A 57,671-nucleotide genomic window follows, 5' to 3' on the forward strand; every position below is an offset into this window, starting at 1 on the left:
CGGCTTTAACCGTTACGCCAGGACCATAGTCGGGGCTTTGAACGCCAGCGGCAGTTCAGCTTCGTCTTCGAAGGTCACATATTCCCAGGCTTCCTGTTTTGCCAGGACGGCCTGCAACAGTTTGTTGTTCAGTGCATGACCGGATTTAAACGCGGTAAAGGCACCAATGATGTTGTGACCACACATGAAGAGGTCGCCGATCGCGTCCAGCATTTTGTGACGAACAAATTCATCTTCAAAACGCAGGCCGTCTTCGTTCAGTACGCGATAATCGTCAACAACGATGGCACAATCGAAGCTGCCGCCCAGGCACAGGCCGCGGGATTGCAGATATTCGATATCACGCATAAAGCCGAAGGTACGTGCTCGGCTGATCTGACGCATGAACGCATCCGCAGAGAAGTTCATCGCATAGCGCTGGGTGCTGGAGTCAATCGCCGGATGGTTAAAATCGATGGTGAAGTCCAACGAGAAACCATTGTACGGTTTGAATTCAGCCCATTTGTCGCCATCTTCGACGCGAACGGTCTCTTTAATGCGAACAAATTTCTTCGCGCAGTTCAGTTCTTCGATGCCGGCATCCAGCAACAAATAAACGAACGGAGCAGCACTCCCGTCCATGATCGGGATTTCTGGCGCATCGACTTCAACCATAATGTTGTCGATACCCAGACCGGCCAGGGCGGCGTTCAGGTGCTCTACGGTAGAAATCCGCACGTCATGCTCGTTCACCAGACAAGTACAGAGCATAGTATCACGCACAGATTTGGCATCGGCCGGAAAATCTACCGGTGGATTCAAGTCGGTGCGACGATAGATGACCCCGGTATTGGCCGGCGCAGGGCGTAACGTCAGTGTGACTTTCTTGCCGGTATGTAAACCGACACCCGTCGCCTGAACGATACGTTTAAGTGTCCTTTGTTTGATCATCGTATAATCTCGCCAAATTAACTATCCAACCGAGAGTGTATATCACTAACGGTGGGCCAGTTTAGCACAAAGAGCGCAAATCCCCAAATTCCAGCCAATTCTTAGTCAGCTTGCTTACGCAGGAACGCCGGGATATCCAGATAATCTGGCTCTTTTGCCGTTTGTGGAGTCGAGTCGTTCACCACTTTCGCAGCGGGTTTTTGCTCCTGAGTCAGAGGCGCCATACCGTGCTGCTGGTAACGATCCATCACCGGCTGCTGAGTCTGTTTGTTGGTTACCAGGGTGATCTCAGGACGCTTGTCCATACCGATACCGGTGGCCACAACGGTCACACGCAGTTCGTCGTTCATTTCCGGGTCAAGGGACGTACCGATAACGACGGTCGCGTTGTCAGAGGCGAATGCACGGATGGTGTTACCCACGGTTTCGAACTCATCCAGACGCAGATCAAAGCCAGCGGTAATGTTGACCAGCACGCCGCGCGCGCCAGACAGATCGATATCTTCCAGCAGCGGAGAAGAGATCGCCATTTCAGCGGCTTCTTCCGCGCGGTCTTCACCGCTCGCCACGCCAGAGCCCATCATCGCGTAGCCCATCTCGGACATCACGGTGCGAACGTCTGCAAAGTCAACGTTCATCAGGCCAGGACGGGTAATCAGTTCAGCGATACCCTGAACCGCGCCTTTCAGCACGTCGTTTGCCGCGCCAAAAGCGTCCAGCAGAGAGATACCGCGACCCAGCACTTTCAGCAGCTTGTCGTTCGGGATGGTAATCAGAGAGTCCACGTGCTTGGACAGCTCGGTGATACCCTGCTCCGCGAAAGCCATACGCTTCTTACCTTCAAAGTTGAAGGGTTTAGTCACGACAGCAACGGTCAGAATACCTAAATCTTTAGCGACTTCCGCCACAACGGGTGCTGCACCGGTACCTGTACCGCCGCCCATACCCGCTGCGATGAAGACCATGTCTGCACCGTCCAGTGCAGCGCGCAGCGCTTCACGATCTTCTTCAGCCGCGTTGCGGCCCACTTCCGGGTTAGCCCCTGCTCCCAGACCTTTGGTGATGCCACCACCGATCTGAATCGTCTGGCCAACAGCCGTTTTACGCAGCGCCTGCGCATCGGTGTTCACCGCGAAGAATTCAACACCTTCGATGCGCTCGCGCACCATGTGCTCTACGGCGTTGCCGCCGCCGCCACCGACGCCGATGACTTTAATCACCGCGTCGTTGGTTAATTCCATAGGTTCAAACATAATCTCTCTCTCCGTTGTGCCTGTCGCCCGAGACCGCTAATTCTCTCCGGTCTCTTAAAAAAATTAAAATTCTTTTCGCAGCCAGGTGTTAAGTCGTTTGACCCACGACCCCACCGAGACGCGTTTTTCCACCTCTGCCTCACCACTTAAATGGGACTCTTTCCCGTAGTGCAGCAGGCCCACCGCCGTTGAATAGTACGGCTCCTGAGCATAATCCGTTAAACCGGTGATATTCAGCGGCGCACCAATACGCACCTGCGTATGGAACACGCGCTGAGCGCAGGCCGCAAGACCTTCAATTTGCGCTGCCCCGCCGGTTAATACAATCCCCGCCGCGAGATGATGTTTCACACCCTGCTGGCGAAGCTGTTCCTGTAACTGCAAAATCTCTTCGTTGACCAGGTTGAGCAGCTCGGTATAACGCGGCTCAATCACCTCTGCCAGCGTCTGGCGTTGCAGGCTGCGCGGCGGTCGCCCGCCTACGCTCGGCACTTCAACGCTCTCGTCTTTGCCGACGATAGAGCCCAGCGCGCAACCATGGCGCACTTTAATCGCCTCTGCATCGCTCGGTGGCGTACCAAAGGCGTAAGCGATATCGCTGGTTACCACATTCCCGGCGTACGGGATTACTTTGGTGTGGCGTAACGCACCGCCGGTATAGACAGCCATGTCCATTGTACCACCACCAATATCGACCACACAGACGCCCAGTTCACGTTCGTCTTCGGTCAGCACGGAATAGCTCGCGGCAAGACCGGCGAAAATAAGTTGGTCAACTTTCAGGCCACAACGTTCAACGGCTTTTACAATGTTCTTCGCCATATCGTTGTGACATGTGATCAGGTGCACTTTTGCCTGCATACGCACGCCCGACAGACCGACCGGATTCTTGATGCCTTCCTGGTAATCGATCGCGTATTCCTGCGGGATCACATGCAGCACACGGTGCTCGTCGCGAACACGCACGGATTTCGCCGTGTGGACAACGTTCTCAACGTCTTCCTGCGTCACTTCTTCTTCGGAAATCGGCACCATACCGATTTCATTCTGGCAGCTGATGTGCTTACCAGACAGGGCCAGATAGACAGAGGAAATCTGGCAATCTGCCATCAATTCAGCCTGGTCGATGGCGCGCTGAACGCATTTCACCACCGACTCAAGGTCGTTTACCCCACCTTTATCCATACCACGGGAGGGGCAGCTGCCCACGCCAATGATATTGACCATACCGTCGGGCAGAACTTCCCCTACCAAAGCGGCAACCTTCGCGGTGCCAATCTCCAGTCCTACTACCAATTTTCTGTCCGTCGACTTGATCATTGTTGTTCTGCCTGTACCTGTGCCTGATTTTGTTGCTGATTAGGTTCCTCGACCGGAGCCGGCTCCCAACCGACTGCTGCGCCTGAGTCATAGCGCAAATCAACGTAGCTTATCCGTTTGCCATCCGTCTGCGCCTGCTGCTGTAAAACCGGGTAAAGTTCTACAAAACGCGCCAGACGTTTCATTGTGTCGCCGCGGCCAAGATTGAGCTTAATGCCATTCGTTAAGGTCAACTGCCAGGAACGGCGCGCCGTCATCGCAGCATCTTTTAACGTAAAGCGATTCTTAGCCAGCACCTGCCCCATCTCACGAAAACCCTGCAATACTTCGTTTTCGCTGCCTTCCGGGCCATACAACATCGGTAAATTCTGCTTGTTGACACGATCGCTCGGGACGCTGAACGAATTTCCGTCTACGTCAACCATATGCTGATCATTCCAACGCGCAATCGGCACATATTCAACCAGATGAATCTTCAATTCATCAGGCCATTGCTTTCTGACACTCGCCTGTTTTATCCACGGCAGACGTTCAATCTGACTCTGAATAATGTTGACGTCCTGCGTCATAAAGGTGCCAGGCGACCCAAGCGCCAGAATCGACTGGCGAATGTCATCGTTACGCGTGTAGTGTCGCTCCCCGGTCACCACCAGCTTCGACAGCGGCAACCGCTGCGCGTCTTCCATCCAGCCCAGCACCATCCAGCCGCTGATAAACACGGTGCACAGCACCCCGAGCAGGAAGATGATCCCTGCAAGACGCGTTCCATTACTCCGGCGCGAAGAGGAATATTCTTCTTCGTCATCGCGGTTGCGCGTGTTCAATGCAGCCTGAGACATATCAGCCCGCCTGGTCCAGAATACGTACGACTAATTGCGAGAAGCTCATTCCCGCCTGACGCGCCGCCATCGGCACAAGACTATGGCTGGTCATACCCGGAGACGTGTTTGCTTCCAGCAGATAAAATTGCCCGTCACCGTCAAGCATCACGTCAATGCGTCCCCAGCCACGACATCCCAGAACATTCCAGGCTTTAAGCACCAGAGACTGTAATTCGGCTTCACGCTCTGCTTCAAGACCCGCTGGGCAGAAATATTGCGTCTCATCAGAGAGATACTTCGCCTCATAATCATAGAAGACTCCGGCGGGTTGGATGCGAATTGACGGTAAAATTTCTTCGCCAAGCATCGCGACGGTAAATTCCGGCCCGCTAAGCCATTTTTCAATCAGAACTTCTTCATCATGTTGAAATGCCAGTGCTAAAGCGTCAGCCAAATCTACAGCATTATCGACTTTGGACATTCCCACGCTCGACCCTTCACGGCTCGGCTTAACAATAACCGGTAAGCCCAGTGCCGCAATGCGTGTATTAACGCTGTCCGACAGGCCCAATTCATATTCACGACGCGTCAGTGCAACCCATGGCGCAACGGGCAGACCCGCCCCCTGCCACAGCAGTTTGCTGCGCAGTTTATCCATGGAGATGGCGGATGCCATCACGCCGCTGCCGGTGTATGGCATGCCGATCAGCTCCAGCAGCCCCTGCAACGTGCCGTCTTCACCGCCGCGACCGTGCAACGCGATAAAGGCTTTATCGAAGCCCATCGCTTTCAGCTGCGTGACGTCCACCTCTTTCGGATCAACCGGATGCGCGTCCACGCCGCCTTCACGCAGGCCTGCCAGCACGGCAGCGCCCGAATTCAGAGAAACCTCGCGTTCGGCGGAAGTGCCGCCAAACAGGACAGCAATCTTATCAGCCATGACGCTCGTCCTCCTGAGTTTGCGGCTTCAGTTTGATTTCAGCTAAGGTACGGGCGATTTTGCCGATATTTCCCGCGCCCTGAATCAGGATCAGATCGTTACCCGTCAGGACCGGGGCAAGCATCTCAGCTACCTGCGCCGGGTCGGGAACCAGAATAGGATCCACTTTACCGCGTCCACGGATGGTACGACATAAAGAACGACTGTCCGCACCCGGAATCGGCGTTTCACCCGCAGCATACACATCCAGCATCAGCAGGGTATCGACCTGCGAAAGGACGTTGGCAAAATCGTCATACAGATCGCGGGTACGCGTGTAACGGTGCGGCTGGAAAATCATGACCAGATTCTTTTCCGGCCAACCCGCGCGTGCCGCTTTAATGGTTGCGTCCACTTCCGTCGGATGGTGACCGTAGTCGTCCACCAGCATCGCTGACCCTGGCTTACCGTTTACCGGCTCCAGTGGGAATTCACCGAGGAAGTCGAAGCGACGACCCGTCCCCTGGAAGCTCTCCAGTGCGCGCAGGATCGCCTCATCGTCAATGCCTTCTTCTGTCGCTACAGCCACCGCCGCCGCCGCATTCAGGGCGTTGTGACGTCCCGGCGCGTTCAGGGTGACATGCAGCAGGTCTTTATCCTGACGCGCCAGGGTGAAATGCCCCTGCGCACCAATCTGCTTGTAATCTTCTACGCGTACATCCGCGTCTTCGCTGAAGCCGTAGGTCGTAATTTGACGCCCGACGCGCGGCAGCAGTTCGCGAATAACCGGATCGTCCACGCACATCACCGCACGGCCATAGAACGGCAGGTTGTGCAGGAAGTTAATAAAGGTCTGCTTTAAGTTCTCGAAGTCGCCCTGGTAAGTGTCCATATGGTCAGCTTCGATGTTGGTGACGATCGCCACCATCGGCTGTAGATGCAGGAACGACGCATCGCTCTCATCCGCTTCCGCAATCAGATAACGGCTGTGGCCCAGACGCGCATGCACGCCAGCGGCTTTCACCAGACCACCGTTAACGAACGTCGGGTCGAGACCCGCTTCCGCATAAATGCTGGAGACCATCGCTGTTGTGGTGGTTTTACCGTGCGTACCGGCCACCGCAATGCCGTGACGGAAACGCATCAGTTCCGCCAGCATTTCCGCGCGACGGATCACCGGAATGCGCGCCTCATGCGCCGCAACGATTTCCGGGTTATCTGCGGAGATAGCGCTGGACACCACAACCACGCTCGCATCGCTCACGTTTTCCGGGCGATGATTGAAATAGATAGTCGCCCCCAGCGACGCCAGCTGCTGCGTAACAGGGTTTGGCGCCAGGTCAGACCCGCTGATCTGATAGCCTTCGTTAGCTAACACTTCGGCAATACCGCCCATGCCAGCACCACCGATGCCGACAAAGTGAATGTGCCGGACGCGACGCATCTCGGGCACGATAGAACGCAGTTTTGCCAGTTGTTGTGTATTCATTCTCTAAACGCCATCGACTACTTCAAAAAAATCGTGCAGCGCAACACGCGCTGCGAGAATTATGCCTGGGCTGCCAGGCTCACTTCTTTTGCCACCCGTTCCGTTGCATCCGGGATAGCGGTCGCGCGTGCGCGTTGCGCCATCTCCAGTAATACATCCCGGTTCCAGCCCGCCAGGGTAGTGGCGACCGCATCAGCGGTAAATTGTGGCTGCTCAAAAATCTTCGCGGCCCCCGCTTTCTCAAGCGGCAGCGCATTCCAGTACTGCTGTCGGTCTTTGTGCTGGAACGGCACAAACAGCGCCGGCAAACCGGCGGCGGCGATTTCGCTCACCGTCAGCGCGCCCGAGCGACAGACCACGACATCGGCCCAGGCATAGGCTGCGGCCATATCATCAATAAATTCAGTCACTTTATGCTGCGGCTGACCTTCCTGCGCGTAGGCCTGCTCAACGGTCTGCTGAGCGCCCTTCCCGCTCTGGTGCCAGATGGTCACCGAATCACCCAGTTTTGCCGCAACCTGCGGCATCGTCTGGTTTAAAATACGTGCGCCCTGGGAACCGCCGACGACCAGCACGCGCACCGGCCCTTCGCGACCCGCCAGACGCGTACCTGGCAGCGGCAGCGCCAGCACGTCCACACGTACCGGATTCCCTACGACATCCGCTTTCGGGAATGCCCCGGGGAAGGCCTGCATAACTTTGGTGGCGATTTTTGCCAGCCATTTGTTGGTCAACCCGGCAATACCGTTCTGCTCATGCAGAACAACGGGGATGCCCAGTGACCACGCCGCCAGTCCGCCAGGACCGGAAACGTAACCGCCCATGCCCAGAACGACGTCAGGCTTAAAACGCTTCATAATGGCGCGCGCCTGACGCCAGGCATTGAAAATGCGCACCGGCGCCAGCAGCAGCGCCTTGATCCCTTTGCCACGAAGGCCAGAAATACGAATAAAGTCGATCTCGATACCGTGTTTAGGTACCAGGTCGGCTTCCATGCGGTCTGCGGTTCCCAGCCAGCGTACCTGCCAGCCCTGTTCCATTAAATGGTGCGCAACCGCCAGTCCCGGGAACACGTGTCCGCCGGTCCCGCCTGCCATCACCATTAACCGCTTCGGTTGATTCATCGTGAACCTCGTGTAAACGCCTGAGCTTTCTCCAGACGCGTTTCATAATCTATGCGTAACAAAAACATGATGGCCGTCGACATGATCAACAGACTCGAACCACCATAACTGATCAACGGCAACGTCAGACCTTTGGTCGGCAGCATACCCGCTGCCGCCCCAACGTTTACCAGCGCCTGGAAGCTAAACCAGATACCAATTGAGCAGGCCAGGAAACCGGAGAAGCGGTGATCGATCTCCAGCGCTTTCCGGCCAATCGACATGGCGCGGAAAGCGACGAAGAATACCATTAATAGCGCCAATACCACACCGATATAACCCAGTTCTTCCCCAATAATGGAGAAGATGAAGTCGGTGTGCGCCTCCGGTAAATACTCCAGTTTTTGCACCGAGTTGCCCAGGCCTTGACCCCAGACTTCGCCGCGGCCAAACGCCATCAGCGACTGCGTCAGCTGGTAACCGCTGCCGAACGGATCTTCCCATGGGTTCCAGAACGAGGTCACACGGCGGATACGGTAGGGTTCGGCGAGGATCAGCAGCACCACCGCCGAAATCCCCATCCCGATGATGGCAATGAACTGCCACAGTTTTGCGCCCGCCAGGAACAGCATCGCCAGCGTAGTGACAAACAGTACGACTACCGTACCGAGGTCGGGCTGCGCCAGCAGCAGGATCGCGAGGACCAGAATCACGCCCATCGGTTTTAAGAAGCCGCGAAGGTTGTTACGAACTTCGTCAACTTTACGCACCAGGTAGTTAGCCAGGTAGCAGAACAACGACAGTTTGGTGAACTCCGCCGGCTGAATACGCAGTGGGCCAAAGGCAATCCAGCGTGATGCCCCGTTAACGGAGCTCCCGACGACCAGCACGATCAACAGCATGATGATTGAGGCGATGAGCATGGCCGTACTGTGCCGCTGCCAGAACGACATCGGCAGGCGTAAGGTGATCATTGCCAGGCAGAACGCGAGAATGATGTACAGCCCGTCACGCTTGGCAAACAGGAACGGGTCGTTTGCCAGACGCTGTCCGACAGGCATTGACGCCGAGGTGACCATAATAAAGCCGATCGCCGCCAGCCCCAGCGTGAGCCAGAACAGCGTGCGGTCGTACATGATCAGGCTGTCGGAATCTTTATCCCGTGAAGCCATCACCCAGCCTTTCAGCGCCGTAAACAGCCATACCAGGATACCAAATCCTGGCAGGCGCGGCATTTTCAGGCGAGGGAGAGATAAACGCATCAGCCTAACTCCTTCGCCAGGCGGGTAAAGACATCACCCCGCTGTTCGAAACTCTTGAATTGATCGAGGCTGGCACAGGCTGGTGAGAGCAATACCATATCGCCGGGCTTCACGCGTGGGGCGATGAGGCGCATCGCCTGCTCCATGGTCTCGGTTTGCTCGGCGACCTCAGGACGCAACGCCGCCAGCTCGCTACCATCGCGGCCAAAGCAATACAGGCGCACGTTATCACCGTTGAGGTACTGCTTCAGCGAGGAGAAGTCAGCCGATTTACCGTCGCCGCCCAGCAGCAGGTGCAGCGTGCCATCAACGTGCAGACCGTTCAGTGCCGCCTCGGTGCTCCCCACGTTGGTCGCTTTGGAATCGTTAATCCAGCGTACGCCGTTGTGCTCCAGCGCCAGCTGGAAGCGATGCGCCAGGCCGGTAAAGGTGGTGAGCGCCTTCAGGCTTGAAGATCGCGGCAGGCCAACGGCATCCGCCAGCGCCAGCGCCGCCAGGGCATTGGTGTAGTTATGCTGGCCGGAGAGCATCATCTCTTTCACGTTCAGCACCTTCTCACCTTTCACGCGTAGCCAGGTTTCGCCCTGCTGACGGTTAAGGTGATAGTCACCCATATTAATACCGAAGCTAATGCAGCGATCGTCTGCGCCGCGCACCGGCATGGTGAGTGCATCATCGGCATTCACCACGCAAACTTTGGCATTTTCATAAACGCGCAGTTTGGCCGCACGGTACTGCTGCAAGCCGAACGGGTATCTGTCCATATGATCTTCGGTGACGTTTAGGATCGTCGCCGCCGCCGCTTGCAGGCTTGAAGTGGTTTCCAGCTGGAAGCTGGAAAGCTCAAGGACGAACAGCTCACACCCTTTATCAAGCAGCATCAAAGCGGGCAGACCAATGTTACCGCCCACGCCGACATTTTTGCCCGCCGCCTTCGCCATTTCCCCCACCAGCGTGGTGACGGTGCTTTTACCGTTTGAACCGGTAATGGCGACGATCGGGGCCTGCGCCTCCCGGCAGAACAGTTCGATATCGCCGACAATCTCAACGCCTGCATCCGCGGCGGCGCTCAGGGAAGGATGCGCCAGTGCCATACCGGGGCTGGCAACAATCAGATCGGCGGCCAGCAGCCACTCATCATTCAGACCACCCAGGTGGCGTTCAACCTGCTCCGGCAGCTTGTCCAGACCCGGTGGAGAGACGCGCGTATCCATCACGCGCGGCGTCACGCCACGCGCAAGGAAAAAGTCCACGCAGGAGAGGCCGGTGAGGCCCAACCCGATGATAACGACTTTTTTGCCCTGGTAATCTGCCATGATTAACGTACCTTCAGCGTTGCCAGGCCAATCAGCACCAGCATCAGCGAAATAATCCAGAAGCGCACAATGACGCGCGGCTCCGGCCAGCCTTTCAGTTCATAGTGGTGGTGAATCGGTGCCATACGGAAGATGCGCTGACCACGCAGCTTGAAGGAACCGACCTGCAAAATCACCGACAGCGTCTCAACCACAAACACACCGCCCATGATCACCAGCAGGAACTCCTGACGCAGCAGCACGGCGATAATGCCCAGCGCGCCGCCCAGCGCCAGTGAACCGACGTCGCCCATAAAGACCTGCGCCGGATAGGTGTTGAACCACAGGAAGCCCAGCCCCGCCCCGACAATCGCCGTACAGACGATCACCAGTTCACCCGCGTGTCGCAGGTACGGGATGTGCAGGTAGTTTGCAAAGTTCATGTTACCGGTTGCCCACGCCACCAGCGCGAAACCGCCCGCGACAAACACGGTTGGCATAATCGCCAGACCATCCAGACCATCGGTCAGGTTGACGGCGTTGCCGGTGCCGACGATCACAAAGTAAGCCAGCAAAATGTAGAACAGCCCCAGTTGCGGCATCACGTCTTTGAAGAAGGGCACCACCAGCTCGGTGGCCGGGGTGTCTTTTCCTGCCAGGTAAAGGGCGAAGGCCACGCCCAGCGCAATCACCGACATCCAGAAATACTTCCAGCGGGCGATCAAACCTTTAGTGTCTTTGCGCACGACTTTGCGATAGTCATCAACAAAACCGATGATCCCGTAGCCCACCAGAACGGTCAGCACGCACCAGACGTAGGGGTTAGACGGATAGGCCCACAGCAGAACGGACACCACAATCGCGGTCAGGATCATGATCCCGCCCATGGTCGGCGTACCGCGCTTGCTGAAGTGCGATTCCGGACCATCGTTGCGTACAACCTGGCCGAAAGAGAGTTTTTGCAGACGGGCAATCATGCGCGGGCCCATCCACAGCGAGATGAACAGCGCAGTCAGCAGGCTGACGATGGCGCGAAACGTCAGATAGGAAAAGACGTTAAAGCCTGAGTAATATTTGACCAAATGTTCGGCCAGCCAAACTAACATGTCCCGTTCTCCTGTAATGCGTGCACAACCTCTTCCATGGCGGCACTACGTGAACCTTTAACTAAAACAGTCACAATCTGTTTTTCTGTAATCAATGCCTTCAGGCGTTCGATCAGAGCAGATTTATCGGCAAAATGTTCGCCAACTTCACTGGCATCGGAAATGGCCTTGCTCAGCGTGCCTGCGCTCAATACGCGGTCAAGCCCGGCGGCTTTCGCCGCTTCACCCACCTGAACATGGCAGGCTTCGCTTTCATCACCCAGCTCAGCCATATCGCCCACAACCATCACGCGATAGCCCGGCATCTCAGACAAGACCTGCACCGCCGCCGTCATGGAGCCGACGTTAGCGTTGTAGGAGTCATCCAGCAGAAGTTTGTTTTCAGCCAGCTGGATCGGGAAAAGACGCCCCGGCACGGCTTTTAAATTTGCCAGACCTGCTTTGATCGCCGCGTGTGAGGCACCTACCGCCATTGAGAGCGCTGCCGCAGCAAGCGCATTGGCGATGTTATGACGACCGGGCAGGGGCAGCAGCACCTCGATGTCGCCCGTTGGGGTCGTGAGGGTGAACTCGGTGCCGTATGACGTCACATGAATGTTGGTCGCCGAAAAATCACTGTTTGCCGCATTCGGTGAGAAGCGCCAGGTTTTGCGTGAACCAATGATGCTCTGCCAGTTCAGCCAGTCGTTGTTATCGGCGTTCATAATGGCGATGCCGTCATCCGGCAGGCCGGTATAAATTTCACCTTTCGCTTTCGCCACACCGGCCAGCGAACCAAAACCTTCAAGATGTGCCGCCGCCAGGTTATTCACCAGCGCCGCTTCCGGACGCGTCAGGCTCACGGTCCAGGCGATTTCGCCCTGATGGTTAGCCCCTAACTCAATCACCGCATATTCATGCTCGTGGGTCAGGCGCAGCAGCGTCATCGGTACACCGATGTCATTATTAAGGTTGCCCGCCGTATAAAGCGTGTTACCGCACTGGCTAAGGATCGCCGCCGTCATCTCTTTAACGGAGGTTTTGCCCGACGAGCCCGTCAGCGCCACGACGCGTGTTGGCACCTGCTGGCGAACCCATGCCGCCAGCTCGCCAAACGCCAGGCGCGTATCTTTCACCACAATCTGCGGCAAATCGATATCGAGCTTACGACTGACCAGCAGCGCACACGCGCCGTTATCTTTAGCCTGTTGCGCAAAATCGTGGGCGTCAAAACGTTCGCCCTTCAGCGCCACAAACAGGCAGCCCGCCGTCACCTTACGGGTGTCGGTGGTTACAGCCTCGATGGTCAGATCCTGACCATGCAGCATCCCCTGCAATACCGCAGCGGCCTGGCTTAACGTAATGCTAATCATGCCACCACTCCCAGCAAACGCGCTGCCGTCACGCGGTCGGAGTAATCCAGACGACGATTGCCGACGATCTGATAATCTTCATGACCTTTACCGGCCAGCAGAACCACATCGTTCTCCTGAGCCTGCATAATGGCGTTAGTCACGGCCTCCGCACGGCCTTCAACCACGCGCGCACGACCCGCATCCAGCATGCCTGCCAGAATGTCATTGATAATGGCCCGCGGCTCTTCGGTACGCGGGTTGTCATCGGTTACCACGGGAATATCCGCGAACTGCTCAGCGATGGCGCCCATCAGCGGACGTTTGCCCTTGTCGCGATCGCCACCGCAGCCAAACACGCACCAGAGCTTGCCTGCGCAGTGCAGACGCGCCGCTTCCAGCGCTTTTTCCAGCGCATCCGGCGTGTGGGCATAATCCACAACCACCGTCGGCTTGCCCGGCGCGCTGAACACTTCCATGCGGCCACAGACCGGTTGCAAACGCTCAGACGTTTTCAGCAGATCCGCCATCGGGTAGCCCAGCGCCAGCAGCGTCGCCAGCGCCAGCAGCAGGTTACTGACGTTAAAGGCCCCCATCAGGCGGCTTTCAATTTCACCTTCGCCCCAGGTGGAAGCAAAGCGGATCGTCGCCCCACTATCGTGGTAGTTCACCTCGACCGCCTTCAGCCAGCGGCCGCGGCAGTTCGGGTTGATATGATCTTCCATCGACACCGCCACCGCATCTGGCAGTTTTTCCAGCCAGCGACGACCGACTTCATCGTCGGCGTTAATGATCGCCTGCCCATGGTGGTGAGTGGAATAAAGCAGCCATTTCGCCGCTTCGTAGTGCTCCATATCACCATGATAATCAAGGTGATCGCGGCTCAGGTTAGTAAAGACAGAGGCAGCAAATTTCAGGGCCGCCACGCGATGTTGTACCAGACCATGGGAAGAGACTTCCATCGCAGCGAAGGTCGCACCCTGCTCAGCGAGGCCTGCCAGCACACGCTGCACGTCAACCGCAGAGCCTGTGGTGTTTTCCGTCGGGCTTACTTTGCCCAGAAGACCGTTCCCCACCGTGCCCATGACGGCACCGGTTTCGCCCAGCAACTGCGCCCACTGCGCCATCAGCTGAGTGGTGGTGGTTTTTCCGTTGGTTCCTGTCACGCCAACCAGCTTTAACTGGTCGGAAGGTTCGTTGTAAAAACGTCCTGCCAGCGCGGAGAGACGCTCATTTAGCTGGCTGAGATAGATGACCGGCACGCCGTGCATTTCACGGATCTCACCGTCTGTTGCCTCATCTTTAGCCTCAGCAATAATGGCAGCAACACCTTGCGCAATCGCCTGCGGGATATAACGACGCCCGTCCGCCTGATGACCTACCACTGCCACAAAAAGATCGCCAGCAGCCGCTACGCGGCTGTCCAGTACCATCTCTCGCAGTGCTCGCGCAGGTAGCATAGGCACCCACGGAGCAAGAAGGTCGCGCAAATTACGATCTGCCACCTGTTCCCTCGCCTTGATTAATTACAAATTCACTTTTTTCGCCCGTCGCCAGCGCATCCGGTTCAATGTTCATGGTGCGCAACACGCCGCCCATAATAGCCCCGAACACAGGCGCGGAGACGGCGCCGCCGTAGTATTTACCCGCCTGCGGATCGTTGATGACGACCACCAGCGCAAAACGCGGATTGCTTGCAGGCGCTACGCCTGCGGTATAGGCAATGTATTTGTTGATATAGCGGCCGTCCGGCCCCACTTTTTTCGCTGTACCGGTTTTAATGGCGATACGATAGCCCTTAATTGCGGCCTTCACGCCGCCACCGCCAGGTAACGCGACGCTTTCCATCATATGCACGACGGTACGAACGATAGATTCCGGGAAAACACGTTCCCCCGGAACCGGTGGATCAACTTTGGTGATCGACAGCGGACGATAAATGCCATAGCTGCCAATCGTTGCGTAGACTCGCGCTAACTGTAAGGGAGTTACCATTAGCCCGTAGCCGAAAGAGAAGGTGGCCCTCTCTATGTCAGACCACCGTTGTTTTTGAGGATATAAGCCACTGCGTTCTCCGACCAACCCCAAATTGGTCGCCTTTCCCAGCCCAAAACGTGAGTAAGTATCTACTAACGCTGAGGACGGCATCGCTAACGCCAGTTTTGACACACCGACGTTACTCGACTTCTGTAAGACCCCGGTCAGGGTCAGTTCGCTGTAACGTGCCACGTCTTTGATTTCGTGACCGTTAATTCGATAAGGGATCGTATTCAGAACGGTATTTTCGTTGACGATGCCTCGCTGTAGAGCCGTCATCACCACCATAGGTTTTACGGTCGAACCGGGTTCAAACACATCGGTGATGGAGCGGTTACGCATTGCATCTTTTGCTGTACCGGCAAAATTATTCGGGTTGTATGAGGGGCTACTGGCCATCGCCAGCACTTCACCTGTTGCCACATCCACCAGCACGGCACTGCCCGATTCCGCCTTGTTAAACGCGACGGCGTTGTTCAGTTCACGATAGACCAGCGCCTGCAAGCGTTCATCAATACTCAGGGCCAGATTGTGCGCGGCCTGGCTGTCTGTCGAGGAAATGTCTTCAATAACGCGACCATAGCGGTCTTTACGCACGATTCGCTCGCCAGGCTGGCCGGTAAGCCACTTGTCGAAGCTTTTTTCAACGCCCTCAATCCCCTGGCTATCCACGTTGGTAAAACCAATCAGGTGCGCGGTGACTTCGCCCGAAGGATAGTAACGGCGGGATTCTTCCCGCAGATGAATGCCCGGCAGCTTCAGTTTCTTTATGTAGTCAGCCATGTCAGGATTCACCTGACGGGCAAGGTAGATGAAGCGCCCTTTCGGGTTGGCGTTAACGCGTGACGCCAGCTGATCCAGCGGCATTTTCAACGCGTCTGACAGCGCCTTCCAGCGGTTATCAAGCGTGATCCCGCCTGCGTCGTGCAGTTCTTTCGGATCGGCCCAGATCGCCTTCACCGGCACGCTCACCGCCAGCGGACGGCCGGAGCGATCGGTGATCATCCCACGAGAGGTGGAAACTTCCTGCACGCGCAGAGAACGCATATCCCCCTGACGCACCAGCATGTCAGGCGCGATGATTTGCAGCCACGCCACGCGTCCCAGCAGGAAACCCAGCGCCAGTAAAATGCAGCCGCAAAGCAACGCAAAACGCCAACTGACAAAGTTGGCCTGTTCTTCCTGGCGTTTTGGTTTTAGCGTTTTTGCCGCTGCTTTCATGCGTCGCGTTTTCCCTTATTTTTGTACTACGATATTTTCCTGCGAAGGATCAACATGCTGTAATTGCAGTTTTTCCGTTGCGATCCGTTCAACCCGGCTGTGATCGCCGAGCGCGTTTTCTTCAAGGATCAGATTTCGCCATTCAATATCCAGCGCATCGCGTTCCAGTACCATCTGTTCGCGCTGCGCAGTTAATAAACGGGTATGGTGAGCGGTGGTGACCACCATGACTGCCGTCACAATGATGCAAATGAACAAGCAGAGTGGCAGCTTCCCAAACCGCAAAAGATCGTCGCCGATCACGCCAGGCAAGGCATGGCGCTCGTTGCTTCCTAACGATCCCTTAACTTTGCTTAGGGTCTCTGTCACTCTGCTGATCATGCGTTCGTCCTCTCTGCAATACGCAGCACTGAACTACGGGCACGTGGATTCTCTGCCACCTCTTCTTCGCCCGGCATCAACTTGCCTAATGCTCGCAACTGACGGCCTCCCAGCTTTCTGAGTTGTTCTTCCGTCATCGGCAACCCAGCTGGAACCTGCGGACCGCGGCTCTGTTCACGCATAAAGCGTTTTACGATGCGATCTTCCAGCGAATGGAAGCTGATGATGGATAACCGCCCACCCGGGGCCAGCACGTCGAGCGAGCTTTTTAGCGCCAGCTCTATTTCCTCCAGTTCACTGTTTACCCAAATACGAACCGCCTGGAAGGTACGGGTCGCAGGATGTTTGTGCTTGTCCTTCACCGGCGTTGCCGCCGCGATGACTTCTGCCAGCTCTTTGGTACGGGTCATTGGCTCAACGCGGTTGCGCTCCACGATGGCGCGCGCAATACGTTTGCCAAAGCGTTCTTCGCCGAAGGTTTTGATTACCCAGGCGATATCCGCTTCGTCAGCAGTTTGTAACCATTCAGCGGCAGACTGGCCGCGAGTGGGGTCCATACGCATATCCAGCGGTCCATCTCGCATAAAGGAGAAGCCGCGTTCTGCATCATCAAGCTGTGGTGAAGAGACGCCAAGATCAAGGAGAATCCCGTCGATCTTGCCGGTCAGGCCGCGCTCAGCGACATAATCCGCAAGCGCAGAGAAAGGTCCATGCACGATGGAAAAGCGAGGATCATCGATGGTTTGCGCAACGGCAATCGCCTGCGGATCGCGGTCAATTGCCAGCAGGCGTCCTTCCGCTCCAAGCTGGGAGAGGATCAAACGCGAGTGACCACCGCGACCAAAAGTGCCATCAATATAGATGCCGTCTGGACGAATATTCAGGCCGTTAACGGCCTCATCCAGCAGCACCGTTGTATGTTTATAATTTTCCATCATATTTATAGAGACAAGTCCCGCAGCCGTTCCGATAATGTTGCGGAATCAGACTGCTCAGCGTCGATATCTTCCTTGACCTGTTGATACCAGGTCGTTTCGTCCCACAGTTCAAACTTGTTGAACTGCCCGACCAGCATCACTTCTTTAGTCAGACCGGCATGTTGTCGCAACACAGGCGCAATCAATAATCGCCCGGCGCTATCCATCTGACATTCACTGGCATGTCCCAATAACAACCGCTGCACGCGGCGTTCTTGCGGATTCATGCTCGACAGTCGCGACAGCTTTTGCTCAATGATTTCCCATTCAGGCAAAGGGTAAAGCAGCAGGCAGGGGGAGTTGATGTCAATGGTGCAAACCAGTTGACCCGAAGCGTTCTCAATCAGCTGGTCGCGGTATCGGGTTGGTACCGATAAACGCCCTTTGCTGTCGAGATTGACTAACGTTGCTCCACGGAACATGCCAGCCTCACCCCTCCTCACCACTTTAACCCACAAATTCCCACCTGAAGGAGTTTACGGAGCGAGGGAAAAGCTTGTCAAGCCAGGACTCTCTCTATACCGACGCGAAAGCACCGTATTTACAGAGCAAGAGTGACCTGGCTAATAACTACACAACTGGCGAGGCAAAATTAACGTTATGAATATTTGTAAGAAAAAAACCGAATATGCACACGAGCGTTAAGACTCACTCAATATTATCGCAGGGAAATATAAAGTGTCAGTTTGCGACGCGGGCAGCATTTTAAGGCATATCGCCGGGGGATAACAGCACCAGATTAAGCGCAAGGCAATATGGATTCGTTCGTGTGCATTGAGGTCTGAAGGGGGGAGTAAAAAATGGCTGAATATTCATCGGCAGGCGGCTGTTTGTAACAAAACAATACAAAGAAATGCCCGTTAAAAATTATAATTGCGCTTTTTAACGCCAAAACGGATTCAGAAAAATAGCCAGCTACGAATCTTAGAGATAAATCCTAATTTTTATCCGGGAATTATTTCCCGCAATAAATGCGCCGCAAAAGGGGCAGTTTTACCGCCCCTGTGGAAATATTAATGGCGGCTCAAAATCCCGCGCCGATAGAGATTACGTTTGATACGCGTAAGCCCGGGTTTCGGTTTGCGGGGTTCATCCAGGCTTGCCAGAACAATCTCAAGCACGCGCTCGGCGACGTCGCGGTGACGCTGAGCCACGGCCAGCACCGGACATTGCAGGAAGTCGAGCAGTTCGTTATCGCCGAAGGTCGCAATCGCCAGATCGGATGGCAGTTTGCCATCGCGACGTAACGTCACATCCATCACCCCCTGCAACAGGGCAAACGAGGTGGTAAACAACGCCTGCGGCATCGGGTGCGTTTCCAGCCATTTCTCGAACAGCTGAGCAGCCGCTTCGCGCTCATAGCTGTTGGCATACAGATAATGAACGTCACGCGGATCGTCTTTCCACGCCGTACGGAACCCCTGTTCACGCAGGAAGCTTACGGACAGTTCAGGCAAAGCGCCAAGATAGAGCACCGTTTCCGCCGGGAAGGTACGCAACTCGGCAGCCAGCATTTCTGCATCGTCCTGATCGGCACCGACGACACTGGTGAAATGTTCACGATCCAGCGCACGATCCAGCGCCACAATCGGGAACGGATCGTTCGCCCAGCGCTGATAGAAAGGATGCTCGGGTGGTAAAGAGGTCGACACGATGATGGCGTCAACCTGACGTTGCAGCAGATGCTCAATGCAGCGCATCTCGTTGTCGGGCTGATCCTCGGAGCAGGCAATCAACAGCTGATAGCCCCGCTGACGCGCCTGACGTTCCAGATAGTTGGCGATGCGGGTATAGCTGGTGTTTTCCAGATCCGGGATCACCAGGCCAATCGAGCGGGTGCGCCCGGCACGTAAACCAGCGGCGACAGCATTCGGATGGTAATTATGCTCACGAACGACTGCCATCACTTTCTCAACGGTCTTATCGCTGACACGATACTGCTTTGCTTTACCGTTAATCACATAGCTGGCCGTGGTTCTCGACACGCCGGCGAGCCGGGCGATTTCATCCAGTTTCACAATTGCCCCTCAAAAAAAGAAAAAAGTCCATGGCCCTGTCAAGGTTTTGGTTAAATATTTTAACATCTAAACGCAGAATAGCTTTCACGGCAACCGCTTTTGTCCGCGTTGTCGGTGGATTACGCAAAAAAAAGCCCGGCTTTGGCTACCGGGCTGAAAGAGGCGAACCTTTTGCGCAACTAACGCATGATTTTATCGCCGCGCGAGAGGCCAACAACGCCAGAGCGCGCAACTTCAACAATTTTTGCCACATCCCTGACGGAGGCCAGGAACGCATCCAGCTTATCGCTCGTTCCGGCAAGCTGCACAGTATATATAGAAGGCGTGACGTCAATGATCTGCCCACGGAAGATATCCGTGTTGCGCTTGACCTCTTCACGGCCGTAACCGCTGGCCTGAATTTTCACCAGCATCACTTCACGTTCGACGTAAGCCCCCTGCCCCAGCTCGCTGACGCGCAACACGTCCACCAGCTTGTGCAACTGTTTTTCGATCTGCTCAAGCACTTTCGCATCGCCGACAGTCTGGATCGTCATGCGGGAGAGCGTTGGATCATCGGTCGGCGCAACGGTCAGGCTTTCAATGTTGTATCCGCGCTGCGCAAAAAGCCCAATGACGCGTGACAGTGCGCCCGACTCATTTTCCAGTAATACAGATAATATCCGGCGCATATCAGGTTCTCTCCGTTTTGCTTAACCACATTTCATCCATACCGCCGCCACGGATATGCATCGGATAAACGTGCTCTGTGCCGTCGACGATGACATCCATGAAGACGAGGCGATTGTTTTTAACGTGCTCAAGCGCTTCGCCGAGCTTCGCTTCCAGCTCTGACGGATCGGTTACCCGCATGCCAATATGACCATAGGCTTCAGCCAGACGGACAAAGTCCGGAAGTGACTTCATATAAGACTGAGAGTGACGGCCGGAATAAATCATATCCTGCCACTGCTTCACCATACCGAGGTAACCGTTATTCAGGTTCAGCACCAGCACTGGCAACTCATATTGCAGCGCAGTAGAAAGCTCCTGAATATTCATCTGTATACTGCCATCACCCGTTACGCAGATAACCGTTTCGTTCGGCAACGCCAGCTTCACCCCCAGCGCGGCGGGCAGACCAAAGCCCATCGTGCCAAGCCCGCCTGAGTTGATCCAGCGACGCGGTTTATCAAACGGGTAATACAACGCAGCGAACATCTGATGCTGGCCCACGTCAGAAGTGACATACGCCTCGCCATTGGTCAGACGCCAGATCGTCTCGATCACCGCCTGCGGCTTGATGTTCTCACTCTGCGTGTCGTATTTAAGGCACTGTCGGCCACGCCATTGTTCGATTTGCTGCCACCAGTCGCGGATCTCGTCCAGCGGTTGAGACGCGGTCTCCTGCGCCAGCAGATCCAACATTTGATCCAGCACCTGTCGTGCGTCCCCCACGATCGGCACATCCGCCGGCACCGTTTTAGAGATTGAAGTCGGATCGATATCAATGTGCAGCACCGTCGCATTCGGACAGTATTTCGCCAGGTTATTGGTGGTGCGATCGTCAAAACGCACGCCGACGGCAAAAATCACATCAGAATGGTGCATCGTCATATTGGCTTCATAGGTGCCATGCATGCCCAGCATGCCCAGCGCCTGACGGTGGGTAGCCGGAAATGCCCCCAGCCCCATCAGCGATGACGCGACAGGAAGATTCAGCTTCTCAATCAGTTCACGCAGTTGCGTTTCACAGGCTGCATTGACGGCGCCGCCCCCTACGTAGACTACGGGCTTTTTCGCAGCCAGCAGCGTTTGCAGCGCACGCTTAATCTGGCCTTTGTGCCCTTGCGTCGTCGGATTATATGAACGCATGCTCACCGACTCAGGCCACAGGTAAGGCAGTTTATTCGCCGGATTGAGAATATCTTTTGGCAGATCGACAACCACTGGCCCAGGACGACCGCTGGCGGCCAGCCAGAAGGCTTTTTTCAGTACGCCCGGGATGTCTTCCGTTTGCTTAACCAGAAAGCTGTGCTTCACCACGGGGCGTGAGATCCCCACCATGTCGCATTCCTGAAACGCATCATAGCCAATCAGTGACGTCGCCACCTGTCCGGAGAGAATGACCAGTGGAATGGAGTCCATATACGCAGTCGCTATGCCGGTGATGGCATTGGTCGCTCCCGGTCCGGAAGTGACCAGCACAACACCCACCTCGCCCGTGGCGCGGGCCAGGCCGTCAGCCATATGCACAGCAGCCTGTTCATGACGAACAAGAACATGATCAATACCGCCTACCGTGTGCAGCGCGTCATAAATATCGAGAACCGCGCCTCCGGGGTAGCCGAACACTTGTTTCACGCCCTGATCGATAAGCGATCGGACGACCATTTCCGCGCCAGACAACATCTCCATGCTTTGCCTCCAGGCTTTTGTTATAGACGGTCAACAGAATTCATTTCCGCGCCGTCTTCTGACAGGGTGAACCCATCTTATAATTTGCAGAGTGATGAATACCTTAACCGCTCGTTATGAGGCAGGCAATTAGCAAACGGAATGCGGGAATGGGCAATAAAAGCAGAAAAAACAGCTGTCAGGCACGAATATGGTGAATTCGTCTGGCATGAGGGGAGATGCTAATAATTCATCTCTTAAAAAGAGGATGGATCAGGAAATCATCTATTTTTAAGCCGCCCTGAGCGTCTGAAAAAATGCGTACAGAACAAAATATTGCCCGCATAAAAAATCACAGAATAAACCGCATGGCACCATGCGGTTTATTCACCCTGACTTATCGACGACAAATATTGATCAGCAGCTCTTCCATCCACTGATGCCCTTTATCCCGCCCCGCCGCTTCATGCCAGGAAAGATAACAGGTACGGCTATTCAGCTTGAGCGGCAGAGGTAAAATTTGCAGGTTCAGCGAATCGGAGAACTCTTCAGCAAGCCAGCGCGGTGCAATAGCGACTAGCTGCGTCTGAGAAACGACATTTAAAACGCTGACCATCGCCATCCCCTGATAGGCCACGCTGGCTTGTTTATCGGCTGTGTCATACCACGGCAGACTGAATGAGGCATATCTGTCAAGAGCAACAACGGCATGCTGCTCGCTGTAAACATCACTTTCACGCAGCGGTGAATTCATGCGTGGATGTTTTTTGCTGGCGACTAACACCATTTCATCTTTAAACAACGGAACACAGGCAAACTCTGGACGGCGAAACTCTTCGTAGCCCAGAACGAACTCTGTTTCCTGATAACGAAGCTGGTGCTCAGTGTTTTGATTTAAGGATGATTTAAAAACGAGATGAATATTAGGAGCAATCTGTTCAACTTTATTATATATAACAGACGTCAAATAATTGTCTAACGGACTGCAAACACAGAGATGGAAAACCCGTTCACTGCTTAAAGGTTCAAAACCCGAGCCGGGAAGCTCATTTTGTACCAGCTGTAGCGCCTGACGAATCGAACCGAATAGCTGGAATGCACGCGCCGTGGGCTGGATACCTCTTCCATACCGGACGAATAACTCATCGTTAAACATCACCTTAAGCCTGGCTACGGCATTACTCACGGCAGGTTGAGACATTCCCAGAGATTGCGCTGCTCGCGTAATATTCTGCTCCTGCATAACTGCATCAAATACAGTTAACAGGTTGAGATCCACTGTGCGTAACTGAGGCTTAACCCCATCATAAGGCTGTGGTTGGTTAATATTATTTTCTGGCATTTCTGACTCCACTGTCACGCTAAATTCCCTTTGTCAAAGTACAGTAATAACTTCGAAAAATATGATTTACCATGCATATACAACAAGCGAAAGGGAATTATTTAAAATTCGGAATATATAAAGAACCCTCATTCAAGAGATAGCATTACGCATCCCATAAATGAAGAGCTAAAAATCGTTCAAATGATATCTATAACTTTAATGCAGGCATGAAACCATAAACCAGGGAAATATACAATCACCGCCTTCGTTAATAATAACTTAAGTATTATTAAACTATGAAGGGCAGACACCGCGATTTCATTAACAAAATGATATCAATATTGATAACTTTCCCACCCGCAACTCATTCATGAAACTTATAACTCAATGAAATGAAACACATTCCATTTCACGGCATATCGGTAAAAATACTGTGTTCAATTGCTACCAATTATATTCAAATTATTCCAGAGATGAATCGCCAGTCCAATAATAGACAATTAAAGCGGTTAGCTACGTAAAAACCAGCACAATTAGCTAATGTGTTTATCCTGTGCTGAGTGGCCGTTTTGCCTGAGAGGGGTTGACATGCGTCGGCGTATCCAGTACCACTAAAAGCATATCGCATTCATCTGGAGCACGATTCATGATTCGCACCCTTCGTTTCACCGGTCTACTACTACTAAACGCATCCACTGTGCGCGGTAGACTGGCGGGCGAAATTCAGCGTTGAATCGTCTTCAGTAAAACTAAAAACCCGCGCCACTGCGCGGGTTTTTTTATGCTCGTAGCAAGGCGCCCTAAGACTGACAAGGACCTAACCCATGAGCCAGCAAGTCGTTATTTTCGATACTACTTTACGTGACGGTGAACAGGCATTACAGGCGAGCCTGAGTGTTAAAGAAAAACTGCAAATTGCGCTGGCCCTCGAACGCATGGGTGTAGACGTAATGGAAGTCGGCTTTCCCGTCTCCTCACCGGGTGATTTCGAGTCAGTACAGACCATCGCCCGCACCATCAAAAACAGCCGCGTGTGCGGTCTGGCTCGCTGCGTTGAGAAAGATATTGATGTGGCCGCAGAATCTCTGAAAGTTGCAGAAGCCTTCCGTATTCATACATTCATTGCCACCTCCCCCATGCACATTGCCACCAAGCTGCGCAGTACGCTGGATGAAGTGATCGAACGTGCGGTGTATATGGTCAAACGCGCGCGTAACTACACTGATGACGTCGAATTCTCCTGTGAAGATGCGGGCCGCACACCGATTGACGATTTGGCCCGTGTGGTAGAAGCCGCGATTAATGCCGGAGCCAGAACCATCAACATCCCGGACACCGTCGGCTATACCATGCCGTTTGAGTTCTCCAGCATCATCACCGGCCTGTATGAGCGCGTACCTAACATTGATAAAGCCATCATCTCCGTGCATACCCATGACGATTTGGGTCTGGCCGTGGGCAATGCCATCGCCGCGGTGCACGCTGGGGCGCGTCAGGTTGAAGGCGCGATGAACGGCATCGGCGAACGCGCGGGCAACTGTTCGCTGGAAGAAGTGATCATGGCGATCAAGGTGCGCAAAGACATTATGAACGTACATACTCGCATCAATCACAACGAAATCTGGCGCACCAGCCAGACCGTGAGCCAGATTTGCAATATGCCGATCCCGGCGAACAAGGCGATTGTTGGTACTGGCGCGTTCGCTCACTCCTCCGGTATTCACCAGGATGGCGTGCTGAAGAACCGTGAAAACTACGAAATCATGACTCCGGAATCCATCGGTCTGAACCAGGTTCAGCTGAACCTGACCTCGCGCTCTGGCCGCGCGGCGGTGAAACACCGTATGGAAGAGATGGGGTATCAGGACAGCGATTACAACATGGATCAGCTGTACGACGCATTCCTGAAACTGGCTGACAAGAAAGGCCAGGTCTTCGATTACGACCTGGAAGCGCTGGCATTCATCAACAAACAGCAGGAAGAGCCAGAACACTTCCGTCTCGACTACTTCACCGTTCAGTCAGGCTCAAGTGATATCGCTACCGCCTCCGTCAAGCTGGCCTGCGGCGATGAAATTAAAGCGGAAGCCGCCAACGGTAACGGCCCTGTTGATGCCATTTACCAGGCGATTAACCGCGTCACTGAGTACGACGTAGAGCTGGTGAAATACGACCTGACGGCAAAAGGACACGGTAAAGACGCCCTGGGCCAGGTTGATATCGTCGTCAACTACAACGGTCGCCGCTTCCACGGTGTGGGTCTGGCGACAGATATCGTCGAATCCTCCGCGAAAGCGATGGTGCATGTCCTGAACAACATCTGGCGCGCCGCCGAAGTCGAAAAAGAGTTGCAACGCAAAGCTCAGAATAAAGAGAACAACAAGGAAACCGTGTGATGTCGAAGAATTACCATATTGCTGTGTTGCCGGGTGACGGTATTGGCCCGGAAGTGATGGCACAGGCGCTGAAAGTACTGGAAGCCGTTCGTTCGCGTTTTGCGATGAAAATTACCACCAGCCACTACGACGTGGGCGGTATTGCGATTGATAACCACGGTACTCCCCTGCCGAAAGGGACTGTAGAAGGCTGCGAAAATGCCGATGCCGTGCTGTTTGGCTCCGTCGGCGGCCCAAAATGGGAACATCTGCCGCCAGCAGAGCAGCCGGAGCGCGGCGCGCTGCTGCCGCTGCGTAAACACTTCAAACTGTTCAGCAACCTGCGTCCGGCGAAGCTGTACCCGGGGCTGGAAGAGTTTTGCCCGCTGCGCGCGGATATTGCGGCCAACGGTTTCGACATCCTGTGCGTGCGTGAGCTGACCGGCGGCATCTACTTCGGTCAGCCAAAAGGTCGCGAAGGCAGCGGTCAGCATGAGAAAGCGTTTGATACTGAGGTTTATCACCGTTTTGAAATTGAACGTATCGCCCATATCGCGTTTGAGTCAGCGCGCAAACGCCGCCGTAAAGTGACCTCTATTGATAAAGCGAACGTGCTCCAGTCGTCCATTTTGTGGCGCGAAATCGTCAGTGAAGTTGCTAAGCAGTACCCGGACGTTGCGCTGTCGCATATGTATATCGACAACGCAACGATGCAGTTGATTAAAGATCCGTCCCAGTTTGACGTGCTGCTGTGCTCCAACCTGTTCGGCGATATTCTCTCGGATGAATGCGCGATGATCACCGGCTCCATGGGGATGCTGCCATCCGCCAGCCTGAACGAAGAAGGCTTTGGTCTGTACGAGCCTGCGGGCGGCTCCGCGCCGGATATCGCCGGCAAGAACATCGCCAACCCGATTGCACAGATCCTCTCCCTGGCTCTGCTGCTGCGCTACAGCCTGGATGCAGGCGATGCAGCAACCGCAATTGAAAACGCCATTAACCGGGCGTTAGAAGAAGGCGTCCGTACCGGTGATTTAGCACGCGGCACGGCAGCAGTCAGTACCGATGAAATGGGCGACATCATTGCCCGCTATGTCGCTGAAGGGGTGTAATCATGGCTAAGACGTTATATGAGAAGTTGTTTGATGCGCACGTTGTTTACGAAGCACCAAACGAAACCCCACTGTTGTACATCGACCGTCATCTGGTACATGAAGTGACCTCTCCTCAGGCATTTGACGGCCTGCGCGCGCATAAGCGCCCGGTGCGTCAGCCGGGTAAAACCTTTGCCACGATGGATCACAACGTTTCCACCCAGACCAAAGACATCAATGCATCTGGCGAGATGGCGCGTATCCAGATGCAGGAGCTGATTAAGAACTGTAACGAGTTTGGCGTGGAGCTGTACGATCTGAACCACCCGTATCAGGGCATCGTCCACGTGATGGGGCCTGAGCAGGGGATTACGCTGCCGGGCATGACCATCGTCTGCGGCGACTCCCACACCGCGACGCACGGCGCATTTGGCGCCCTGGCGTTCGGGATTGGCACCTCTGAAGTTGAACACGTTCTGGCGACGCAGACCCTGAAGCAGGGCCGCGCAAAAACCATGAAGATTGAAGTGAAGGGTAAAGCCGCGCCGGGTATCACCGCGAAAGATATCGTGCTGGCGATTATCGGCAAAACCGGCAGCGCAGGCGGCACCGGTCACGTCGTTGAGTTCTGCGGCGACGCTATCCAGGCGCTGAGCATGGAAGGTCGTATGACCCTGTGCAACATGGCCATTGAGATGGGCGCCAAAGCAGGCCTGGTGGCCCCAGACGAAACCACCTTCAACTATGTGAAGGGGCGTCTGCATGCGCCGAAAGGTCAGAATTTTGACGACGCGGTAGCGTACTGGAAAACCCTGAAAACGGACGAGGGGGCAATTTTTGATACCGTTGTGACGTTGCAGGCGGAAGAGATCGCCCCGCAGGTCACCTGGGGCACCAACCCGGGTCAGGTAATTTCGGTTAACGACAGCATTCCTGACCCGGCTTCCTTCGCCGATCCGGTCGAGCGCGCCAGTGCGGAAAAAGCGCTGGCTTACATGGGGCTGAAACCCGGCGTACCGCTGACCGACGTGAGCATTGATAAAGTGTTCATCGGCTCCTGCACCAACTCCCGTATCGAAGATTTACGCGCTGCGGCAGAAATCGCTAAAGGCCGCAAAGTGGCGCCGGGCGTGCAGGCGCTGGTTGTGCCGGGCTCCGGCCCGGTGAAAGCCCAGGCGGAAGCGGAAGGTCTGGATAAGATCTTTATCGACGCAGGCTTCGAGTGGCGCCTGCCGGGTTGCTCCATGTGCCTGGCGATGAACAACGACCGCCTGAATCCGGGTGAGCGCTGTGCTTCCACCAGCAACCGTAACTTTGAAGGCCGTCAGGGCCGCGGTGGGCGCACCCACCTGGTCAGCCCGGCAATGGCCGCCGCTGCGGCAGTCACCGGTCATTTCGCCGATATTCGCAGCCTGAAATAAGGAGACAATCATGGCAGAGAAATTTACCCAACATACGGGCCGGGTTGTCCCGCTGGACGCCGCTAACGTCGATACCGACGCGATCATTCCTAAGCAGTTTTTGCAGAAAGTGACGCGCACGGGTTTTGGTGCGCATCTGTTCAACGACTGGCGTTTCCTCGACGATAAAGGCGAAGTGCCGAACCCGGAATTCGTCCTGAACTTTCCGGAATACAAAGGCGCCTCCATTTTGCTGGCGCGGGAAAACTTTGGCTGCGGATCGTCGCGTGAACATGCGCCATGGGCATTGACCGACTACGGCTTTAAGGTGGTTATCGCCCCAAGCTTCGCGGATATCTTCTACGGCAACAGCTTCAACAACCAGCTGCTGCCGGTGACGCTGAGTGACGAACAGGTCGATGAACTGTTTGCGCTAGTGCAGGCAAATCCGGGGATTTCATTTGAGGTGGATCTGGAAGCAGAAGTGGTGAAAGCCGGTGACAAGTCCTACCGCTTCAGCATTGATGCGTTCCGTCGCCACTGCATGCTGAACGGTCTGGACAGCATTGGCCTGACGCTGCAACACGAAGAGGCTATCTCCGCCTACGAGAAAAAACAGCCTGCGTTTATGGGCTAAAGGCAATGGCCCGCAGGGCGCGGGCCATTGATAAGGGTGCGTTGAGGCTCAACCACTCTGGAGAGGCGGGGAAACTTTCCCCGCCAATACCGCTAACGTTTCGCTTCGTAAGCCAACACTGCCGCCAGCTCTGTTTTCTCCTGTCTGAAGTGCAGCTCACACAGCGAGTCGCGCACCATCCAGGTGAAGATCAACAGCGTCGTACAGATCAGAAACAAACCTAACAGCAGAGTACGTTTTGGCATTCCAGCCTCCTTATTGCTTTTCGGCAATGAAGAGACTAACCTCGCAATGTGGGTTGTGAAGTTAATCTCCCCATCAGTTTTTTTGATGTGGGACTCTCCACTGTTTGCCTCTTGCGAAAGCCTGAGGCAAACAGCCTCAAGCACCCGTCACGCACTCTATGCGCCTTCTCGGCGCCTGTCAGAAAGTCGTTTCATTTCGTGAAGCCGCCTTCCAGAATCAAACGTCTTTTACCCGGCACGTCAGTATCAGCGTGACAAGCGAAATCGCTGCGATCACCCAGTACACGGATGGATGCCCATAGCTTTGCGACAGCGCCCCCTGAATTACCCCTGCCAGAATCACGCCGGTAGAGATACTGTTGGTAAACAGCGTGGTCGCGGAGCCTGCGCGCCCCGGCATTAAATCCTGGAACCAGAGCATGCCTATCCCGGCAACGATGCCGATAAATACCGCGTTAAACAGCTGTAACGCCAGCAAAGCTTCACGCGAATGGAACAGGATCAGCCCCGCGTAGAACGCCACCCCAGCCGCCACGGCGACGACCATCATCCGACGCTTTCCGAAACGTTTTACGTAGTAACCCGCCAGAATCATCGCCGGGATCTCCAGCCCGGCAGCGGTGCCCATCAGGATCCCCGCGAGCTTGTCGGGCAGCCCCAGATCGCTGCTGATCCACAGCGGCATATCGATGATGTACATGGTGTTGCATGTCCACATCAGCGTGGAGGCGATAAACAACATGCGGACGTTTTTATCCTGCCAGCCGCTCACCTGGGTGATGGGCTTGTCCGTCACCTGCTCTACGCGCGCCACCGATGGCAGCGCAAAGGCTATCAGCGCCAGGCTGATGACAAAAATCCCCGCCGCGATGGAAAACATGGTGGTGAAGCCGTAGTTCAGCGCCAGCATAAACGCCAGCGGCGGACCGATGACCCACGCGAGAGAGAGCTGCGCACGCATCACCGAGCTGAACATCACCACTTCCCTCGCCGAGCTGTCGGCGTACTCCCGGGCCAGGGCGAACAGTTGCGGCATGGCGGTGTTCGCCAGAGAGGCCAGCAGCACGCCGCAGGTAATGAGCGTCAGGTAATGGCGGTTGAAGGCAAACAATAACGCGTTGCCCACGGCCATGGCGCAACAAAAGAGGATCAGCTTGCGGCGATCGCCCTGGCTGTCGGATCGTTTCGCCAGCCACAGGCTGACGAGGATCCCGGCAATGGCGTTGACGGTGTAGAACAGGCCCACCCAAAACGGCTGCGCCCCCACCTCGCGGCTGAGAAACAGGCTCAGCGTCGGCGCCTGTAGCGCGCCGGCTACGCCCATCATGAAGGCCACCAGCATAAAAGCGGCGTACACGCCGTTCAGGCGTCGCCCCATCGTCATCAACCAGAGCATGCGCAAGTCCTTATGAAAGCGAATCGAAATTGGGTGAAATAGTAAACGAAAAAAGCCAGCAAAAAACATTTTGCTGGCGGGTGATTAGCACCAATACTCAGTCACACATGATCGAGGCGAGTTAGCGAGAAGAGGTCGATTTCGTAACGTCCCACTGCATCAGATCTTCCAGTATTCTCAGCCGCTGCTCTGCGCACTGGCGGGCCAGCCAGGACACTCCCTTTGTCGCTGAAAAATAGTGCTGATAAAACTGACGTGCGGTAGACCTCTTCATAATTTACCTCCTCGCTTCATCGATAAGGATTATTGGCTTAATATAGGGATTAATAAATTGCTGATTTTTTGTCAGGAGTTCCCCTTTTATGCCTTCCGGTCGTCTGCAACAACAATTTATCCGCCTCTGGCAGTGCTGCGAGGGGCAATCGCAGGAGACCACGCTGAACGAGCTGGCTGAGCTCCTCAACTGCTCCCGGCGTCATATGCGCACGCTCCTTAATACCATGCAGCAGCAGGGCTGGTTAAACTGGGAGGCCGAAGCCGGACGCGGCAAGCGTTCGCGCCTGACTTTCCTTTATACCGGCCTGGCGCTACAGCAACAGCGGGCGGAGGATCTGCTGGAGCAGGACCGCATCGATCAGCTGGTCCAGCTGGTGGGCGACAAAGCCGCCGTGCGCCAGATGCTGGTCTCGCATCTGGGACGCAGCTTTCGTCAGGGACGCCACATTCTGCGGGTGCTTTACTACCGCCCAATGAAAAATCTGTTGCCCGGTACGGCGTTACGTCGCTCTGAAACCCACATGGCCCGGCAGATTTTCAGCGGCCTGACGCGGATAAATGAGGAAAACGGGGAACTGGAAGCGGATATTGCCCATCACTGGCAGCAGGTATCCCCGCTGCACTGGCGCTTCTTTTTACGCCCCGGCATTCATTTCCACCATGGACGCGAGCTGGAGATGCGCGACGTTATCGATTCTTTAGAGCGCGCCCGCACGCTGCCGCTCTATTCGCATATCGCGCGGATCCACTCCCCAACGGCCTGGACGCTGGATATTGAGCTATCGCAGCCGGACAAATGGCTTCCGTGGCTTCTGGGCTACGTCCCCTCAATGATCCTGCCTGCCGAGTGGCGATCCCTGAACAATTTTTCCAGCCAGCCGATTGGTACGGGCCCCTACTCCGTTACACGAAATAACAGTAATCAACTGAAGATCCGCGCCTTTGATGACTATTTTGGCTATCGGGCGTTGATCGACGAAGTGAACGTCTGGGTGTTACCGGATCTCAACGAAGAGCTGAGCGCAGGCCTGACCCTGGAAGGGCCAACAGCCGGTGAAAAGGCGTTCGAAAGCCGCCTGGAGGAGGGTTGCTACTACCTGCTCTTTGATAGCCGCAGCCATCGCGGCGCAAACCACGACGTCCGCAGGTGGATAAGCCATATTCTGGCGCCCGCTAACCTGATTTATCACGCAGAGGAGCAATACCAGACCTGGTGGTTCCCGGCCTATGGCCTGCTCCCACGCTGGCACCATGCGCAGCCCGTCCGCAGCGAAAAGCCTGCCGGACTGGAGACCATCACCCTCAGCTACTATCGCGACCACATTGAGCACCGTTTTCTGGCGAGGATCATGAGCACGCTGCTGGCAGCCGAAGGCGTGACGCTGGCGATACAGGAAGTCGATTATGATGAATGGCATCGCGGAGACGTCATCAGCGATATCTGGCTCAACAGCGCGAATTTTACGCTGCCGCTGGATTTCTCGCTCTTTTCTCACCTGTACGAAGTGCCCCTGATTCAGCACTGTATCAACCGGGACTGGCAACAGGACGCCGCGCGGTGGCGGGCGGGAGAAATGGATCTGGCCGCCTGGTGTCAGGAATTACTGACCGGGCAGACGATCGTACCGCTGATTCACCACTGGCTGCTGATCCAGGGGCAGCGCAGCATGCGCGGTCTGCGGATGAATACCCTCGGCTGGTTTGATTTTAAATCCGCCTGGTTTGCGCCGCCGGAGCCATAACCCTTTCGTAATATTCACCAAATCATTACAATAGCGCCGTTCTCAACGGGGTGCTGCATCACTGATGTGCGCTGAGATAATACCCGTCGAACCTGATCCGGATAACGCCGGCGAAGGGATTTGAGGCTGTCTCTCAAAATCCTTTGCCACTCAACCCTGAGGTGCAAAGTGTTAAAGAACGTTCTTCCTCTGCTGGCGCTGGTTGCGCTGCCTGTTTTTGCAAAGCCTGTTCTGACGGTCTACACCTACGACTCCTTCTCCGCCGACTGGGGCCCCGGCCCGGTGGTAAAAAAAGCCTTTGAAGCCGACTGCAACTGCGAGCTGAAATTCGTGGCGCTGGAAGATGGCGTCTCGCTGCTCAACCGTCTGCGCATGGAAGGCAAAAACAGCAAAGCCGACGTGGTGCTCGGGCTGGATAACAACCTGCTGGAAGCCGCCACCCAAACCAGACTGTTCGCCAAAAGCGGCGTGGCGGCAGATGCCGTCAACGTACCGGGCGGCTGGAAGAACGACACCTTCGTTCCCTTTGATTACGGTTACTTTGCGTTTGTCTACGATAAAAACAAGCTGAAGAATCCGCCTAAAAGCCTGAAAGATCTGGTTGAAAGTGACCAGAAGTGGCGCGTGATTTACGAAGATCCGCGCACCAGCACGCCGGGTCTGGGGCTGCTGCTGTGGATGCAGAAAGTCTACGGGGATAAAGCGCCGGAAGCGTGGCAGAAGCTGGCCGCCAAAACCGTTACCGTCACCAAAGGCTGGAGCGAAGCCTACGGCCTGTTCCTGAAAGGCGAAAGCGATCTGGTGCTGAGCTACACGACCTCTCCGGCCTACCACATTATCGCCGAGAAGAAAGACAACTACGCCGCCGCGAACTTTGCTGAAGGGCATTATTTGCAGGTGGAAGTGGCCGCCCGCACCGCTGCGAGCAAACAGCCGGAGCTTGCCGAAAAATTCCTGAAATTTATGATCTCCCCGGCTTTCCAGAACGCTATTCCGACAGGCAACTGGATGTACCCGGTCACTGACGTTGCGCTGCCGGCGGGCTTTGAGCAGCTAAACAAACCGCAAACCTCTCTGGAATTTACGCCGCAGCAGGTTGCCGCCCAGCGTGCCGCATGGATAAGTGAATGGCAACGCGCCGTCAGCCGCTGATCCCCGGCTGGTTAATTCCCGGGCTGCTCGCCGCCATACTGATGGTGGTCGTCAGCCTGGGTGCATTCCTTGCGCTGTGGTTTAACGCGCCCGAGAGCGATCTGCTTGCCCTCTGGCACGACAGCTATCTCTGGCACGTCATCCGTTTCTCCTTCTGGCAGGCGTTTCTCTCCGCGCTGCTGTCGGCGATCCCGGCCATTTTCCTCGCGCGCGCCCTCTATCGCAGACGTTTCCCCGGCAGGCTTGCCCTGCTGCGGCTGTGCGCGATGACGCTGATCCTGCCCGTACTGGTGGCGGTGTTCGGCATTCTGAGCGTCTACGGTCGGCAGGGCTGGCTGGCATCCCTCTTCAACCTGCTTGGTCTGGAATGGACCTTCTCCCCTTACGGCCTGAAAGGCATTCTGCTGGCGCATATTTTTTTCAATATGCCGATGGCGACGCGCCTCTTTTTACAGGCGCTGGAAAACATTCCCGGTGAGCAGCGCCAGATTGCCGCCCAGCTTGGCATGCGCGGCTGGTCGTTCTTCCGCTTTGTCGAATGGCCGTGGCTGCGACGCCAGATTGCCCCGGTGGCCGCGCTAATCTTTATGCTCTGCTTCGCCAGCTTCGCGACCGTGCTTTCTCTCGGCGGCGGGCCGCAGGCTACCACCATTGAGCTGGCGATCTATCAGGCCTTAAGTTACGACTATGATCCGGGCCGCGCCGCGCTGCTGGCGATGGTGCAGATGGTCTGCTGTCTGGCGCTGGTGTTACTCTGCCAGCGGCTAAGTAAAGCGATCCCCACAGGCAGCAACAACTTGACGGGCTGGCGCGATCCGCAGGACAGCCTGCACAGCCGCATCGCGGATTTTATGCTAATCGCACTGGCACTCCTGCTTCTGTTGCCCCCGCTGCTGGCCGTTATCGTTGATGGCCTGAATCGCAATGTGTTGTCGGTACTGCAACAGCCTGTCCTGTGGCAGGCGACGTGGACCTCATTGCGCATCGCGCTGGCAGCCGGGATCCTGTGCGTGATCCTGACCATGATGCTGCTCTGGAGCAGCCGCGAGCTGTACGCGCGTCATGCCCGTAAAGCCGCACACGCGCTGGAGCTGACGGGTATGCTGATCCTGGCGATGCCGGGCATTGTGCTGGCGACCGGATTCTTTTTACTGTTCAACAGCACCATCGGCCTGCCGGAAAGCGCCGACGGCATCGTCATTTTTACCAACGCACTGATGGCCATCCCTTACGCGCTCAAGGTGCTGGAAAACCCGATGCGCGACGTCAACAGCCGCTACAGTTTGCTGTGTCAGTCGCTGGGCATGCAGGGCTGGCAGCGTCTGAAGGTGGTCGAACTGCGCGCGCTAAAGCGTCCGCTGGCCCAGGCGCTGGCGTTTGCCTGCGTGCTGTCGATTGGCGATTTTGGCGTTGTGGCCCTCTTTGGCAACGAGGATTTCCGCACGCTGCCGTTCTGGCTTTATCAGCAAATTGGCTCCTATCGTAGCCAGGACGGCGCCGTCACGGCACTTTTACTGCTGGTGCTGTGCTTTGCGTTATTTACCGTTATCGAAAAACTTCCGGGGCGTGATGTTAAAACTGACTGATGTAACCTGGCTTTATGAGCACCTGCCAATGCGTTTTACCCTCTCCGTTCGTCAGGGAGAGCGAATCGCAGTGCTTGGCCCCAGCGGGGCCGGAAAAAGTACCCTGCTCAATCTGATTGCCGGTTTTTTGCAGCCTGCCAGCGGGTCGATCGTCATTGATAATGGCGAATATACCTACGCTCCGCCGGCTAAGCGCCCGGTGTCGATGCTGTTTCAGGAAAACAATCTGTTCAATCATCTTACGGTGTGGCAGAACATCGCGCTGGGTATGGATCCGGGGTTAAAACTCAGTGTTGCGCAGCGTCAGACGCTGGAGGCGATCGCCGAACAAATGGGCCTGGCTGCGTTTATCAACAGACTACCGGGTGAGCTTTCCGGCGGCCAGCGCCAGCGCGTGGCGCTGGCGCGCTGTCTGGTGCGCAAGCAGCCGCTGCTGCTGCTCGACGAACCCTTTTCGGCGCTCGACCCGGCCCTGCGTCAGGAGATGCTCTCGCTGGTTGAGGAGGTTTGCGAGCGCGAGCAACTGACGATGCTGATGGTTTCGCATAGCATCGAAGATGCCGCACGCATCGCGCCGCGATCGGTGGTGATCGCGGAGGGACGTATTTTGTGGGATGGGGAAACAGAAGAACTTCTGAGTGGTAAGGCGGGGGCGTCTTCATTGTTGGGTATTCGTGCGGTCTGATGCCCTCACCCTGGCCCTCTCCCACAGGGAGAGGGAAAACACCTTAACGGCTCACCACCTTCAACAGGATCTCACCGTACACCGGCATCAGCGGGTGGCGAATCAGCGCCACCAGCGCCACGACAGCCACCCCCAGCGTCAGCGGGGCCAGCCAGAGCAGGCGAGAGCGCGGAAGATAGCGCGTCAGGCGATCAACACTGGCTTTCGCGCTGCGCCACAGGCGCCAGCAGAGCCAGACCGCCAGCCACAGCAGCACCGCCGTGCCCAGCAGCAGCCACTTGAACTCACCGCTTTGCATACCGTCAGGAATATCGATGGCCGCGCCTGCGAGGATCCCCGGCAGGAAGTAGAACGGCGGCCAGAAGACACAGCCGATGATGTTCGGCACCACAAACTTCGCGACGGGCAGATCCAGCATCCCGGCCACCATCGGCACCAGCGGGCGTGTTGGGCCAACAAAGCGCCCCACAAGGATAGTGAACATGCTGTGCTGGTGCAGCGCGTGCTCGGTTTTATCCAGCAGTGCTTTGTTCTTTTTCATGAACGACCAGCGGTGCAGCGGCTTCTTAAAGCGCCAGCCCAGCCAGAAGGAGATCCAGTCCCCAAGCAAACAACCGATGATACCGGCCATCCACGCCTGCCAGAAATTGACCTCTCCGCTGCCGATAAGCGCCCCAAGCCCCGCCATCATCACGGTGCCGGGCAGGATCAGCCCGACCAGCGCCAGCGACTCCAGAAACGCCACCAGCGCCACGGCGATGAGCGAATACATAACGGACTGGGTAATAAAATGTTCCAGCAATGCCTGCATAACTATTCCGGTCAGAAAACGAATCAGCGATTCTGCTTAGCGCCCTGCACCGCGTCAAGGCATCAATTGTCTGAATAGTTTACAAGATGCGCCTGAAGTTCACCTGAATGTTTACCGATTATTCACATCCCGCACGGAATTCGCTCGGGCTGGCACCGGTGCACTTCTTAAACACGCGAGAGAAATAGAGCTGATCTTCAAAGCCGACGTTACGCCCGACGGTGGCGATAGGCATTCGGGTGGTGCTGAGCAGCAGTTTCGCCTGGCTGATGCGCTGATCCTCACGCCAGCTGAGTACGCTCACGCCAAGCTGCTGGCGGAACAGATGAGAGAGCCGTGACGGCGACAGGCACACATGCTGGGCGACGCTGGCAATATCAAACTGGCTGTCGGCAAGGTGGTCGCTGATGTACTGGCAGGCGTCGCGGACGCGGTTGTCCAGCGGCGGATTAAGCGACTCGTTAATGGCCTCCATGCGGCGCAGCAGCACCTGTTCAAGCAGGTTGATCGCCAGCAGTTCGGCGTAGCGCCCGCCCGCCTGCCCTGCCTCAATAATCTGTGCGAACAGCTCACGGAACTGCGCCAGATGCGCCTCATCCGGGCGATATAAACCGGTATGGGCGAAAATGGCCGGCCACGAGAGCCACTCCTGCCAGTAGGCGCGCGGACGGAAATAGACCCACTGGTGATACCACTCTTTGGCATCCGGGTGGCGCCCGTAGTGGTGGATCTCCCCCGGCGGGAACAGCAGCATATCACCGGGGCGGCAGATAAACTGCTGATCCCCGTTTTTGACGACCCCTTCTCCGCGTACGGTCAGGTTCAGGATATATCCCTTCATGCCAAGAGGGCGATCGACGTAAAAATCGAGATATCCCTCGGCCTCAATTGGCGTCAGCCCCGCCACCAGATGGGCGTTAAATGAGTAGCCCGGCAGTAAGGGATCGTTTTGCGGTTCGGCCATAGATTCAGTTCTCCCAAGGGTCCTGAAGGAAACCAATTGTCCATATCGATAAAAGCAGTATAAAAATGGCTCGTGAAAAGATCCAAAAAGCAACACGCCTCTTTTACGTCCGCCATGTTTCAGCCTTTTCCCCTGATTTCTCCGCCAGTACTGGCAGATAAGCAGTAACAAAAGTGTCTATAAGTGCGGCAGAAATGTCCACATAGAATATTTGCACGGCGTCACACTTTGCGTGGCTACAGCAATTTAGTCCATAAGATTAGCGGATCCTGCCTGACGATTTTTGTCCCCAGTCTCTAATGTTCTTCCATACCTGTTTTTTGGATGGAGCAACACCATGGCAATTGCAATTGGCCTCGATTTTGGCAGCGACTCAGTTCGCGCGCTGGCAGTGGACTGTACGACTGGCCAGGAGATAGCAACCAGCGTTGAGTGGTATCCGCGCTGGCAAGAGGGGCGCTACTGCGATGCGCCGAACAACCAGTTCCGCCACCACCCGCGTGATTACATTGAATCAATGGAAGCGGCGATCAAAACCGTGCTGGCAGAGCTGACGGACGCCCAGCGGGCCGATGTCGTGGGGATTGGCGTCGACAGCACTGGCTCAACGCCTGCCCCTGTCGATGCCGAAGGCCGCGTATTGGCGCTGCGACCGGAGTTTGCCGACAACCCGAACGCCATGTTTGTGCTGTGGAAAGACCATACCGCCGTGGAAGAGGCGGAAGCCATCACCCGCTTATGCCATCAGCCGGGCAAAACTGACTACTCACGGTATATCGGCGGGATTTACTCCAGCGAGTGGTTCTGGGCCAAGATCCTGCACGTTACCCGCGCGGATGCGTCGGTCGCACAGGCAGCGGCGTCATGGATTGAGCTGTGCGACTGGGTTCCAGCCCTGCTCTCCGGCACCACGCGTCCGCAGGATATTCGCCGGGGCCGTTGCAGCGCCGGGCATAAATCGCTGTGGCATGAAAGCTGGGGCGGTCTGCCTCCGGCAGCGTTCTTCGATGAACTCGACCCGATCATCAACAAAAACCTGACATACCCGCTGTTTACCGACACCTTCACCGCCGATATTCCGGTCGGCACGCTCTGCGAAGAGTGGGCGAAACGCCTCGGTCTGCCGCAAAACGTGACCATTTCCGGCGGCGCGTTCGACTGCCATATGGGGGCCGTGGGCGCGGGTGCGCAGCCCAACACGCTGGTAAAAGTTATCGGCACCTCCACCTGTGACATTCTGACGGCAGATAAAGCCAGCGTCGGCGACCGCGCGGTGAAAGGCATCTGCGGTCAGGTTGACGGCAGCGTGGTGCCTGATTTTATCGGCCTCGAAGCGGGCCAGTCTGCCTTCGGCGATATCTACGCCTGGTTTGGCCGCGTGCTCGGCTGGCCGCTGGATCAGCTGGCTGCCGCGCATCCTGAACTGAAAACGCAGATTACGGCGAGCAAAAAACAGCTCCTGCCGCAGCTCACCGACGCCTGGGCAAAAAATCCGTCTCTCGACCACCTGCCGGTGGTGCTGGACTGGTTCAACGGGCGTCGTACGCCGTTTGCCAACCAGCGTCTGAAAGGAGTGATTACCGATCTCAACCTGGCGACCGACGCGCCCGCGCTGTTTGGCGGCCTGATCGCTGCCACCGCGTTCGGCGCGCGCGCCATCATGGAGTGCTTCATCGACCAGGGCATTGACGTGAACAACGTGATGGCGCTGGGTGGGATCGCCCGTAAAAACCCGGTGATTATGCAGGCCTGCTGCGACGTGCTGAACCGGCCGCTGCAAATTGTGGCCTCCGATCAGTGCTGTGCGCTGGGCGCCGCGATTTTCGCTGCCGTGGCCGCAGGCGTCCATGCAGATATCCCGACCGCGCAACAGCATATGGCGAGCGCCGTCGAAAGTACGCTCCATCCGCAGACTCAGCAGGCACAACGCTTTGAACAGCTTTATCAGCGCTACCAGCAATGGGCAAAAAGCGCCGAACTTCACTATCTCCCTGTCGCCGCCCCGGCCAAAAGCACCGCGGACACTACGGCAACCCTGACACATTAAGGACACGATAATGACCATTTTTAATAATTATGAAGTGTGGTTTGTGATTGGCAGCCAGCATCTGTACGGACCGGAAGCGTTGCAGCAGGTGACGAAACACGCGGAGCACGTTGTGAATGCGCTGAACGCGGAAGCCAAACTGCCGTGCAAACTGGTGCTGAAGCCGCTGGGTACCACCCCGGACGAAATCACTAACATCTGCCGCGATGCCAATTACGATGACAAATGCGCTGGCCTGGTGGTGTGGCTGCACACCTTCTCGCCAGCAAAAATGTGGATCAACGGCCTGGCTATCCTCAACAAACCGCTGCTGCAATTCCACACGCAGTTCAACGCCTCCCTGCCGTGGGACAGCATCGACATGGACTTCATGAACCTGAACCAGACCGCGCACGGCGGCCGCGAGTTCGGCTTCATCGGCGCGCGCATGCGTCAACAGCATGCCGTGGTGACCGGCCACTGGCAGGACGGCCAGGCACAAAAACGCATTGGCTCCTGGATGCGTCAGGCGGTCTCTAAGCAGGACACCCGCTACCTGAAAGTGGTGCGTTTCGGCGACAACATGCGCGAAGTGGCAGTCACCGACGGTGATAAAGTGGCCGCGCAGATTAAATTTGGCTTCTCCGTCAACACCTGGGCGGTGGGCGATCTGGTGCAGGTGGTGAATGACATCAGCGATGGCGACGTTAACGCGCTGGTGGACGAGTACGAAAGCAGCTACCGCCTGACGCCTGCGGCACAGGTCAACGGCGACAAGCGCCAGAACGTGCTGGATGCCGCACGTATTGAGCTGGGCATGAAGCGTTTTCTGGAACAGGGCGGCTTCCATGCCTTCACCACCACCTTTGAAGATCTCCACGGCCTGAAACAGCTCCCGGGTCTGGCGGTACAACGTCTGATGCAGCAGGGCTACGGCTTTGCGGGCGAAGGCGACTGGAAAACTGCCGCTCTGCTTCGCATCATGAAGGTGATGTCGACCGGTCTACAGGGCGGCACCTCTTTTATGGAGGACTACACCTACCACTTCGAGAACGGCAACGATCTGGTGCTCGGCTCGCACATGCTGGAAGTGTGTCCATCCATCGCGGTGGAAGAGAAACCGATCCTCGACGTGCAGTACCTCGGCATTGGCGGCAAAGCGGATCCGGCCCGTCTGATCTTCAACACCCGTACCGGCCCGGCCATTAACGCCAGCCTGATCGACCTCGGCGACCGGTTCCGCCTGCTGGTGAACTGCGTCGATGCGGTTGAAACCCCGCATTCTCTGCCGAAGCTGCCGGTCGCCAACGCTTTGTGGAAAGCGCAGCCTGACCTGCCAACCGCGTCGGAAGCCTGGATCCTGGCCGGCGGCGCGCACCACACCGTATTCAGCCACGCGCTTGACCTGAACGATATGCGCCAGTTCGCCGAGCTGCACGACATCGAACTGACCGTGATTGATAACGACACCCGTCTGCCAGCCTTTAAAGACGGGCTGCGCTGGAACGAAGTCTATTACGGTTCAAAACGCTAAGCCCTGAATGCCCGGTGGCACTTCGTTTACCGGGCCTACGGTTCTGTAGGCCGGATAAGCGCAGCGCCATCCGGCAGGAGACGACAATGTTAGAAGATCTCAAACGTCAGGTACTCGAAGCCAACCTGGCGCTGCCAAAACATAACCTCGTAACCCTGACCTGGGGCAACGTCAGCGCCGTTGACCGGGAAAAAGGGGTGTTCGTGATCAAGCCTTCCGGCGTGGATTACACGGTAATGACCGCAGAAGATATGGTGGTGGTCAGCATCGAAACGGGTGAAGTGGTTGAAGGCAATAAAAAGCCCTCCTCCGATACGCCAACCCATCGCCTGCTCTACCGCTCATTCCCAACCATCGGCGGGATTGTGCATACCCATTCGCGTCACGCGACCATCTGGGCGCAGGCGGGCCAGCCTATTCCGGCCACCGGCACCACCCACGCGGACTACTTCTACGGCACCATTCCCTGCACACGTCTGATGACCGATGCGGAGATCAACGGTGAGTACGAATGGGAAACAGGGAACGTGATTGTCGAAACCTTCGAAAAACAGGGAATCGACGCGGCGCAAATGCCCGGCGTGCTGGTGCACTCCCACGGCCCGTTTGCCTGGGGTAAAAACGCGGAGGACGCGGTGCACAACGCGATCGTGCTGGAGGAAGTCGCCTACATGGGGATCTTCTGCCGCCAGCTTGCGCCGCAGCTGCCGGATATGCAGCAAACCCTGCTGGATAAGCATTACCTGCGTAAGCACGGCGCGAAGGCGTATTACGGGCAATAGATTGTAGGCCGGATAAGCGCAGCGCCATCCGGCTAAACAGACACTGTATAAAACCCCAGCAAACACCCCTCAACCAGGCTATAATCAGGCCTGGTTTTGTTTTATGGGATATCGGCGTGACGCAGGCGCAAGAAGGCTTTTTACTGACCAGACACTGGCGGGATACCCCTCAGGGTACTGAGGTTGAATTCTGGCTGGCAACGGACAACGGCCCGCTAAACGTTACGCTCCCGCCGCAGGAGTCCGTGGCCTTTATTCCTGAAGCTCACGTCGAGAAAGTGAAGCAACTGCTGCACGGCGAAAACAACTGGCGCCTTACGCCGCTTCAGCTGAAAGATTTCCATCGCCAGCCGGTTTATGGCCTCTACTGCCGCGCCCATCGCCAGTTAATGCGCTATGAAAAACTGCTCCGTGAAGCGGGCGTGACGCTTTACGAGGCCGACATCCGCCCGCCTGAACGCTTTCTGATGGAGCGGTTTATCACCGCCCCCGTCTGGGTAGATGGCGCCGCGCAAAACGGCAGGATCGTTAACGCGCGCCTGAAGCCTAATCCGCACTATCGCCCGCCGCTAAAGTGGGTGTCGCTGGATATTGAAACCACCCGCCACGGCGAACTGTACTGCATCGGTCTGGAAGGCTGCGGGCAGCGGGTTGTCTATATGCTCGGGCCGCCGAACGGCGATGCGTCCGCGCTGGATTTTCATCTGGAGTACGTCAACAGCCGCCCGCAGCTGCTGGAGAAGCTTAACCAGTGGTTTGCCGAGCACGATCCGGACGTGCTGATCGGCTGGAACGTCGTGCAGTTTGACCTGCGCGTGCTGCAAAAACATGCCGAGCGTTACCGTATCCCGCTGATTCTGGGGCGCGGCAACAGCGAGCTGGAGTGGCGTGAGCACGGCTTTAAGAACGGTGTTTTCTTCGCGCAGGCCAATGGTCGCCTGATTATCGACGGCATCGAGGCGCTGAAATCCGCCTTCTGGAACTTCTCTTCCTTCTCGCTGGAAGCGGTCGCCCAGGAACTGCTCGGCGAAGGTAAATCCATCGACAATCCCTGGGACCGAATGGACGAGATCGACCGGCGTTTTAATGAAGATAAACCCGCGCTCGCCACCTATAACCTGAAAGATTGCGAGCTGGTGACGCATATCTTCCACAAAACCGAGATCATGCCCTTCCTGCTGGAACGCGCAACGGTGAACGGCCTTGCGGTCGACAGGCACGGCGGCTCGGTAGCGGCCTTCAGCCACCTCTATTTCCCACGGATGCACCGGGCGGGTTATGTCGCCCCTAACCTCGGCGACGTGCCGCCGCAGGCCAGCCCCGGCGGTTACGTGATGGATTCACGGCCCGGGCTGTATGACTCGGTGCTGGTGCTGGATTATAAAAGCCTGTACCCGTCCATTATCCGCACGTTTCTGATTGATCCGGTGGGGCTGGTGGAGGGGATGGCGCAGCCAGACGATGCGCACAGCACCGAAGGTTTTCTTGGAGCACGCTTCTCGCGGGAAAAACACTGCCTGCCCGAAATTGTGGGAAACATCTGGCACGGCCGCGACGAGGCGAAACGCCACGGCAACAAGCCGCTATCACAGGCGCTGAAAATCATTATGAACGCCTTTTACGGCGTGCTGGGTACCAGCGCCTGCCGCTTCTTTGATCCCCGTCTGGCGTCGTCCATCACCATGCGCGGGCACGACATTATGCGCCAGACCAAAGCGCTGATTGAATCCCGGGGCTATGACGTGATTTATGGCGATACCGACTCCACCTTTGTCTGGCTGAAAGCGGCCCATTCAGAGGACGCCGCCGCGCAAATCGGCAAAGAGCTGGTCGCCTACGTGAACGACTGGTGGCGCGAAAATTTGCAAAAAGAGCGGTTAACCAGCGCGTTAGAGCTGGAGTTTGAGACCCATTTTGCCCGCTTTTTAATGCCGACCATTCGCGGAACCGACCAGGGCAGCAAGAAGCGCTACGCCGGGCTGATTCAGGAAGGTGACACGCAGCGGATGGTCTTTAAAGGGCTGGAGACGGTGCGCACCGACTGGACGCCACTGGCGCAGCAGTTCCAGCAGACGCTCTACCTGCGGGTGTTTCGCAACGAGCCCTATCAGGACTACGTGCGCGAAACCATTGCCAGCCTGATGGCCGGTGAGCTGGATGACCAGCTGGTGTATCGCAAGCGCCTTCGCCGCCCGCTGGCGGAATATCAGCGTAATGTTCCCCCCCACGTACGCGCCGCGCGGCTGGCGGACGAAGAGAACGTTCGCCGGGGCCGTGCGCCGCAGTATCAAAACCGGGGGACGATCAAATACGTCTGGACAACTAACGGCCCGGAACCCGTTGATTACCAACAGTCTCCGCTTGATTACGATCACTACCTGACCCGCCAGCTTCAGCCGGTAGCGGAGGGAATTTTACCGTTCATCAATGACGACTTTGCTACACTAGTGACAGGACAACTTGGGCTATTTTGACGCGTGACGAAACCGTTGCCATCCAGTACCATAGCGCCCTTTCCATTCCCGGACCCATTTTTCGACGACCGTCTTTTTTGACGGGGTCGAACTATTGCCTGCAATTAAAGATTAGAGCCGAACAACTATGCCTTTTACACTTGGTCAACGCTGGATCAGCGATACAGAAAGCGAACTTGGATTAGGAACCGTCGTTGCCGTCGATGCGCGCATGGTTACCCTCCTTTTCCCTGCTACCGGTGAAAACCGCCTGTACGCTCGCAATGACTCCCCTGTTACCCGCGTAATGTTCAATCCGGGCGACACCGTGACCAGCCACGAAGGCTGGCAGCTGAAGGTTGAAGACGTAAAAGAAGAGAATGGACTGCTCGCCTACATCGGTACGCGTCTTGATACCGACGAGACGAATGTTATCCTGCGTGAAGTGCTGCTCGACAGCAAACTGGTTTTCAGCAAGCCGCAGGACCGTCTGTTTGCCGGGCAAATCGACCGAATGGATCGCTTCTCCCTGCGCTACCGCGCGCGTAAGTTCCAGAGTGAACAGTACCGCATGCCGTGGAGCGGCCTGCGCGGTCAGCGTACCAGCCTTATTCCCCATCAGCTGAATATCGCCCATGACGTGGGCCGTCGCCATGCGCCTCGCGTGCTGCTGGCTGACGAAGTGGGCCTGGGTAAAACCATCGAAGCAGGCATGATCCTGCACCAGCAGCTGCTCTCTGGCGCTGCCGAGCGCGTGCTGATTGTGGTGCCGGAAACGCTGCAACACCAGTGGCTGGTCGAGATGCTGCGCCGCTTTAACCTGCGCTTCTCCCTGTTCGACGACGAGCGCTATGCCGAAGCCCAGCACGACGCGGACAACCCGTTTGAAACCGAACAGCTGGTCATTTGTTCCCTGGACTTCGTGCGCCGCAGCAAGCAGCGCCTGGAGCACCTGTGCGACGCAGAATGGGATCTGCTGGTCGTCGACGAAGCACACCACCTGGTCTGGAGCGAAGATGCGCCAAGCCGTGAATACATGGCGATTGAGCAGCTTGCCGAGCGCGTACCGGGCGTTCTGCTTCTGACCGCCACTCCGGAGCAGCTGGGTCTTGAGAGCCACTTCGCCCGTCTGCGCCTGCTCGATCCGAACCGTTTCCACGATTTTGAGCAGTTTGTTGAAGAGCAGAAAAACTACCGTCCGGTGGCGGACGCCGTCGCGCTGCTGCTGGCCGGTAATCGTCTCTCTAATGATGAGCTTAACACTCTCAGCGATCTGATCGGCGAGCAGGATATTGAGCCGCTGCTTCAGGCCGCGAACAGCGACAGCGATAATGCGGGATCCGCGCGTAAAGAGCTGATCGACATGCTGATGGACCGTCACGGCACCAGCCGCGTGCTGTTCCGTAACACCCGTAACGGCGTGAAAGGCTTCCCGAAACGCGAGCTGCACACCATCAAACTGCCGCTGCCGACCCAGTACCAGACGGCGATTAAAGTCTCCGGCATTATGGGCACCCGTAAATCTGCGGAAGATCGCGCGCGCGACATGCTCTACCCTGAGCAGATTTATCAGGAATTTGAAGGCGACACCGGCACCTGGTGGAACTTCGATCCGCGCGTGGAGTGGTTGATGGGTTATCTGACCGCGCACCGTTCCCGGAAGGTGCTGGTGATCTGCGCCAAGGCAGCCACCGCCCTGCAACTTGAACAAGTGCTGCGCGAGCGCGAAGGTATTCGCGCCGCCGTGTTCCATGAAGGCATGTCTATTATCGAGCGCGACCGCGCTGCGGCGTGGTTTAGTGAAGAGGACAGCGGCGCGCAGGTTCTGCTGTGCTCCGAAATCGGTTCTGAAGGCCGTAACTTCCAGTTCGCCAGCAACCTGGTGATGTTCGATCTGCCGTTTAACCCGGATCTGCTGGAGCAGCGTATCGGCCGTCTGGATCGTATCGGTCAGGCGCACGATATTCAGATCCACGTTCCGTATCTGGAGAAAACCGCCCAGTCCGTTCTGGTTCGCTGGTACCACGAAGGCCTGGATGCGTTTGAACATACCTGCCCGACGGGCCGCACCATTTACGATCAGGTGCATGCGGATCTGATCGGTTACCTCGCGGCGCCGGAAAACACCGAGGGCTTTGATGAGCTGATCAAATCCTGTCGAGAGAAGCACGACGCGCTGAAAGCTCAGCTGGAGCAGGGGCGCGATCGCCTGCTGGAGATCCACTCCAACGGCGGTGAAAAAGCGCAGCAGCTGGCCGAAAGTATCGAAGAACAGGACGATGACACCAGCCTGATCAGCTTCTCCATGAACCTGTTCGACATCGTCGGCATTAACCAGGACGATCGCGGCGAGAACATGATCGTGCTGACCCCGTCCGATCATATGCTGGTGCCGGATTTCCCGGGCCTGCCGGAAGACGGCTGCACCATCACCTTTGAGCGTGATGTGGCGCTTTCCCGCGAAGATGCACAGTTCATCACCTGGGAGCACCCGCTGATCCGCAACGGTCTGGATCTGATCCTCTCCGGCGATACCGGCAGCAGCACCATCTCCCTGTTGAAGAACAAAGCCTTGCCTGTGGGCACGCTGCTGGTGGAGCTGATCTACGTTGTGGAAGCGCAGGCGCCGAAACAGCTTCAGCTTAACCGCTTCCTGCCGCCAACCCCGGTGCGTCTGCTGCTGGATAAAAACGGTACGAACCTGGCCAGCCAGGTGGAGTTTGAAAGCTTCAACCGTCAGCTGAGCGCGGTGAACCGCCATACCGGCAGTAAGCTGGTGAATGCGGTGCAGCAGGACGTGCATGCCATTCTGCAACTGGGTGAAGCCCAGGCCGAAAAAGCGGCCAGAGTGCTGATCGATGCGGCGCGTAGCGAAGCCGATGAGAAGCTTTCTGCCGAGCTGTCGCGTCTGGAAGCGTTGAAAGCAGTGAACCCTAACATTCGTGACGATGAGCTGGCCGCCATTGAGAGCAACCGCCAGCAGGTGCTGGAAAGCCTGAATCAGGCGGGGTGGCGTCTCGACGCCCTGCGTCTTATCGTTGTGACGCATCAGTAAGCGGAGCGCAAGATGGTAATGGAGCCCTACAATCCCCCGATGGATCCGTGGCTGGTCGTTCTGTATCAGGACGAGCACATTATGGTGGTTAACAAGCCGAGCGGCTTGTTGTCCGTGCCGGGGCGTCTGGAAGAGCATAAAGACAGCGTGATGACGCGTATCCAGCGTGATTATCCCCAGGCCGAGTCAGTCCATCGTCTGGATATGGCGACCAGCGGCGTGATTGTGGTGGCTCTGAATAAAGCGGCAGAACGTGAGCTGAAGCGTCAGTTCCGCGAGCGCGAGCCGAAGAAGCAGTATGTCGCCCGCGTCTGGGGCCATCCGGCGCAGGCGGAAGGGCTGGTGGATTTACCGCTGATTTGCGACTGGCCGAATCGGCCAAAGCAGAAGGTATGTTATGAAACCGGCAAGGCCGCGCAAACCGAGTATGAAGTGCTGGAGTACGCGCCGGATAACACCGCGCGCGTCCTGCTGAAGCCGATTACCGGGCGCTCCCACCAGCTGCGTGTGCATATGCTTGCGATGGGTCATCCGATTCTGGGGGACAGATTCTATGCGCCGCCGGAAGCGCTGGCGTTAGCGCCGCGCCTGCAACTGCATGCGCAGACGCTCACCATCACCCACCCTGCTTTCGGCAACGCCATGACGTTCAAAGCCCCGGTGGACTTCTGAAAAAATGGCCCGACTGTGTCGGGCCATTTTTTTATTTAAAACCTTTCTGCTCTTTAATCAGCTCGTAGGCTTTCTGGATTTCCTGCGCTTTTTGTTTCGCCATCTCCATCATCTCTGGCGGCAGGCCTTTCGCCACCAGCTTATCCGGATGGTGCTCGCTCATCAGCTTACGATAGGCGCGTTTGATGGTCGTGACATCGTCAGACGGCTTCACGCCGAGGACGTTACAGGCATCTTCAAGCGTAGGGCCACGCTGCGCCTGCTGCCAGCCGCCGCCGGACGATTGCTGCTGATAACCGCCGCCAAAGTGCGCGCCGCCCTGCATCATGCGCAGGAACTGATCGAACTGCATGCGGGAAATGCCCAGCTCTTCAGCAATCACATACAGGACGTCCCGTTCATTCGGATGCAGAGAGCCATCCGCGAAGGCGGCCTGGATTTGAATTTCCAGAAACATCCGAATTAAATCAAAACGCCCGAAACAGATGCTACGGAACTGCCGCATTTTTTCACGCAGCGGGTAGTGATCTGATTTACCAATCCGAAACGCATTCTGCGCCGCGATGCGGGATTCGCCGTGCAGATTCATGCGATCCATAAAGACGCTGGCCACCTGAATATCGGCTTCCGTTACGCGTCCTTTTGATTTGGTTAAGTGCCCCATCACCTCAAAGGTGGTGGAGAAAAAGAGTGACTGGCGCTCGCGCTGGTTGGCAAACCAGGCCATTTTGCGGCTGCGTGCTTTATCAAACATATGGCCGATAATGAGGCCAAGAACGACGCCCCAGAATCCGGCACCCATAATAATTGCGAACGCAACGCCGATTATTTTACCCCAATACTGCATATACTCCCCGAATGGTCATGTTCCTGGCCGACGCAACGCCATCATTACAGTGGTCGCGCCACGGTCAATTGAGGGACATCGCCTATAATTTGCATTATCATACTCGTCATTCGATAGCGAGCCTAACACTCTGGCGCGCAAACGGGCAGGATTAACGCTGGTACTGCGCTGATGAGTAAGATAGTCTCTGAGCGTTTGTAAGCCGTAGCCACTGATGACGGAACAATAAAATACAACGTATGAAAAAACGTATCCCCACCCTTCTGGCCACAATGATTGGCACCGCCCTGTATAGCCAACAGGGGCTCGCAGCCGATCTCGCCTCGCAGTGTATGCTTGGCGTCCCAAGTTACAATCGCCCACTGGTGAAAGGCGATACGAATGACTTACCCGTCACCATTAATGCCGACAGCGCAAAAGGTAATTATCCTGACAATGCGACCTTTACAGGCAATGTCGATATTAACCAGGGCAACAGTCGCCTGCTTGCTGACGAAGTGCAATTGCACCAGAAGCAACCGGAAGGTGCTCAGGCGCCTGTCCGTACGGTGGATGCGCTGGGTAATGTGCACTATGACGACAATCAGGTCATCCTGAAAGGTCCGAAAGCTTGGTCGAATCTGAATACCAAAGACACCAACGTCTGGGAAGGTGATTACCAGATGGTCGGTCGTCAGGGGCGCGGTACCGCAGACCTGATGAAGCAGCGCGGCGAAAACCGCTACACCATTCTCGAAAACGGCTCGTTTACCTCCTGTTTGCCAGGGTCAAATACCTGGAGCGTGGTGGGCAGTGAAGTGATCCACGACCGTGAAGAACAGGTTGCAGAGATCTGGAACGCCCGTTTTAAACTCGGCCCGGTGCCTATTTTCTATAGTCCTTACCTGCAACTGCCTGTGGGTGACAAACGTCGTTCAGGTTTCCTGATCCCGAACGCCAAGTACAGCACGTCGAACTACTTTGAGTTCTACCTGCCGTACTACTGGAACATTGCGCCCAACATGGACGCCACGATCACGCCGCACTATATCCATAAGCGCGGTAACATCATGTGGGAGAACGAATTCCGCTATCTGACCAAGGCGGGCACGGGTCTGATGGAATTTGATTATCTGCCATCAGATAAGGTGTTCCAGGACGAGCATCCGAGCGAAGGTGATAAGCACCGCTGGATGTACTACTGGAAGCACGCCGGGGTATTGGATCAGGTGTGGCGCTTCAACATCGACTACACCAAAGTCAGCGATCCGTATTATTTCAACGACTTTGATTCAAAATACGGCTCCAGTACCGACGGTTACGCCACGCAGAAATTCAGCGTGGGCTACGCCATTGAGAACTTTGACGCGACGGTGTCGACCAAACAGTTCCAGGTCTTTGATACGCAAACAAACAGTACCTACGGTGCAGAGCCGCAGCTGGACGTGAACTGGTACCAGAACGATGTGGGTCCTTTCGACACGCACGTTTACGCTCAGGCGGTCCATTTCGTCAACACCAACTCGGATATGCCGGAAGCTACGCGTCTGCATATCGAGCCGACGATCAATCTTCCGTGGTCAAACGACTGGGCGAGCCTGAATACTGAAGCCAAGATGATGGCCACCCACTACCAGCAGAAAAATATTGATAAATACAATGCGAACCCGAACAACGCGAACGATCTTGCAGATTCAGTAAACCGTGTACTCCCTCAGTTTAAAATGGACGGCAAGCTCATTTTCGAACGCGATATGGGCATGCTCGCGGATGGATATACCCAGACACTTGAGCCACGTATGCAGTATCTGTACGTGCCTTATCGCGATCAGAGCAAGATTCAAAACTACGACTCGTCCTTACTGCAATCTGACTATAGCGGCCTGTTCCGCGATCGTTCCTACGGCGGCCTTGACCGTATTGCGTCAGCTAACCAGTTAACGACCGGCGTCACAACGCGCATATATGATGATGCTGCCGTTGAACGTTTTAACGTTTCTGTTGGTCAAATCTACTATTTCACAGAATCACGCACTGGCGATGATAAAATTCAGTGGGAGAAAGACAACAAAACGGGCTCACTGGTATGGGCGGGCGACACTTACTGGCGCATGACGGATCGTTGGGGTCTGCGCGGTGGTGTTCAGTACGATACACGACTGGACAATATCGCGACGGGCAGCGCTGCCATCGAGTATCGTCGTGATGAGGACCGTATGTTGCAGTTGACATACCGTTACGCCAGCCCGGAATACATTCAGGCGACACTGCCTAATTATTCCGCTTCCGACCCATACAAAGACGGTATTTCACAGGTGGGTACCGCCGCGAGCTGGCCGATTGCCGATCGTTGGTCAGTCGTCGGAGCCTACTACTATGACACGAATGCCCAAAAACCTGCTGACCAGATGCTGGGTCTGCAATATAACTCCTGCTGTTACGCAATACGTGTCGGTTACGAACGCAAACTTAACGGCTGGGATACGCAAAACAGTCAGGGCAAATACGATAACGTGATTGGCTTTAATATCGAATTGCGCGGCCTGAGTTCTAACTACGGTCTGGGCACGCAGCAGATGCTGCGCTCGAACATTCTGCCGTATCGTAGTTCATTGTAATGTGCTTGATTTACAACGTAATCCGCTTTGCGGTTAATTGAAATGGAAAAAGTATGAAGAACTGGAAAACGCTGCTACTCGGTGTCGCTATGGTTGCGAATACCAGCTTCGCGGCCCCACAGGTTGTCGATAAAGTCGCGGCTGTGGTTAACAACGGCGTCGTGCTTGAAAGTGACGTTGACGGTTTGATGAAATCTGTAAAGCTCAACTCGGGCGAAGCAGGTCAACAGCTTCCGGATGACGCTACGCTGCGCCACCAGATCCTGGAACGTCTGATCATGGATCAGATTGTTCTTCAGATGGGCCAGAAAATGGGTGTGAAGATCTCTGACGAGCAGCTCGATCAGGCGATCGCCAACATTGCAAAGCAGAACAACATTACCCCGGACCAGATGCGTAGCCGCCTGGCCTATGACGGCATCAGCTACGCCACCTACCGTAATCAGATCCGTAAAGAGATGCTGATTTCAGAAGTGCGTAACAATGAAGTCCGCCGCCGCGTCACCATCCTGCCGCAGGAAGTGGATGCCCTGGCAAAACAGGTGGGGAATCAGAATGATGCCAGCACCGAGCTTAACCTGAGCCACATCCTGATCCCACTGCCGGAAAACCCAACCTCCGATCAGGCGGCTGAGGCGGAAAGCCAGGCGCGCGCTATCGTTGAGCAGGCGCGCAATGGCGATGACTTTGGCAAGCTGGCGATCACCTATTCCGCTGACCAGCAGGCGCTGAAAGGCGGCCAGATGGGCTGGGGCCGTATTCAGGAGCTGCCATCCCTGTTTGCCCAGGCGCTGAGCACGGCGAAGAAAGGCGACATCGTCGGTCCAATCCGTTCCGGTGTGGGCTTCCACATTCTGAAAGTGAATGACCTGCGCGGCCAGAGCCAGAACATTTCGGTTACCGAAGTACATGCGCGTCATATCCTGCTTAAGCCGTCTCCGATCATGACTGACGATCAGGCTCGTGCGAAGCTGGAACAGATCGCCGCAGACATCAAGAGCGGTAAAACCACCTTCGATAAAGCGGCAAAAGAGTTCTCTCAGGATCCTGGCTCTGCAAACCAGGGCGGTGACCTGGGTTGGGCGGCAGCGGATATTTACGATCCGGCTTTCCGCGATGCGTTAATGAAGCTGAATAAAGGCCAGATGAGCGCGCCGGTACACTCCTCCTTCGGCTGGCATCTGATCCAGCTGATGGACACGCGCAACGTGGATAAAACCGACGCGGCGCAGAAAGACCGTGCGTATCGCATGCTGTTTAACCGTAAGTTCTCTGAAGAAGCCGCAACCTGGATGCAGGAACAACGCGCCAGCGCTTACGTGAAAGTGTTGAGCAACTGATGATACCGCATCGTGTTGTGATCACCCCCGGCGAACCCGCCGGGATTGGGCCTGACCTTGTGGTTCAGCTCGCCCAGCGCAGCTGGCCGGTAGAGTTGGTTGTCTGCGCAGATGCAACACTGTTACAAGACCGGGCAGCCTTGCTCGGTCTGCCTTTAACGCTCCTCCCTTACGTTGAAGGCCAACAGCCCGCACCGCAGCAGGCGGGTACTCTCACCCTGCTTTCTGTTCCGCTCCGTGCGCCTGTTGTCCCCGGTGAGTTACACACTGAAAACGGCCACTACGTTGTCGAGACGCTGGCGCGCGCCTGTGACGGTTGCCTTCAGGGCGAATTTGCCGCCCTGATCACCGGTCCGGTGCATAAAGGCGTGATCAATGACGCGGGCATTCCGTTTACCGGGCATACCGAATTTTTCGAAGAGCGTTCGCACAGCCCGAAAGTGGTGATGATGCTGGCAACCGAAGCAATGCGCGTTGCGCTGGTAACAACGCACCTGCCGATCAAAGCCATTCCGGATGCCATTACGCCTGAACTCCTGCGTGAGATCATTGGCATTTTGCATCACGATCTGCAAACCAAATTCGGCATTCCGCAGCCGCATGTGCTGGTTTGCGGCCTGAATCCGCACGCGGGTGAAGGCGGACATATGGGCACCGAAGAGATCGACACCATCATTCCGGTGCTTGAGGAGATGCGGGCGAAGGGGATGAACCTCAGCGGGCCACTGCCTGCCGACACCCTTTTCCAGCCCAAATACCTGGATAATGCCGACGCCGTACTCGCGATGTACCACGATCAGGGTCTGCCCGTGCTAAAATACCAGGGCTTTGGCCGCGGGGTGAATATCACCCTCGGTTTACCCTTTATTCGAACGTCCGTTGACCACGGTACTGCGCTGGATCTGGCAGGCCAGGGAAAAGCGGATGTCGGCAGTTTTATTACGGCGCTTAATCTCGCCATCAAAATGATTGTTAATACTCAATGACTAATCGAGTCCATCAGGGCCACTTAGCCCGTAAACGCTTCGGGCAAAACTTCCTCAACGATCAGTTTGTGATCGACAGTATCGTTTCTGCCATTAATCCGCAGAAAGGCCAGGCCATGGTCGAAATCGGCCCGGGTCTTGCCGCGCTGACCGAGCCGGTAGGCGAACGCCTCGACGAACTGACCGTTATCGAACTCGACCGCGATCTGGCCGCGCGTCTGCAAACACACCCGTTCCTCGGGCCGAAGCTGACGATTTATCAGCAGGATGCGATGACCATGAACTTCGGCGAACTGTCAGAAAAAATGGGACAGCCGCTGCGCGTGTTCGGTAACCTGCCGTACAACATCTCCACCCCGCTGATGTTCCATCTGTTTAGCTATACTGATGCCATTGCCGACATGCACTTCATGTTGCAAAAAGAGGTCGTTAACCGTCTGGTTGCAGGGCCGAACAGTAAAGCGTATGGTCGTTTAAGCGTGATGGCGCAATATTACTGCAACGTGATCCCGGTATTAGAAGTACCGCCTTCCGCGTTCACGCCGCCGCCAAAAGTAGATTCTGCGGTTGTGCGCCTGGTGCCACATAAAACGATGCCGTACCCGGTCAAAGACCTGCGCGTGCTGAGCCGTATCACGACAGAAGCCTTTAACCAGCGCCGTAAAACGATTCGTAACAGCCTTGGCAATCTGTTTACCGTTGACGTATTAGCTGAGCTGGGCATCGACCCGGCAATGCGTGCGGAAAATATTTCCGTAGAGCAGTACTGCAAGCTGGCTAATTACATCAGCGACAATGCGCCGCCGAAGGAGAGCTAAGCCATGATTGATTCGCCCCGCGTCTGTGTTCAGGTTCAAAGCGTCTACATTGAGTCCCAATCCACACCGGATGAAGAACGCTTTGTCTTTGCTTATACCGTAACCATTCGCAATCTGGGGCGGATGCCTGTGCAACTGCTCGGGCGCTACTGGCTTATCACCAACGGCAATGGCCGTGAAATTGAAGTCCAGGGCGAAGGCGTGGTCGGTGAACAACCCCATATCGCCCCTGGCGAAGAGTATCAGTACACCAGCGGCGCGGTAATTGAAACGCCGCTGGGTACCATGCAAGGCCATTATGAAATGGTCGATGCCGACGGCAATGCTTTCCGCATTGCTATTCCCGTATTCCGTCTCGCCGTACCTACACTTATTCATTAATCTAATGTCTACATATCTGATTGGCGACGTTCACGGTTGCTACGATGAACTGATCGCATTATTAAAACAGGTCGACTTCACCCCCGGGCAGGACACGCTCTGGCTGACGGGCGACTTAGTGGCGCGCGGTCCCGGTTCCCTGGACGTCCTCCGCTATGTCAAATCGCTGGGTGACAGCGTGCGCATGGTGCTGGGCAACCACGATCTGCATCTGCTGGCCGTATACGCCGGGATCAGCCGTAATAAGCCGAAAGATCGCATTACCCCCCTGCTGGAAGCACCGGATGCCGATGAGTTGCTCAACTGGCTGCGTCGCCAGCCGCTGCTACAGATTGACGAAGAGAAAAAACTGGTGATGGCGCATGCCGGCATCACGCCTCAGTGGGATCTTGAGACGGCAAAAACCTGCGCGCGCGACGCCGAAGCGGTGCTGGCGAGCGACTCCTACCCGTTCTTCCTTGATGCGATGTACGGCGACATGCCAAATAACTGGAGTGATGACCTCAGCGGCCTGGCACGACTGCGTTTTATCACCAATGCTTTTACGCGCATGCGCTACTGCTTCCCGAACGGGCAGCTGGATATGTATTGCAAAGATACGCCGGAAAATGCGCCTGCGCCGCTTAAGCCGTGGTTTGCCATTCCTGGCCCCGTGACTGACGAATACAGCGTGGTATTTGGCCACTGGGCCTCGCTGGAAGGAAAAGGCACCCCGGAAAATATCTACGCGCTGGATACCGGATGCTGCTGGGGTGGGGATTTAACCTGCTTACGCTGGGAAGATAAAACTTACTTTGTGCAGCCATCCAACCGACAGCTGGACTTAGGTGAGGGTGAAGCGGTCGCTTCCTGAGGATGTTTATCCTCTCCCACCGGGAGAGGATAAAACCATTAACGACGTTCCAGAATTTCGAAGCAGTAGCTGTGCGAGTTCTGCGCATCCGCATCGTGAAACTCACTGAATACGGACTCCCACTCGTCCGGATCGTAATCCGGGAAATGGGTATCCCCTTCCACTTCCGCATCAATGTGCGTCAGATACAGTTTCTGCGCTTTAGGCAGGAACTGCTCATACACACGCCCCCCGCCGATCACCATGATCTCTTCGGCATCGCCGCAGGCGGCAATTGCTTCATCAACGGACTTAACCCACTGAACGCGATCGTCAGTGCCCGGCTGGCTACTGATCACAATATTCTTACGACCCGGCAGTGGACGACCAATCGACTCCCAGGTAAGGCGGCCCATCACTACCGGCTTGTTTAACGTAGTACGTTTAAACCATGCGAGATCGGCAGGCAGGTTCCACGGCATGGCGTTTTCCATGCCGATAACGCGGTCTACCGCCAGCGCTGCAATCAGACTGATCATTGAAAATTTCCCGGATGCAAAAAATTGCCGCCACTATACGGAAAGCTTAATCTTTCGTCGACTGGCGGCAGGGTAAAGAATTAGAAATTTTTTAATATTGCTGGCAACTCCACTTCACGCAGAGGGTTTACTCTCTGGTTCATCCGCAGGATCACCGGTATGCTTGCCCTCTTCCGTTCCTTGCCAGCCGTGGCGCTGAACCAGCGACAGGTGATTTCGATCCTCGTTGATGATCTCCGTCAGCATGGTGCTGGTGCGTTTAAACACCGCAGCGCGTTCGGTTGCCGTACTGCTCGCCATCGCCACCATCTCTTCCACCATCTCATGATTAAAACGGCGGAACAGATCGGCACGCTCACGCGCTTCATACGCGCCAAGTCCCAGGCTTTCCAGCGCCATGCGGCCAGATTTAAGCGCCCCTTCGAAGGTTTCACGTTCAGGGGCTGCCACACCCGCCTGACGCAGCTGGATGTAATGATCCACATCGCGCGCACGGGAGATAATGGTCAGATGCGGAAAATGCTCTTTAACCAGCTCAACCATCTGCATACTGGTCTCTGGATCGTCAATGGCATTAATCAACACCTCGGCTTTCGCCGCCCCGGCGGATTCCAGCAGATCAACTCGGGTCGCATCACCGTAAAACACTTTCATATCGAATTTACGCAGCGTATCGACATGGTCAGGATCGTGATCGAGGATAACCATTTTGACTCCGCTGGAGAGCAGTAAACGGCCAGTAATCTGCCCGAATCGGCCAAATCCGGCGATGATCACCCGCGGCTGCTCCTCGTCGATCTCATCGGCTTCTCGCTCCTGTTCGCTTCCCGCTTTCTCCAGACGCGTCAGCAGCACCAGCAGGATCGGCGTTGCGGCCATCGACAGCGCAACCGCCAGCGTCAGCGCTTTTGCCCATTCCGGATCAAGTACATTTGCCATCTGCGCTGCGCCAAAGACCACGAAAGCAAACTCACTCCCCTGCCCCAGCAGCACGGCAAACCAGCGGCGTTGCGGTTTTGGCACATTTAACGGGCGGGCAATCAGCCACAGCATCGCCATTTTAATGACCAGGAAACCCACCAGCAGAATGATGATGCGCAGCGGATGGGTTACCAGCGTCCCAAAGTCGATAGACATCCCGACGCCGATGAAAAACAGCCCCAGCAGCAATCCTTTAAACGGCTCGATATCGCTTTCCAGCGCGTGACGGTATTCGGAGCTTGCCAGTAAGACCCCCGCGAGGAAGGCGCCCATTGCCATCGACAGCCCGGCCTCTTCCAGCA

At 56.0% G+C, this 57,671-nt stretch carries 49 protein-coding genes and 1 riboswitch (1 of these 50 only partly in view); of the genes, 21 read left to right on the plus strand and 28 right to left on the minus strand.

Annotated features, from left to right (window positions below; genetic code table 11):
• Positions 1–12: 12 nt before the first annotated feature.
• From lpxC to leuO, 20 genes are all read right to left on the minus strand, one after another.
• Positions 13–930, minus strand: a complete 918-nt coding sequence (gene lpxC, locus ACOTW6_RS13490) for a UDP-3-O-acyl-N-acetylglucosamine deacetylase (RefSeq protein WP_003856337.1) — start codon at positions 928–930, stop codon at positions 13–15.
• A 101-nt stretch (positions 931–1,031) separates the two neighbouring features.
• Complete coding sequence (ftsZ, locus tag ACOTW6_RS13495; protein WP_062932356.1) at positions 1,032–2,183, minus strand: cell division protein FtsZ; 1,152 nt, start codon at positions 2,181–2,183, stop codon at positions 1,032–1,034.
• Between the two features lie 63 nt (positions 2,184–2,246).
• Complete coding sequence (gene ftsA, locus ACOTW6_RS13500) at positions 2,247–3,503, minus strand: cell division protein FtsA (protein WP_003856340.1); 1,257 nt, start codon at positions 3,501–3,503, stop codon at positions 2,247–2,249.
• Positions 3,500–4,342, minus strand: coding sequence for a cell division protein FtsQ (gene ftsQ, locus ACOTW6_RS13505; RefSeq protein ID WP_047051312.1), 843 nt, complete (start codon positions 4,340–4,342; stop codon positions 3,500–3,502). The genes ftsA and ftsQ overlap by 4 nt, the downstream gene beginning before the upstream one ends.
• Position 4,343: 1 nt before the next feature.
• Complete coding sequence (locus ACOTW6_RS13510) at positions 4,344–5,264, minus strand: D-alanine--D-alanine ligase (protein WP_062932358.1); 921 nt, start codon at positions 5,262–5,264, stop codon at positions 4,344–4,346.
• A complete protein-coding gene (gene murC / locus ACOTW6_RS13515; RefSeq protein WP_003856345.1) occupies positions 5,257–6,732 on the minus strand; it encodes a UDP-N-acetylmuramate--L-alanine ligase in 1,476 nt (491 codons plus the stop codon). The genes ACOTW6_RS13510 and murC overlap by 8 nt, the downstream gene beginning before the upstream one ends.
• Before the next feature lie 59 nt (positions 6,733–6,791).
• Complete coding sequence (gene murG / locus ACOTW6_RS13520; protein WP_062932359.1) at positions 6,792–7,856, minus strand: undecaprenyldiphospho-muramoylpentapeptide beta-N-acetylglucosaminyltransferase; 1,065 nt, start codon at positions 7,854–7,856, stop codon at positions 6,792–6,794.
• A complete protein-coding gene (gene ftsW / locus ACOTW6_RS13525; RefSeq protein WP_006810115.1) occupies positions 7,853–9,097 on the minus strand; it encodes a cell division protein FtsW in 1,245 nt (414 codons plus the stop codon). The genes murG and ftsW overlap by 4 nt, the downstream gene beginning before the upstream one ends.
• On the minus strand, positions 9,097–10,413 hold the full coding sequence (murD, locus tag ACOTW6_RS13530; protein WP_121479297.1) for a UDP-N-acetylmuramoyl-L-alanine--D-glutamate ligase: 1,317 nt from the start codon (positions 10,411–10,413) through the stop codon (positions 9,097–9,099). Before murD ends, ftsW begins: the two co-directional genes overlap by 1 nt.
• Positions 10,414–10,415: 2 nt before the next feature.
• Positions 10,416–11,498, minus strand: a complete 1,083-nt coding sequence (gene mraY, locus ACOTW6_RS13535; protein WP_003856353.1) for a phospho-N-acetylmuramoyl-pentapeptide-transferase — start codon at positions 11,496–11,498, stop codon at positions 10,416–10,418.
• Positions 11,492–12,850 carry a UDP-N-acetylmuramoyl-tripeptide--D-alanyl-D-alanine ligase gene (murF, locus tag ACOTW6_RS13540; protein ID WP_121479298.1) on the minus strand — a complete coding sequence of 453 codons (1,359 nt, stop codon included), beginning with the start codon at positions 12,848–12,850 and terminating at the stop codon, positions 11,492–11,494. The genes mraY and murF overlap by 7 nt, the downstream gene beginning before the upstream one ends.
• Entirely contained in the window at positions 12,847–14,334 is a 1,488-nt protein-coding gene (gene murE / locus ACOTW6_RS13545) for a UDP-N-acetylmuramoyl-L-alanyl-D-glutamate--2,6-diaminopimelate ligase (protein ID WP_121479299.1), read from the minus strand. Before murE ends, murF begins: the two co-directional genes overlap by 4 nt.
• Positions 14,321–16,087: a peptidoglycan glycosyltransferase FtsI gene (ftsI, locus tag ACOTW6_RS13550; RefSeq protein WP_003856361.1), complete on the minus strand. Its 1,767-nt coding sequence runs from the start codon at positions 16,085–16,087 to the stop codon at positions 14,321–14,323. The genes murE and ftsI overlap by 14 nt, the downstream gene beginning before the upstream one ends.
• A 15-nt stretch (positions 16,088–16,102) precedes the next feature.
• Positions 16,103–16,468 carry a cell division protein FtsL gene (gene ftsL / locus ACOTW6_RS13555; protein WP_003856363.1) on the minus strand — a complete coding sequence of 122 codons (366 nt, stop codon included), beginning with the start codon at positions 16,466–16,468 and terminating at the stop codon, positions 16,103–16,105.
• On the minus strand, positions 16,465–17,406 hold the full coding sequence (gene rsmH / locus ACOTW6_RS13560) for a 16S rRNA (cytosine(1402)-N(4))-methyltransferase RsmH (RefSeq protein WP_003856366.1): 942 nt from the start codon (positions 17,404–17,406) through the stop codon (positions 16,465–16,467). The genes ftsL and rsmH overlap by 4 nt, the downstream gene beginning before the upstream one ends.
• Before the next feature lie 2 nt (positions 17,407–17,408).
• The gene (gene mraZ, locus ACOTW6_RS13565) at positions 17,409–17,867 is read right to left on the minus strand and encodes a division/cell wall cluster transcriptional repressor MraZ (protein WP_006810119.1); all 459 of its coding nucleotides are present in this window, start codon (positions 17,865–17,867) and stop codon (positions 17,409–17,411) included.
• A gap of 591 nt (positions 17,868–18,458) precedes the next feature.
• Complete coding sequence (gene cra / locus ACOTW6_RS13570) at positions 18,459–19,463, minus strand: catabolite repressor/activator (protein ID WP_003856369.1); 1,005 nt, start codon at positions 19,461–19,463, stop codon at positions 18,459–18,461.
• Between the two features lie 179 nt (positions 19,464–19,642).
• Positions 19,643–20,134: an acetolactate synthase small subunit gene (gene ilvN / locus ACOTW6_RS13575; protein ID WP_003856371.1), complete on the minus strand. Its 492-nt coding sequence runs from the start codon at positions 20,132–20,134 to the stop codon at positions 19,643–19,645.
• A 1-nt stretch (position 20,135) separates the two neighbouring features.
• On the minus strand, positions 20,136–21,860 hold the full coding sequence (gene ilvI, locus ACOTW6_RS13580) for an acetolactate synthase 3 large subunit (RefSeq protein WP_213789051.1): 1,725 nt from the start codon (positions 21,858–21,860) through the stop codon (positions 20,136–20,138).
• A gap of 376 nt (positions 21,861–22,236) precedes the next feature.
• A complete protein-coding gene (gene leuO, locus ACOTW6_RS13585; RefSeq protein ID WP_213789052.1) occupies positions 22,237–23,181 on the minus strand; it encodes a transcriptional regulator LeuO in 945 nt (314 codons plus the stop codon).
• 628 nt (positions 23,182–23,809) lie between these two features.
• On the opposite strand from leuO, the gene leuL reads away from it, so the two are divergent.
• From leuL to leuD, 5 genes are all read left to right on the plus strand, one after another.
• Complete coding sequence (gene leuL / locus ACOTW6_RS13590; RefSeq protein ID WP_057979999.1) at positions 23,810–23,896, plus strand: leu operon leader peptide; 87 nt, start codon at positions 23,810–23,812, stop codon at positions 23,894–23,896.
• Between the two features lie 91 nt (positions 23,897–23,987).
• Positions 23,988–25,559, plus strand: coding sequence for a 2-isopropylmalate synthase (gene leuA / locus ACOTW6_RS13595; RefSeq protein WP_213789054.1), 1,572 nt, complete (start codon positions 23,988–23,990; stop codon positions 25,557–25,559).
• A complete protein-coding gene (gene leuB, locus ACOTW6_RS13600; RefSeq protein ID WP_003856380.1) occupies positions 25,559–26,650 on the plus strand; it encodes a 3-isopropylmalate dehydrogenase in 1,092 nt (363 codons plus the stop codon). Before leuA ends, leuB begins: the two co-directional genes overlap by 1 nt.
• Before the next feature lie 2 nt (positions 26,651–26,652).
• A complete protein-coding gene (gene leuC / locus ACOTW6_RS13605) occupies positions 26,653–28,053 on the plus strand; it encodes a 3-isopropylmalate dehydratase large subunit (RefSeq protein WP_121479301.1) in 1,401 nt (466 codons plus the stop codon).
• 10 nt (positions 28,054–28,063) lie between these two features.
• A complete protein-coding gene (gene leuD / locus ACOTW6_RS13610) occupies positions 28,064–28,669 on the plus strand; it encodes a 3-isopropylmalate dehydratase small subunit (RefSeq protein WP_032670569.1) in 606 nt (201 codons plus the stop codon).
• Positions 28,670–28,761: 92 nt separating this feature from the next.
• Here the strand turns inward: leuD and ACOTW6_RS13615 are convergent, their stop codons facing one another.
• The 3 genes from ACOTW6_RS13615 to sgrT form a co-directional block, all read right to left on the minus strand.
• Entirely contained in the window at positions 28,762–28,914 is a 153-nt protein-coding gene (locus ACOTW6_RS13615) for a Hok/Gef family protein (protein WP_010427008.1), read from the minus strand.
• A 217-nt stretch (positions 28,915–29,131) separates the two neighbouring features.
• Positions 29,132–30,310: a sugar efflux transporter gene (locus tag ACOTW6_RS13620; protein WP_062932366.1), complete on the minus strand. Its 1,179-nt coding sequence runs from the start codon at positions 30,308–30,310 to the stop codon at positions 29,132–29,134.
• A 121-nt stretch (positions 30,311–30,431) separates the two neighbouring features.
• Positions 30,432–30,584, minus strand: a complete 153-nt coding sequence (sgrT, locus tag ACOTW6_RS13625) for a glucose uptake inhibitor SgrT (RefSeq protein ID WP_023303076.1) — start codon at positions 30,582–30,584, stop codon at positions 30,432–30,434.
• Between the two features lie 88 nt (positions 30,585–30,672).
• Here sgrT and sgrR point away from each other — a divergent pair, with 88 nt between their 5' ends.
• The 4 genes from sgrR (at position 30,673) to thiQ (ending at position 35,751) form a co-directional block, all read left to right on the plus strand.
• Positions 30,673–32,328, plus strand: a complete 1,656-nt coding sequence (sgrR, locus tag ACOTW6_RS13630; protein WP_048982950.1) for an HTH-type transcriptional regulator SgrR — start codon at positions 30,673–30,675, stop codon at positions 32,326–32,328.
• Positions 32,329–32,364: 36 nt separating this feature from the next.
• Positions 32,365–32,465: riboswitch (TPP riboswitch) on the plus strand.
• Between the two features lie 31 nt (positions 32,466–32,496).
• Positions 32,497–33,480, plus strand: coding sequence for a thiamine ABC transporter substrate binding subunit (gene thiB, locus ACOTW6_RS13635; RefSeq protein ID WP_062932367.1), 984 nt, complete (start codon positions 32,497–32,499; stop codon positions 33,478–33,480).
• The gene (gene thiP / locus ACOTW6_RS13640) at positions 33,456–35,066 is read left to right on the plus strand and encodes a thiamine/thiamine pyrophosphate ABC transporter permease ThiP (protein WP_213789055.1); all 1,611 of its coding nucleotides are present in this window, start codon (positions 33,456–33,458) and stop codon (positions 35,064–35,066) included. Before thiB ends, thiP begins: the two co-directional genes overlap by 25 nt.
• Positions 35,050–35,751: a thiamine ABC transporter ATP-binding protein ThiQ gene (gene thiQ, locus ACOTW6_RS13645; protein ID WP_047055968.1), complete on the plus strand. Its 702-nt coding sequence runs from the start codon at positions 35,050–35,052 to the stop codon at positions 35,749–35,751. Before thiP ends, thiQ begins: the two co-directional genes overlap by 17 nt.
• 43 nt (positions 35,752–35,794) lie before the next feature.
• Here thiQ and ACOTW6_RS13650 read toward each other — a convergent pair whose 3' ends face one another.
• Positions 35,795–36,562: a DedA family protein gene (locus tag ACOTW6_RS13650; protein WP_015572658.1), complete on the minus strand. Its 768-nt coding sequence runs from the start codon at positions 36,560–36,562 to the stop codon at positions 35,795–35,797.
• A gap of 118 nt (positions 36,563–36,680) precedes the next feature.
• Entirely contained in the window at positions 36,681–37,526 is an 846-nt protein-coding gene (gene araC, locus ACOTW6_RS13655; RefSeq protein WP_003856402.1) for an arabinose operon transcriptional regulator AraC, read from the minus strand.
• Positions 37,527–37,863: 337 nt separating this feature from the next.
• Between araC and araB the strand changes: the two genes are divergently transcribed.
• The 6 genes from araB to rluA all read left to right on the plus strand — a co-directional run bounded on the left by araB (position 37,864) and on the right by rluA (position 48,048).
• Positions 37,864–39,573, plus strand: a complete 1,710-nt coding sequence (gene araB, locus ACOTW6_RS13660; RefSeq protein ID WP_047051335.1) for a ribulokinase — start codon at positions 37,864–37,866, stop codon at positions 39,571–39,573.
• Between the two features lie 10 nt (positions 39,574–39,583).
• Positions 39,584–41,086, plus strand: coding sequence for an L-arabinose isomerase (araA, locus tag ACOTW6_RS13665; protein ID WP_062932369.1), 1,503 nt, complete (start codon positions 39,584–39,586; stop codon positions 41,084–41,086).
• Between the two features lie 86 nt (positions 41,087–41,172).
• Positions 41,173–41,868: an L-ribulose-5-phosphate 4-epimerase gene (gene araD, locus ACOTW6_RS13670; RefSeq protein WP_061856021.1), complete on the plus strand. Its 696-nt coding sequence runs from the start codon at positions 41,173–41,175 to the stop codon at positions 41,866–41,868.
• A gap of 116 nt (positions 41,869–41,984) precedes the next feature.
• Positions 41,985–44,342 carry a DNA polymerase II gene (gene polB / locus ACOTW6_RS13675; RefSeq protein ID WP_116329840.1) on the plus strand — a complete coding sequence of 786 codons (2,358 nt, stop codon included), beginning with the start codon at positions 41,985–41,987 and terminating at the stop codon, positions 44,340–44,342.
• Positions 44,343–44,469: 127 nt separating this feature from the next.
• Positions 44,470–47,376: an RNA polymerase-associated protein RapA gene (gene rapA / locus ACOTW6_RS13680; RefSeq protein WP_213789056.1), complete on the plus strand. Its 2,907-nt coding sequence runs from the start codon at positions 44,470–44,472 to the stop codon at positions 47,374–47,376.
• Between the two features lie 12 nt (positions 47,377–47,388).
• Positions 47,389–48,048, plus strand: a complete 660-nt coding sequence (rluA, locus tag ACOTW6_RS13685) for a bifunctional tRNA pseudouridine(32) synthase/23S rRNA pseudouridine(746) synthase RluA (protein ID WP_062932371.1) — start codon at positions 47,389–47,391, stop codon at positions 48,046–48,048.
• A gap of 31 nt (positions 48,049–48,079) precedes the next feature.
• Here the strand turns inward: rluA and djlA are convergent, their stop codons facing one another.
• Positions 48,080–48,895 (minus strand): co-chaperone DjlA, encoded by an 816-nt coding sequence (gene djlA / locus ACOTW6_RS13690; protein ID WP_015572652.1) that lies wholly within the window; start codon positions 48,893–48,895, stop codon positions 48,080–48,082.
• Positions 48,896–49,134: 239 nt separating this feature from the next.
• Here djlA and lptD point away from each other — a divergent pair, with 239 nt between their 5' ends.
• Genes lptD through apaH form a run of 6 tightly spaced genes read left to right on the plus strand, consistent with a single transcriptional unit; the run spans position 49,135 to position 55,870 of the window.
• Positions 49,135–51,492 (plus strand): LPS assembly protein LptD, encoded by a 2,358-nt coding sequence (gene lptD, locus ACOTW6_RS13695; protein WP_062932372.1) that lies wholly within the window; start codon positions 49,135–49,137, stop codon positions 51,490–51,492.
• A 53-nt stretch (positions 51,493–51,545) separates the two neighbouring features.
• Positions 51,546–52,832: a peptidylprolyl isomerase SurA gene (gene surA / locus ACOTW6_RS13700; protein WP_047051347.1), complete on the plus strand. Its 1,287-nt coding sequence runs from the start codon at positions 51,546–51,548 to the stop codon at positions 52,830–52,832.
• Positions 52,832–53,818, plus strand: a complete 987-nt coding sequence (gene pdxA, locus ACOTW6_RS13705; protein ID WP_017694531.1) for a 4-hydroxythreonine-4-phosphate dehydrogenase PdxA — start codon at positions 52,832–52,834, stop codon at positions 53,816–53,818. Before surA ends, pdxA begins: the two co-directional genes overlap by 1 nt.
• Positions 53,815–54,636 (plus strand): 16S rRNA (adenine(1518)-N(6)/adenine(1519)-N(6))-dimethyltransferase RsmA, encoded by an 822-nt coding sequence (gene rsmA, locus ACOTW6_RS13710; protein ID WP_003856423.1) that lies wholly within the window; start codon positions 53,815–53,817, stop codon positions 54,634–54,636. Before pdxA ends, rsmA begins: the two co-directional genes overlap by 4 nt.
• Positions 54,637–54,639: 3 nt before the next feature.
• Positions 54,640–55,017 (plus strand): Co2+/Mg2+ efflux protein ApaG, encoded by a 378-nt coding sequence (apaG, locus tag ACOTW6_RS13715; RefSeq protein WP_003856425.1) that lies wholly within the window; start codon positions 54,640–54,642, stop codon positions 55,015–55,017.
• 4 nt (positions 55,018–55,021) lie between these two features.
• The gene (gene apaH / locus ACOTW6_RS13720; protein WP_062932373.1) at positions 55,022–55,870 is read left to right on the plus strand and encodes a bis(5'-nucleosyl)-tetraphosphatase (symmetrical) ApaH; all 849 of its coding nucleotides are present in this window, start codon (positions 55,022–55,024) and stop codon (positions 55,868–55,870) included.
• A 38-nt stretch (positions 55,871–55,908) separates the two neighbouring features.
• Here the strand turns inward: apaH and folA are convergent, their stop codons facing one another.
• On the minus strand, positions 55,909–56,388 hold the full coding sequence (folA, locus tag ACOTW6_RS13725) for a type 3 dihydrofolate reductase (RefSeq protein ID WP_003856431.1): 480 nt from the start codon (positions 56,386–56,388) through the stop codon (positions 55,909–55,911).
• 114 nt (positions 56,389–56,502) lie between these two features.
• Positions 56,503–57,671 carry the 3' portion of a glutathione-regulated potassium-efflux system protein KefC gene (kefC, locus tag ACOTW6_RS13730; protein WP_062932374.1) on the minus strand. It continues 697 nt past the right edge of the window, so the window shows 1,169 of its 1,866 coding nt (coding positions 698–1,866); the start codon falls outside the window, past its right edge; the stop codon is at positions 56,503–56,505.

The sequence above is a fragment of the Enterobacter cloacae complex sp. IR5403 genome, assembly GCF_049238705.1.
Lineage (GTDB): Bacteria > Pseudomonadota > Gammaproteobacteria > Enterobacterales > Enterobacteriaceae > Enterobacter > Enterobacter hormaechei_C.

Excerpts from the sequence above, each read along its gene's own strand:
- lpxC (WP_003856337.1), bottom strand. The coding sequence starts at position 930 with ATGATCAAACAAAGGACACTTAAACGTATCGTTCAGGCGACGGGTGTC.
- ftsZ (WP_062932356.1), bottom strand. The coding sequence starts at position 2,183 with ATGTTTGAACCTATGGAATTAACCAACGACGCGGTGATTAAAGTCATC.
- ftsA (WP_003856340.1), bottom strand. The coding sequence starts at position 3,503 with ATGATCAAGTCGACGGACAGAAAATTGGTAGTAGGACTGGAGATTGGC.
- ftsQ (WP_047051312.1), bottom strand. The coding sequence starts at position 4,342 with ATGTCTCAGGCTGCATTGAACACGCGCAACCGCGATGACGAAGAAGAA.
- ACOTW6_RS13510 (WP_062932358.1), bottom strand. The coding sequence starts at position 5,264 with ATGGCTGATAAGATTGCTGTCCTGTTTGGCGGCACTTCCGCCGAACGC.
- murC (WP_003856345.1), bottom strand. The coding sequence starts at position 6,732 with ATGAATACACAACAACTGGCAAAACTGCGTTCTATCGTGCCCGAGATG.
- murG (WP_062932359.1), bottom strand. The coding sequence starts at position 7,856 with ATGAATCAACCGAAGCGGTTAATGGTGATGGCAGGCGGGACCGGCGGA.
- ftsW (WP_006810115.1), bottom strand. The coding sequence starts at position 9,097 with ATGCGTTTATCTCTCCCTCGCCTGAAAATGCCGCGCCTGCCAGGATTT.
- murD (WP_121479297.1), bottom strand. The coding sequence starts at position 10,413 with ATGGCAGATTACCAGGGCAAAAAAGTCGTTATCATCGGGTTGGGCCTC.
- mraY (WP_003856353.1), bottom strand. The coding sequence starts at position 11,498 with ATGTTAGTTTGGCTGGCCGAACATTTGGTCAAATATTACTCAGGCTTT.
- murF (WP_121479298.1), bottom strand. The coding sequence starts at position 12,850 with ATGATTAGCATTACGTTAAGCCAGGCCGCTGCGGTATTGCAGGGGATG.
- ftsI (WP_003856361.1), bottom strand. The coding sequence starts at position 16,087 with ATGAAAGCAGCGGCAAAAACGCTAAAACCAAAACGCCAGGAAGAACAG.
- ftsL (WP_003856363.1), bottom strand. The coding sequence starts at position 16,468 with ATGATCAGCAGAGTGACAGAGACCCTAAGCAAAGTTAAGGGATCGTTA.
- rsmH (WP_003856366.1), bottom strand. The coding sequence starts at position 17,406 with ATGATGGAAAATTATAAACATACAACGGTGCTGCTGGATGAGGCCGTT.
- mraZ (WP_006810119.1), bottom strand. The coding sequence starts at position 17,867 with ATGTTCCGTGGAGCAACGTTAGTCAATCTCGACAGCAAAGGGCGTTTA.
- ilvN (WP_003856371.1), bottom strand. The coding sequence starts at position 20,134 with ATGCGCCGGATATTATCTGTATTACTGGAAAATGAGTCGGGCGCACTG.
- ilvI (WP_213789051.1), bottom strand. The coding sequence starts at position 21,860 with ATGGAGATGTTGTCTGGCGCGGAAATGGTCGTCCGATCGCTTATCGAT.
- leuO (WP_213789052.1), bottom strand. The coding sequence starts at position 23,181 with ATGCCAGAAAATAATATTAACCAACCACAGCCTTATGATGGGGTTAAG.
- leuL (WP_057979999.1), top strand. The coding sequence starts at position 23,810 with ATGATTCGCACCCTTCGTTTCACCGGTCTACTACTACTAAACGCATCC.
- leuA (WP_213789054.1), top strand. The coding sequence starts at position 23,988 with ATGAGCCAGCAAGTCGTTATTTTCGATACTACTTTACGTGACGGTGAA.
- leuB (WP_003856380.1), top strand. The coding sequence starts at position 25,559 with ATGTCGAAGAATTACCATATTGCTGTGTTGCCGGGTGACGGTATTGGC.
- leuC (WP_121479301.1), top strand. The coding sequence starts at position 26,653 with ATGGCTAAGACGTTATATGAGAAGTTGTTTGATGCGCACGTTGTTTAC.
- leuD (WP_032670569.1), top strand. The coding sequence starts at position 28,064 with ATGGCAGAGAAATTTACCCAACATACGGGCCGGGTTGTCCCGCTGGAC.
- ACOTW6_RS13615 (WP_010427008.1), bottom strand. The coding sequence starts at position 28,914 with ATGCCAAAACGTACTCTGCTGTTAGGTTTGTTTCTGATCTGTACGACG.
- ACOTW6_RS13620 (WP_062932366.1), bottom strand. The coding sequence starts at position 30,310 with ATGCTCTGGTTGATGACGATGGGGCGACGCCTGAACGGCGTGTACGCC.
- sgrT (WP_023303076.1), bottom strand. The coding sequence starts at position 30,584 with ATGAAGAGGTCTACCGCACGTCAGTTTTATCAGCACTATTTTTCAGCG.
- sgrR (WP_048982950.1), top strand. The coding sequence starts at position 30,673 with ATGCCTTCCGGTCGTCTGCAACAACAATTTATCCGCCTCTGGCAGTGC.
- thiP (WP_213789055.1), top strand. The coding sequence starts at position 33,456 with ATGGCAACGCGCCGTCAGCCGCTGATCCCCGGCTGGTTAATTCCCGGG.
- thiQ (WP_047055968.1), top strand. The coding sequence starts at position 35,050 with ATGTTAAAACTGACTGATGTAACCTGGCTTTATGAGCACCTGCCAATG.
- ACOTW6_RS13650 (WP_015572658.1), bottom strand. The coding sequence starts at position 36,562 with ATGCAGGCATTGCTGGAACATTTTATTACCCAGTCCGTTATGTATTCG.
- araC (WP_003856402.1), bottom strand. The coding sequence starts at position 37,526 with ATGGCCGAACCGCAAAACGATCCCTTACTGCCGGGCTACTCATTTAAC.
- araB (WP_047051335.1), top strand. The coding sequence starts at position 37,864 with ATGGCAATTGCAATTGGCCTCGATTTTGGCAGCGACTCAGTTCGCGCG.
- araA (WP_062932369.1), top strand. The coding sequence starts at position 39,584 with ATGACCATTTTTAATAATTATGAAGTGTGGTTTGTGATTGGCAGCCAG.
- araD (WP_061856021.1), top strand. The coding sequence starts at position 41,173 with ATGTTAGAAGATCTCAAACGTCAGGTACTCGAAGCCAACCTGGCGCTG.
- rapA (WP_213789056.1), top strand. The coding sequence starts at position 44,470 with ATGCCTTTTACACTTGGTCAACGCTGGATCAGCGATACAGAAAGCGAA.
- rluA (WP_062932371.1), top strand. The coding sequence starts at position 47,389 with ATGGTAATGGAGCCCTACAATCCCCCGATGGATCCGTGGCTGGTCGTT.
- djlA (WP_015572652.1), bottom strand. The coding sequence starts at position 48,895 with ATGCAGTATTGGGGTAAAATAATCGGCGTTGCGTTCGCAATTATTATG.
- lptD (WP_062932372.1), top strand. The coding sequence starts at position 49,135 with ATGAAAAAACGTATCCCCACCCTTCTGGCCACAATGATTGGCACCGCC.
- surA (WP_047051347.1), top strand. The coding sequence starts at position 51,546 with ATGAAGAACTGGAAAACGCTGCTACTCGGTGTCGCTATGGTTGCGAAT.
- pdxA (WP_017694531.1), top strand. The coding sequence starts at position 52,832 with ATGATACCGCATCGTGTTGTGATCACCCCCGGCGAACCCGCCGGGATT.
- rsmA (WP_003856423.1), top strand. The coding sequence starts at position 53,815 with ATGACTAATCGAGTCCATCAGGGCCACTTAGCCCGTAAACGCTTCGGG.
- apaG (WP_003856425.1), top strand. The coding sequence starts at position 54,640 with ATGATTGATTCGCCCCGCGTCTGTGTTCAGGTTCAAAGCGTCTACATT.
- apaH (WP_062932373.1), top strand. The coding sequence starts at position 55,022 with ATGTCTACATATCTGATTGGCGACGTTCACGGTTGCTACGATGAACTG.
- folA (WP_003856431.1), bottom strand. The coding sequence starts at position 56,388 with ATGATCAGTCTGATTGCAGCGCTGGCGGTAGACCGCGTTATCGGCATG.